The organism is Nitrospirae bacterium YQR-1 (genome assembly GCA_039908095.1).
Classification (GTDB): domain Bacteria; phylum Nitrospirota; class Thermodesulfovibrionia; order Thermodesulfovibrionales; family Magnetobacteriaceae; genus Magnetomonas.
Genome location: JAMOBJ010000017.1, coordinates 1 through 57671 on the forward strand (window position 1 = coordinate 1; position 57671 = coordinate 57671).

General features: G+C 43.5%; 51 protein-coding genes and 2 tRNA genes (1 of these 53 running past the window's edge). 38 read left to right on the plus strand and 15 right to left on the minus strand.

The features are described from left to right. Positions 1-150: 150 nt before the first annotated feature. From H7844_09305 to H7844_09315, 3 genes are all read right to left on the minus strand, one after another. Positions 151-318, minus strand: a complete 168-nt coding sequence (locus H7844_09305) for a hypothetical protein (protein MEO5357480.1) — start codon at positions 316-318, stop codon at positions 151-153. Positions 319-482: 164 nt separating this feature from the next. Next, positions 483-2060 carry a hypothetical protein gene (locus H7844_09310; protein MEO5357481.1) on the minus strand — a complete coding sequence of 526 codons (1578 nt, stop codon included), beginning with the start codon at positions 2058-2060 and terminating at the stop codon, positions 483-485. A gap of 77 nt (positions 2061-2137) precedes the next feature. After that, positions 2138-2932: a hypothetical protein gene (locus H7844_09315; GenBank protein MEO5357482.1), complete on the minus strand. Its 795-nt coding sequence runs from the start codon at positions 2930-2932 to the stop codon at positions 2138-2140. Positions 2933-3394: 462 nt separating this feature from the next. Here H7844_09315 and cyoE point away from each other — a divergent pair, with 462 nt between their 5' ends. From cyoE to H7844_09335, 4 genes are all read left to right on the plus strand, one after another. Further along, entirely contained in the window at positions 3395-4270 is an 876-nt protein-coding gene (gene cyoE / locus H7844_09320) for a heme o synthase (protein MEO5357483.1), read from the plus strand. A gap of 109 nt (positions 4271-4379) precedes the next feature. After that, entirely contained in the window at positions 4380-5960 is a 1581-nt protein-coding gene (locus H7844_09325; GenBank protein MEO5357484.1) for a RuBisCO large subunit C-terminal-like domain-containing protein, read from the plus strand. Positions 5961-6003: 43 nt separating this feature from the next. Further along, positions 6004-6891, plus strand: coding sequence for a 3-hydroxy-5-phosphonooxypentane-2,4-dione thiolase (lsrF, locus tag H7844_09330; GenBank protein MEO5357485.1), 888 nt, complete (start codon positions 6004-6006; stop codon positions 6889-6891). 24 nt (positions 6892-6915) lie between these two features. Further along, positions 6916-9039, plus strand: coding sequence for a bifunctional aldolase/short-chain dehydrogenase (locus tag H7844_09335; protein ID MEO5357486.1), 2124 nt, complete (start codon positions 6916-6918; stop codon positions 9037-9039). Between the two features lie 173 nt (positions 9040-9212). Here H7844_09335 and H7844_09340 read toward each other — a convergent pair whose 3' ends face one another. Continuing rightward, a complete protein-coding gene (locus tag H7844_09340) occupies positions 9213-9632 on the minus strand; it encodes a helix-turn-helix domain containing protein (protein ID MEO5357487.1) in 420 nt (139 codons plus the stop codon). Between the two features lie 222 nt (positions 9633-9854). Between H7844_09340 and H7844_09345 the strand changes: the two genes are divergently transcribed. The 20 genes from H7844_09345 to H7844_09440 all read left to right on the plus strand — a co-directional run bounded on the left by H7844_09345 (position 9855) and on the right by H7844_09440 (position 31328). Then, positions 9855-11021, plus strand: coding sequence for a L,D-transpeptidase (locus H7844_09345; protein MEO5357488.1), 1167 nt, complete (start codon positions 9855-9857; stop codon positions 11019-11021). Positions 11022-11114: 93 nt separating this feature from the next. Then, the gene (locus H7844_09350) at positions 11115-11303 is read left to right on the plus strand and encodes a hypothetical protein (protein ID MEO5357489.1); all 189 of its coding nucleotides are present in this window, start codon (positions 11115-11117) and stop codon (positions 11301-11303) included. 65 nt (positions 11304-11368) lie between these two features. Then, the gene (locus H7844_09355) at positions 11369-12898 is read left to right on the plus strand and encodes a response regulator (GenBank protein MEO5357490.1); all 1530 of its coding nucleotides are present in this window, start codon (positions 11369-11371) and stop codon (positions 12896-12898) included. A gap of 46 nt (positions 12899-12944) precedes the next feature. Further along, on the plus strand, positions 12945-13316 hold the full coding sequence (gene ndhC, locus H7844_09360) for an NADH-quinone oxidoreductase subunit A (protein ID MEO5357491.1): 372 nt from the start codon (positions 12945-12947) through the stop codon (positions 13314-13316). A 75-nt stretch (positions 13317-13391) separates the two neighbouring features. After that, positions 13392-13910 (plus strand): NADH-quinone oxidoreductase subunit B, encoded by a 519-nt coding sequence (locus H7844_09365; GenBank protein ID MEO5357492.1) that lies wholly within the window; start codon positions 13392-13394, stop codon positions 13908-13910. A 104-nt stretch (positions 13911-14014) separates the two neighbouring features. Continuing rightward, positions 14015-14425 carry an NADH-quinone oxidoreductase subunit C gene (locus tag H7844_09370; protein ID MEO5357493.1) on the plus strand — a complete coding sequence of 137 codons (411 nt, stop codon included), beginning with the start codon at positions 14015-14017 and terminating at the stop codon, positions 14423-14425. Beyond that, complete coding sequence (gene nuoD / locus H7844_09375; protein MEO5357494.1) at positions 14413-15606, plus strand: NADH dehydrogenase (quinone) subunit D; 1194 nt, start codon at positions 14413-14415, stop codon at positions 15604-15606. Before H7844_09370 ends, nuoD begins: the two co-directional genes overlap by 13 nt. Next, positions 15607-16128 carry an NAD(P)H-dependent oxidoreductase subunit E gene (locus tag H7844_09380; GenBank protein MEO5357495.1) on the plus strand — a complete coding sequence of 174 codons (522 nt, stop codon included), beginning with the start codon at positions 15607-15609 and terminating at the stop codon, positions 16126-16128. It begins immediately after the preceding gene. 37 nt (positions 16129-16165) lie between these two features. Next, positions 16166-17434, plus strand: coding sequence for an NADH-quinone oxidoreductase subunit NuoF (gene nuoF / locus H7844_09385; GenBank protein ID MEO5357496.1), 1269 nt, complete (start codon positions 16166-16168; stop codon positions 17432-17434). Positions 17435-17474: 40 nt separating this feature from the next. Continuing rightward, a complete protein-coding gene (locus H7844_09390; GenBank protein MEO5357497.1) occupies positions 17475-20081 on the plus strand; it encodes a molybdopterin-dependent oxidoreductase in 2607 nt (868 codons plus the stop codon). Positions 20082-20170: 89 nt separating this feature from the next. Then, a complete protein-coding gene (gene nuoH, locus H7844_09395) occupies positions 20171-21115 on the plus strand; it encodes an NADH-quinone oxidoreductase subunit NuoH (protein ID MEO5357498.1) in 945 nt (314 codons plus the stop codon). A gap of 30 nt (positions 21116-21145) precedes the next feature. Beyond that, positions 21146-21751: an NADH-quinone oxidoreductase subunit NuoI gene (nuoI, locus tag H7844_09400; protein MEO5357499.1), complete on the plus strand. Its 606-nt coding sequence runs from the start codon at positions 21146-21148 to the stop codon at positions 21749-21751. A gap of 40 nt (positions 21752-21791) precedes the next feature. Next, entirely contained in the window at positions 21792-22301 is a 510-nt protein-coding gene (locus tag H7844_09405; GenBank protein ID MEO5357500.1) for an NADH-quinone oxidoreductase subunit J, read from the plus strand. Between the two features lie 24 nt (positions 22302-22325). Next, complete coding sequence (nuoK, locus tag H7844_09410; GenBank protein MEO5357501.1) at positions 22326-22628, plus strand: NADH-quinone oxidoreductase subunit NuoK; 303 nt, start codon at positions 22326-22328, stop codon at positions 22626-22628. Positions 22629-22630: 2 nt separating this feature from the next. Then, entirely contained in the window at positions 22631-24577 is a 1947-nt protein-coding gene (nuoL, locus tag H7844_09415) for an NADH-quinone oxidoreductase subunit L (GenBank protein ID MEO5357502.1), read from the plus strand. Next, complete coding sequence (locus H7844_09420) at positions 24574-26085, plus strand: NADH-quinone oxidoreductase subunit M (GenBank protein ID MEO5357503.1); 1512 nt, start codon at positions 24574-24576, stop codon at positions 26083-26085. Before nuoL ends, H7844_09420 begins: the two co-directional genes overlap by 4 nt. 13 nt (positions 26086-26098) lie before the next feature. Next, positions 26099-27523 (plus strand): NADH-quinone oxidoreductase subunit N, encoded by a 1425-nt coding sequence (locus tag H7844_09425; GenBank protein MEO5357504.1) that lies wholly within the window; start codon positions 26099-26101, stop codon positions 27521-27523. Positions 27524-27720: 197 nt separating this feature from the next. Then, positions 27721-29316 carry a 5'-nucleotidase C-terminal domain-containing protein gene (locus H7844_09430; GenBank protein MEO5357505.1) on the plus strand — a complete coding sequence of 532 codons (1596 nt, stop codon included), beginning with the start codon at positions 27721-27723 and terminating at the stop codon, positions 29314-29316. A gap of 109 nt (positions 29317-29425) precedes the next feature. After that, the gene (xth, locus tag H7844_09435) at positions 29426-30214 is read left to right on the plus strand and encodes an exodeoxyribonuclease III (GenBank protein MEO5357506.1); all 789 of its coding nucleotides are present in this window, start codon (positions 29426-29428) and stop codon (positions 30212-30214) included. Positions 30215-30350: 136 nt separating this feature from the next. Further along, the gene (locus H7844_09440) at positions 30351-31328 is read left to right on the plus strand and encodes a class II fructose-1,6-bisphosphate aldolase (GenBank protein ID MEO5357507.1); all 978 of its coding nucleotides are present in this window, start codon (positions 30351-30353) and stop codon (positions 31326-31328) included. 84 nt (positions 31329-31412) lie between these two features. Here H7844_09440 and H7844_09445 read toward each other — a convergent pair whose 3' ends face one another. The 7 genes from H7844_09445 to H7844_09475 form a co-directional block, all read right to left on the minus strand. Next, positions 31413-32984 carry a hypothetical protein gene (locus tag H7844_09445; GenBank protein MEO5357508.1) on the minus strand — a complete coding sequence of 524 codons (1572 nt, stop codon included), beginning with the start codon at positions 32982-32984 and terminating at the stop codon, positions 31413-31415. A 1-nt stretch (position 32985) separates the two neighbouring features. Then, on the minus strand, positions 32986-33165 hold the full coding sequence (locus H7844_09450; protein ID MEO5357509.1) for a hypothetical protein: 180 nt from the start codon (positions 33163-33165) through the stop codon (positions 32986-32988). A gap of 195 nt (positions 33166-33360) precedes the next feature. Then, positions 33361-35337 carry a hypothetical protein gene (locus H7844_09455; GenBank protein MEO5357510.1) on the minus strand — a complete coding sequence of 659 codons (1977 nt, stop codon included), beginning with the start codon at positions 35335-35337 and terminating at the stop codon, positions 33361-33363. Between the two features lie 64 nt (positions 35338-35401). Next, a tRNA-Val gene (locus H7844_09460) sits at positions 35402-35476 on the minus strand. A 47-nt stretch (positions 35477-35523) separates the two neighbouring features. Next, the gene (locus H7844_09465; GenBank protein MEO5357511.1) at positions 35524-35931 is read right to left on the minus strand and encodes an OsmC family protein; all 408 of its coding nucleotides are present in this window, start codon (positions 35929-35931) and stop codon (positions 35524-35526) included. Positions 35932-35979: 48 nt separating this feature from the next. Beyond that, on the minus strand, positions 35980-37107 hold the full coding sequence (locus tag H7844_09470; protein ID MEO5357512.1) for a hypothetical protein: 1128 nt from the start codon (positions 37105-37107) through the stop codon (positions 35980-35982). A gap of 9 nt (positions 37108-37116) precedes the next feature. Further along, positions 37117-37650 (minus strand): hypothetical protein, encoded by a 534-nt coding sequence (locus tag H7844_09475; GenBank protein MEO5357513.1) that lies wholly within the window; start codon positions 37648-37650, stop codon positions 37117-37119. Between the two features lie 224 nt (positions 37651-37874). On the opposite strand from H7844_09475, the gene H7844_09480 reads away from it, so the two are divergent. The 10 genes from H7844_09480 (at position 37875) to H7844_09525 (ending at position 51250) form a co-directional block, all read left to right on the plus strand. Next, positions 37875-38519 carry a MotA/TolQ/ExbB proton channel family protein gene (locus tag H7844_09480; protein MEO5357514.1) on the plus strand — a complete coding sequence of 215 codons (645 nt, stop codon included), beginning with the start codon at positions 37875-37877 and terminating at the stop codon, positions 38517-38519. Next, positions 38500-38901: a protein TolR gene (gene tolR, locus H7844_09485; protein ID MEO5357515.1), complete on the plus strand. Its 402-nt coding sequence runs from the start codon at positions 38500-38502 to the stop codon at positions 38899-38901. The genes H7844_09480 and tolR overlap by 20 nt, the downstream gene beginning before the upstream one ends. Further along, a complete protein-coding gene (locus H7844_09490; GenBank protein ID MEO5357516.1) occupies positions 38901-39827 on the plus strand; it encodes a cell envelope integrity protein TolA in 927 nt (308 codons plus the stop codon). The genes tolR and H7844_09490 overlap by 1 nt, the downstream gene beginning before the upstream one ends. Positions 39828-39852: 25 nt before the next feature. Beyond that, positions 39853-41115 carry a Tol-Pal system beta propeller repeat protein TolB gene (tolB, locus tag H7844_09495; protein MEO5357517.1) on the plus strand — a complete coding sequence of 421 codons (1263 nt, stop codon included), beginning with the start codon at positions 39853-39855 and terminating at the stop codon, positions 41113-41115. Between the two features lie 18 nt (positions 41116-41133). Continuing rightward, the gene (gene pal, locus H7844_09500; GenBank protein ID MEO5357518.1) at positions 41134-41661 is read left to right on the plus strand and encodes a peptidoglycan-associated lipoprotein Pal; all 528 of its coding nucleotides are present in this window, start codon (positions 41134-41136) and stop codon (positions 41659-41661) included. Between the two features lie 15 nt (positions 41662-41676). Then, the gene (gene ybgF, locus H7844_09505) at positions 41677-42729 is read left to right on the plus strand and encodes a tol-pal system protein YbgF (GenBank protein ID MEO5357519.1); all 1053 of its coding nucleotides are present in this window, start codon (positions 41677-41679) and stop codon (positions 42727-42729) included. A 63-nt stretch (positions 42730-42792) separates the two neighbouring features. Then, positions 42793-42874 (plus strand) — tRNA-Leu (locus tag H7844_09510). 728 nt (positions 42875-43602) lie between these two features. Next, complete coding sequence (locus H7844_09515; GenBank protein ID MEO5357520.1) at positions 43603-44817, plus strand: MdtA/MuxA family multidrug efflux RND transporter periplasmic adaptor subunit; 1215 nt, start codon at positions 43603-43605, stop codon at positions 44815-44817. Continuing rightward, positions 44817-47912 carry a multidrug efflux RND transporter permease subunit gene (locus H7844_09520; GenBank protein ID MEO5357521.1) on the plus strand — a complete coding sequence of 1032 codons (3096 nt, stop codon included), beginning with the start codon at positions 44817-44819 and terminating at the stop codon, positions 47910-47912. The genes H7844_09515 and H7844_09520 overlap by 1 nt, the downstream gene beginning before the upstream one ends. Before the next feature lie 257 nt (positions 47913-48169). Further along, positions 48170-51250, plus strand: a complete 3081-nt coding sequence (locus H7844_09525) for a multidrug efflux RND transporter permease subunit (protein ID MEO5357522.1) — start codon at positions 48170-48172, stop codon at positions 51248-51250. A gap of 44 nt (positions 51251-51294) precedes the next feature. Here the strand turns inward: H7844_09525 and H7844_09530 are convergent, their stop codons facing one another. Continuing rightward, positions 51295-52029: a formylglycine-generating enzyme family protein gene (locus tag H7844_09530; GenBank protein MEO5357523.1), complete on the minus strand. Its 735-nt coding sequence runs from the start codon at positions 52027-52029 to the stop codon at positions 51295-51297. Positions 52030-52245: 216 nt separating this feature from the next. On the opposite strand from H7844_09530, the gene H7844_09535 reads away from it, so the two are divergent. Further along, the gene (locus tag H7844_09535; GenBank protein MEO5357524.1) at positions 52246-52785 is read left to right on the plus strand and encodes a septal ring lytic transglycosylase RlpA family protein; all 540 of its coding nucleotides are present in this window, start codon (positions 52246-52248) and stop codon (positions 52783-52785) included. Between the two features lie 106 nt (positions 52786-52891). On the opposite strand, the gene H7844_09540 is transcribed toward H7844_09535, so the two are convergent. Genes H7844_09540 through H7844_09550 form a run of 3 tightly spaced genes read right to left on the minus strand, consistent with a single transcriptional unit; the run spans position 52892 to position 55459 of the window. After that, positions 52892-53308, minus strand: a complete 417-nt coding sequence (locus H7844_09540) for a hypothetical protein (GenBank protein MEO5357525.1) — start codon at positions 53306-53308, stop codon at positions 52892-52894. Positions 53309-53319: 11 nt separating this feature from the next. Next, on the minus strand, positions 53320-53985 hold the full coding sequence (locus tag H7844_09545; GenBank protein MEO5357526.1) for a DedA family protein: 666 nt from the start codon (positions 53983-53985) through the stop codon (positions 53320-53322). A gap of 22 nt (positions 53986-54007) precedes the next feature. Further along, the gene (locus H7844_09550) at positions 54008-55459 is read right to left on the minus strand and encodes an amino acid permease (protein MEO5357527.1); all 1452 of its coding nucleotides are present in this window, start codon (positions 55457-55459) and stop codon (positions 54008-54010) included. A 192-nt stretch (positions 55460-55651) separates the two neighbouring features. Here H7844_09550 and H7844_09555 point away from each other — a divergent pair, with 192 nt between their 5' ends. From H7844_09555 to H7844_09565, 3 genes are all read left to right on the plus strand, one after another. Then, entirely contained in the window at positions 55652-56638 is a 987-nt protein-coding gene (locus H7844_09555) for a GGDEF domain-containing protein (GenBank protein ID MEO5357528.1), read from the plus strand. Between the two features lie 113 nt (positions 56639-56751). Further along, positions 56752-57153, plus strand: coding sequence for a response regulator (locus tag H7844_09560; protein ID MEO5357529.1), 402 nt, complete (start codon positions 56752-56754; stop codon positions 57151-57153). A 59-nt stretch (positions 57154-57212) separates the two neighbouring features. Beyond that, positions 57213-57671 carry the 5' portion of an NYN domain-containing protein gene (locus H7844_09565; protein MEO5357530.1) on the plus strand. The gene runs 69 nt beyond the window's last position, so 459 of the gene's 528 nt are visible here — the first part of the coding sequence; its start codon is at positions 57213-57215; the stop codon falls past the right edge of the window.

A 57671-nucleotide genomic window follows, 5' to 3' on the forward strand; every position in this document is an offset into this window, starting at 1 on the left:
AACGCAGTGGAGCAGTTTTGCGAAAGCAAAACTTGACCTCCCCGTTTACCTGTAGGCTACTGTGTCTAAGGCGACAGAGGTTACTTCTTACTTTTCTACCCACTCGATCCGCTAAAGAGCTTTTTTTTGCTTAACCTCTCGGGTGAGTTCTTACTTCCTATTATCTCCTTTTATTTCAACTCCTTTACTCGGTTTGCTCTCCTCTATATCGGATTTCGGGAACGGTGTTACTGCCGCCGCCGGATCCCATTCGACATGTATCTTACTTCCATATGTGTCTATACTTACACGGCTTGACTGGCCTGATTCTTTGTTCACTTGCTATCTCCCATTGGGTGAGTGCTCCTTATGCTATTTTTTGACTATAACTCCCTGTTTTGTATAGTATTATACTCACACCCTGTTTATGCAACTGCTTTTTTTAGGTTTAATCTACTTCAAAGAGAAAAGTTATTCTTAAAAATTGATGGATCTAAATCAACTTAAATCTGATTTTTTTGTTGAAGTAGGTAGATTCTATGCAAACCACTGATGTCTTTAAGTTTAAAATATCCTACCGGTTGAAAGTCTATTCCATCTAATTGAGTAGCTATATTTACCACATTTTCAGTAATCAATATTCTGTTAACTAAGGGTAACTCAATTCCATTGGTTTCACCATTGAGCGTGTGCAAATCACTTGTTTTTACTCCGTCAACTCTGAAAGTCATATTAACGGCATGTCCACTCCTGTCGCCTGTAGTGTCAACAATTGTAGTCTCCCCAAAGTTAATTGCAAAATGAAGTTGAATTTTGGATGAGTCATCCATATGTTCGTTATAACATGCCATGTCATTTAATAAATCTACAGCAAAACAAATTGCATTTTTGAGTTTTTTAAAAGTTAAGAGAAAACCATCGCCAGTACTTTTTTTAAATTGAGCATTTTCACTTGTAGCTTTTTTTTCTACTTTTTCTTTGAGAATTCCTTTAAGTTGATTAGCCAACTGATCTCCATATATATTAGCAGTAGCAGTTGAGTTACACATATCAACAACAAGTATAGCCTCAGATTGAATTTTTTTAGTTTGTTTTCGTGTTGTAGAAACTTGTTCATCTACCCATCCAGAATAAACTCCCGGGCCGTAAGTACACATTTCACAAAATAATGATTCTACAAATCCTTTTGTTTGATCCTTTTTCACATTATTAAAGTAGCCAACAATTCCTTTTGGAGACATATGCGACAAAGAGTGACATATTATTTTTTTTTGTGATAATATGTCACTTATTTGAGTCCCAAGTGGAACAAAACCTTCTGTTTCTTTATCATCAAAAGAGTGATCAGGGAGAGATTCTAAAGATTTATTCAAAATATCTCTACTCAACAAAACAAACTCATGCCATGTTAAAACTGCATTTACTAAACCAGTGTTTTGCGGATGATATACTATAGTTTCTTTATATGAAATATTGGGACCTACAAAAACAATCTTAGCAGTATTTGGTAATTCTGATTTTAATAAAGATGCTGAAGTAAATAATGTACTTTTAGCCTTAACTAGATTACCTTCTAAATCTGGTCTATGTTTTCTAATTATATTTACAATAGACCCACATCGTGAATCAATTATTAAACTATTTGCATTGGATGTAAACCTACTTTCTACTTCTGTTACGATGTTTTCCAATGCTTTTCCAGCATAATTAATTGTTCTGTAAACTAATGCTGCGTTCATTTCTTTAAAAGCAGCAACTACTTTATATAGAGAAATTTCCTTACTAAAAAACTCAAGCCCTGGTCCTATAATAACACCAAAAGTCTCTTTATCGCTGATCCACTTCATTACACGTCTATTATGAGAATTAGGTTGAAGAGCTTTACAAAGATAAGGGTTTTCAGGGTTAATTAATTTTACACAAATACCACATGAAAAACATTTAGACTTGCTAAAATCAACTATTGACTTATTATCATACTTCTTAATCGCGCCGATAGGACATATATCAATGCATCTATTGCATGATATATCGCATTTTGACTTGATAAACTTTATACCACACTGAATATTTTTCCCCATCTGTTTCCCTCCAAGAACTTTAATCAATTATACTTTAACTGATTGTCTCATATTTGGGATCCACTATAGTTTTCGGGTTAACTGATATCTGTAATATTTCCGTTCTGGCCGACTATAAATTTATCTATAAGCACTATCTTGTCATGAGTATCTATGTCGTGCTCCTTATTGGTGTCAATTTCTATACCACCTATGTAAATAATGCTTAAGTTATCTTTTTTAGCAAGTTTTGTAAGCTGTTGCTTTACCCATGGAGCTTGGCCGCTGTATGCTTTTAGTGTAACTTCCAACAAGTCATAGCCGCTGGGTTGTTGTTGTATGTTATGAAGGGAAACCGTTTGCTTTATATACTTGCTAAGAGCTCTTAAGTCAGTGTCAGAGGGCATCTTTGAGCCTTTCACTATTATGTCATAGCAGGAGCTGATAGCGCCGCAAGACGCAGTGGCACTGTCGTGCCCATATCTTACAAACAAGCCGAACTCTTTTGTGTTATTGTCATAACCGATATGTGATAAGTTTAAAATCATGAGCTTTCCGTCCTTTTTTACCGGCACGTGATGTGCAGCAGGCAAGAGGCTCTCATATGTTTTTATTTTAGGCAAAAAGAGCCCTCCAAAAAGACGCATATTATAGAATTTTTCAACTTTAATCAAAGTGTCGTCATCGAATTTTTCCGGATAAAATTTTCTCATACCATGTTTGATATTATCTATAACTGTAGTGCATTGCTCATCCGGACAGTTGATTACAACCACAACGGAATTAACACCAAGGTGCACGTCGTATCTTTCCATTATACCGTTGATAACCTTGCAACATTGGGGTATAGCTATCGCTTTATTAAGAAAATCGCCGGCTGATATCTGTTCCATATTCCCATCTCCATTTAAGAGATTAATAGTGATAGTATAAGAGCTTGTCTAACCCCTCTTTGACATACTACCAGAGATTTGACAATTCAATCAAACTATTATTTAACTAGTCAGGGTTTGGCGCTGTTTCCAAAAGGCCGTCATTAGAGGTATTAAATGCAAAGTAAGCGAGCTGCCGCTCTAAAAAAAGAATAAGTATTTTGAAACTTTACCTGCGACAAAAAAAATTATCATCTGCTATAATGGCTAATACTAAGCTGCATTCAGAAGTAAACGCAGGCGGCTGGGAGCTGGGCGGCACCTCCCCTTACAGGGGATTCCCCTTTTTAGGGGAGAGTACTCCTCGGAGCTTTTGACGATGCCGGCAAAGTTAGACGATTGAAGGCTGCTTGGTATAAGCCGTACTTTATGGCTATCAAGTAAGCCGGAATAAGTGGTTAAAATTAATCAACAGGCAAAGGAATGAGATTCATGTTGAAATACAGGACTATAGTCAGAGACCACATAGTTCTTATGAAGCCCGGCATAGTGCTGCTTGTGTTGGTTACAGCACTCAACGGCATGTATATGGGACAGAGGGGGTTTCCTACATTTTTGCTCATACTCCCGACAATGTTTGGAATAGGCCTCTCAGCAGCCGGCTCCGCCGTATTAAATAATTTTTTTGACAGAGACATCGACCGGCTGATGAGACGCACAATGGTGAGGCCGATTCCGCAGGGACGTGTTTATCCCGCATCGGCTCTAATATTCGGGCTTTTCCTTATAATGGTTGCCATTGCAGTGTTTGCTGTTTTTGTAAACGTGTTGACGGCGGTTCTTACCTTCATAAGCGCATTTATTTATGTTATTCCATACACGGTACTAATGAAACGGCGTACTCACCTTGTAACTCACGTGGGAAGCATTACAGGCGCATTGCCTCCGGTTATCGGCTATGTGGCAGTGAAAGGGCACATTGATCTACAGTCTCTTGTATTATTTGCAATCATGTTTATCTGGCAACATCCGCATTTCTGGGCATATGCTCTGAAGTATAAGGATGACTACTCACGGGCCGGGATACCAATTCTGCCAATATCAAAGGGTATTATAAAAACTAAAACTCAAACTCTAATTTATACAATTATTCTTTTACCCTTTGGGCTGCTGCCATATTTTTTGTCAATGGCCGGCATTATATATTTGCTCACAAGTATTGTGCTTGGCATTTTCTACATAATTTTCGCTCTGAGGTTTTACCTTTCCAAAAAAGAAAGCGACAGAATACTGTTTGTATATTCTCTCATATACATAACGGCAGTGTTTATCGTACTTGTTGTGGATATGATTAAATAAGAGATAATGAGTTATCATATCACACTTTATTGACCTTATACCAGCCGTTTTTGTATTGAATTATTGCCGGAATAATGTTATAGTACGAAAGAATTTATAATATAATCCCATGTTGGAAAAAATCGAAATAACCTATAAACTAAAATGCCGTCGTGATGAAAATGTTGAACATCTGGTTAGAAGAATTGCCCTTGAGCAGACTGTTGAGGTTGCTGATGAGCTTGCCGTCTTATGGGGTGTCGGTGAGACGATTATCGGCAAAACAGAAAGTATCACACCAATTGATGTAAATGTTTATTTGGCGGTAATCTCGTATAACCCTGAAATAACAGCATACCGGTTGCCTCAGTTTTTAAACGTTCTCTATGGCAATATTTCACTTCTTAATGGAATTAAAATTGTGGAAATTAAGTTTCCAGAAATTTTTGCAGAGAAATTCCGCGGCCCCAACTACGGAATAACCGGAATAAGAAAACTTCTCGGTGTACATGGCAGAGCACTTCTGAGTACCGCACTGAAACCCATGGGACTATCCCACAAAGAGTTATCCGGCATAGCCTATAACTTTGCTGCCGGTGGCGGCGACCTGGTAAAGGACGACCACGGCCTTGTTGACCTCACATTTTCTGAATTTAAACAAAGACTCTCTCTGTGTGCAAATGCCGTTGCAAAGGCAAATGCCGAAACCGGTAAAAACACAATTTACTTTCCAAACATTTGCGCACAAGCGGATATGCTTGAACAGTATGTCAGCTTTGCTGCAGATTTGGGAATAAAAGGAATTCTCATCTCTCCTTTTTTGGTTGGAATTGACTCTGTGCGCTATCTTAGTGAGAAGTTTAACATGATAGTGATGGCACATCCGGCATTGACCGGCACTCACTTTCATGACTTAAACCATGGAATTTCCATTGACGTGCTGCTTGGCACAATTTTCAGGCTCGCCGGGGCCGATATCTCCATCTATCCCGCCACCGGCGGACGGTTTGGCTTTACCCCCGATGACTGTAAAAAACTAAATTACGCCCTCAGAACACCCCTCTATCACATAAAGCCGTCATTTCCAGCTCCAGCAGGCGGTATGGGTTATGACAAGATAGCAGACATGGCCTCCCTTTACGGTGTGGATACGGTTTATCTGATTGGCGGTGCCCTTCAACTTTACAACAAGAGTTTAAAAAAAGCCACTGAAGCCTTTTTAAGGAAAATCAATGAGATATTTGAGAAAACACCTGCCTCCGCCGATTTGAGTGTTAATCTTACCGGCTTGGCATCAACCGGAGCAGCTAATTTTACCGGAGAGCTCCTGCGCCATCTTCCATTTAATAACTTTTCGTGGCAGGGCAGAACTCCACGGGTTTATAAATCATCCCTTGCGCATGATTTTAAAGACGTTACACGCCACGAGCTTACCGGCAGATACGGTGAAAACACTCAATTTGACCTAAGGTATTTTGAAATAGCTGAAAACGGTTACTCAAGTCTTGAAAAACACTACCATGAACATGTAATAATATGTGTGCGGGGACATGGACGCCTCCTCTGTGGAGATGATGAAATAAATCTTAATCCGATGGATGTGGCCTATGTGCCTCCAATGTGGGTTCACCGCCTTATAAATGAAACGAGTGAACCATTTGGTTTTTTTTGCATCGTTGACCATAAAAGAGACAGGCCCCAAAAACCGTAAATGTGCTTTACACTATAAAACACAACATAAGGAGATAATCAACATGGCAGACCTTGACAATGTAAAAGAGGCAAAGCTTTTTTATACGGATGTCGCCCAAAAGAGCGATGTGTTTTTTCTGAAAGGTTCAAACTCCCTCGACTGGGGTATGAAAAACCGTCTTTCTAAAATCTTTGATCCTCAATCGGGTAAAACCGTGATGCTCGCAATTGACCATGGATACTTTCAGGGTCCTACCACAGGGCTTGAAAGAGTGGATATCAACATTGTGCCGCTTATGCCCTACACCGACACCCTCATGCTGACACGCGGAATTCTCCGAGCCGTTATACCCCCGACATACACAAAGGGCATAGTGATGCGCGCAAGCGGCGGCCCAAGCATTCTGAAAGAACTCTCAAACGAGGAAATCGCCGTTGATATCGAGGACTCCATACGAATGAACGTCTCGGCTATGGCGGTACAGGTATTTATCGGCGGCGAATATGAAACTAAATCAATAAACAACATGACACGCCTGATTGACATCGGTAACCGCTACGGCATCCCTACCCTTGCTGTTACGGCAGTCGGCAAGGAGCTAAAACGTGATGCACGGTACTTCCGGCTCGCCTGCAGAATCTGTGCCGAGCTGGGGGCCTCATACGTTAAGACATACTATGTGCCCGATGGGTTTGATTCTGTTACAGCCTCATGCCCGGTGCCTATAGTTATGGCCGGCGGAAAGAAGCTCCCCGAACTGGACGCTCTCACCATGTCATACAATGCAATACAGGAGGGAGCTGCAGGGGTTGACATGGGAAGAAACATTTTTCAGTCCGATGACCCCATTGCAATGATTCAGGCTGTCAGAAAAGTCGTGCACGAAAATATGAAGCCTAAGCAGGCGCTGGAATTTTACGAAACCCTGAAAAACAAAGAGAAACATTAATTTAAAAATACAGGGGAGATAAAAGTGTTAAACAGATGGTCGGATGATGAGGCTGAGAGGTTTGTAAAACTCTACGGTGATACGTGGGGAGAGCCGCTTGCACTAAGAACTTATACGTCTCAACTGCTTGGACGGCAGCGGTCCCTTGTACTTCACGGCGGCGGCAATACATCCGTCAAGTCCGGCTGCGTTAATGTTTTTGGAGAGACTCTCAGTGCCCTGTACGTTAAGGCCTCCGGCTACGATATGGATACAATACAGCCGCAGGGGCATGTAGCCCTTGAACTAAGCCATCTCCTGCGGCTGCTTGAACTTGACGATTTAGATGATGCAGCCATGATAAATGAATTCCGCCGCCACATGTTTGACCACAAAGCACCAGCACCATCGCTTGAGACCCTCCTCCATGCTTTCATTCCGTTTAAATACGTTGACCACACTCATTCAGAAGCAATCCTGACCCTGGGTAATTCACTAAACGGAAAAGAAAAATTAACTGAGTTATTTGGGGAAGAGGCGGTAGTGCTGGAGTACTATACGCCCGGATTTCAACTGGCAAAGGCAGCCCTCACACTTTATAAAAACAATCCCGGCGGCAAAAAAGCTCTGATTCTCATGCACCACGGAATTTTCACATGGGGTAACACTGCGTTTGACTCTTATAGCAGGATGATTGACTTTGTTTCAAGAACTGAAACATATATTGAAACTGTCAGGGGGAATTTAAATCGAAAGATTTTTGTTAACGCCTCTCAAGATGAGGTAGCGCAGGCTCAGGAGCGTTATATTAAAATAGCTCCCATACTCAGGGGATTACTGTCGGAAAAGATTGATGATATTGATAATCCGTTTAATAAAGTAATAATGAAACCTTTGACGGATGAGGTGACACTTGGTGTGATAAATACGGAAAAAGGCAAAGAAATGCTGCTGACCCCTCCGATTACCTCAGACTATCTTATACGCACAAAAGCCTTCCCTCTGTGGATTGACTATGTCCCTTTTGACGATGATACAGTTATAAGGGAGGCCCTCTCAGGTGCATTGACCGGTTACAAACTGCAATATGAACATTATCTTGCAAGGCACAGTTTTAAAGCATCCGGGCTTAAACCGTCAGAGACCATGCCAAAGGTGATAGCAATACCCGGCATTGGGGTTATATGCACAGGCGGTGATGACAAAACGGCCACAATTGCACGTGATATAACGGCTCAAAACATACGTGTGAAAATTAATATTGCAGAAACTTCCGGCTTTAAAGGCATAGAAGAGGACTCTGTTTTTAAGATGGAGTACAGGCTCTATCAACACAACAAGCTAACAATCGGCAATGTAGCCGGCCGGCTTTCCGGCACTGTATCAATAGTAACCGGTGCAGCGGGGGCAATAGGAGGGGCTATAAGCATGGGGCTTCTGCAAAACGGCTCCAATGTTGCCTTAACCGACCTGCCCGGGGCTAATCTTGAGTCCATGTATCAGAAGTTAAATGATGAATTTGGAGACCGTGTTGTAGCAATTCCAATGGATGTTACCAGTCCTGAGTCTGTTTCAAGGTGTTTTAACAAAGTGGTGGAAGTTTGGGGAGGCGTGGATATATTAATACCCAATGCCGGCATTGCATTGGTATCAACACTTGCGGATATGCCTTTTGAGGGGTTTCAGCGCTTGCAGCGTGTAAACACGGAGGGGACGCTGACAGTGGTATCAGAGGCGGCACGATTTTTTAAGAGGCAGGCAACGGGAGGGGATATAGTTTTGGTGTCAACCAAGAATGTGTTTTCACCGAGTGCCAGTTTCGGGGCATACAGCGCCACAAAGGCGGCTGCACATCAGATAGCGCGTGTGGCCTCCCTTGAGCTTGCCCCAATCAGTGTAAGAGTCAATATGGTATCGCCGGATGCAGTGTTCTCCGGAGTGCAGAGATGCTCCGGGCTGTGGGAAGAGATAGGCCCGGGGAGAATGAAAGCACGCGGACTTGATGAAAAAGGTCTTCAACAGTACTATCAAAGCCGTAACCTGTTGAAATCACCTGTAACCGGAGAACACGTAGCACGGGCTGTCCTGTTTTTTGTGACACACCAAACCCCGACAACCGGCGCCACTATCCCTGTTGACGGCGGTCTGCCCGACGCTACTCCAAGATAAGAGAGAGAAAAGATATTATAGCGATGTGCATGATTCCGTTCATTTCTTTTAAAGGCTGATACCAAGCTGCATTCAATCGTCTAACTTTGTCGGCTTTGTCAAAAGCTCCGGGATGTACTAAAGCACCGCTTTCCTCCCAGCCGCCTGTGTTTACTTCCAACTGCAACTTGGTATTACTTCTTTTCTTTAGCTAACCTGGCTTTTCTTTCAAGCCAGTCGTGATATTCGAAAAAGCATCTTTCAAATTGTATTTTTAGCCACGATTTTTCGTCATCGGTTGAACGGCTCCAGAAATCATTAAGCCAGTTGATTATTTCGTCCTTCATGTGGTCTGTAGATTTCCTTAGTACATTGCCTGCCGGCAAGTTTTCCTGTACTGTCAAGAGCCAATCGAGTGAAATATTAAATGTAAGTGCCATCTGAATTACCAATCCTGTCGGCAGCTTGCCTTGTCTTTTAAAAATTGATAGCGATTGAGGTGTAATCCCTAAACTTTTAGCAATTGCAGACTCGTTTTTCATGGCAGACACTCTCATAACTTTCGTTATGATATTATCATAATCTAAAGTAGTATTTAAAACATCTCTTGTCATTTTGTAATCATAGACTAATGTTTTCCATAGTACATAATATTCATTTTATATTATCAGGGCAAAGATGTCAAGAGCTGTTAATTATTTTTTATTGTTGCTGCATTTGGGTATGAGGCTGTATTAAATTCTGCATATTAATAACGGAGGATGTCAGGGCAAATAAAGAGTCTTTTCGTTTTAACCGATAAAGTGCTATGATATCATCTGCTTAAGAACTATAGTATGGCACTTAAAAAGTTCATAACGGCTGATTTAAAAAAAAGCCTCTGTATAGCAGCCTGCCTGCTCAGTGTTATTTTTTACTTAACCACTCCACAAGCTGTGGCGCGCTCAGGCGGTAAGTTTTCAGAATTCTACCGCATTTCAGTTGATGCGCTGCCGGTACATACCGGAGCGTCTGAGGACGCACCGTCTTATTTCCAACTCCTCAGAGGTATGGAGATTGAACCGGTCGGAAGTGCACAGGCTGAGGGGTTTCTGTGGTTTGAGATAAAAATTAACGGCAGATCATTTTGGCTGAAGTACAAGGACGTCTCCAAGCACGAAACCTACGCAGACACTACGTATGAAAGACCTGAGGAGGAGTTTTTTAAACTTTCAACCTCAGACAAGAAAATCCTTGTAAACAAGGAACTGAGGACTCTTACTCTGTATGAAAAAAACGACGATGGCTGGAAGGAAAAAAAACGTTATCATACAGGCCTTGGCGATTTTACCGGTAAACGGCAAAGCAGCCGCTTAACGTATGAGCCGCAGGTATATCTTGTGTTAATGAAAGGCGGCGGATTTAAAATGTACGAAAAGCTTCTTGCTAAATTTCCGGATGCCGGCGAGTCCACAGCCATCGTCTTTTTGGACAAAACAGCCAACGAAATAACCGTCTATGAAGTTGCACATGGTAAGTGGATAAAAAGAGATGAACGATACCGCTCTGATGAGAAAATTATTTTTTCATCAACACTTGTATGGTTTTATGATGACAAGTTCAATATCCTGTACCATAATGACCTCTCCCCTAAAAGAATCAAAGGGGATAGAAGGACGCCCGAGGGGCTCTACTACATAGCCGATATAAACCCTGTAAGCCGCTACGGCAAGGACCCTGATACAAAGCGGGGACTTCCCTCCCTTCAGCTCAGTTACCCCAATAACATGGACGCATGGCGCGGACTCAGAAGCGGCCTTATCACAATTTCACAGTACAACCAAATAACGGAGGCAATAGAAAATACAGAGGTGCCGCCGCAAAACACCCCTCTGGGTAGTCTTATAATGATCCACGGCGGTGGTGAGGCCGACTGGACAGCCGGCTGTGTAGCCTTAAATAACAGGGATATGAAAGAACTCGCCTCAGAGGTTGACCTGCTCACTCCGGTTTATATAAAATGATTAACTTAGGGCGTAATTGCAAGCATCCGACCCCCAAAGGAGACGGGTATTTTTTAAGGAAAAAACCATTGATATGGACTTATAGGGGAATCCATGTCCTTCTATAAAAGGGAGAAAGGAAGTGGATTCCAAATCAAGTTGGCAATGGCGGATAATACCAAGTTGCAGTTAGAAGTAAACACAGGCGGCTGGGAGAAAGCAGCACCTCCCCTTACAGAGGATTCCCCCTTTAGGGGAGACGTTAAGGAGCTTTTGACGAAGCCAACAAAGTTAGACGATTGAATGCAGCTTGGTATAAGGAAAAAGCTTTAAAAACAAATACATGGATAGAGTTTTAAGGAGACATATTGACAGACAAAATAATGATAATTGATGATGATGCCAGTGTTCGGATGGCAATCAATAAGATATTGCAGCGGGACGGCTACGAGATAATAACGGCGGTAAACGGCACAGAAGCGCTCCAGTCCTACAAAGAGCACACCCCATCCCTTATCGTGCTGGATATGAAAATGCCGGGCATGGATGGAGTGGAGTTTTTGGAAGCGCTAAAAACAGTATCCACAAGAAGTACCTGTCCTATAATTGTGCTCTCAGGCCATGCCAGTGATGAGTACATAGAGAAGTGTTTTGAGTGGGGCACGATAGCCTTTCTCACTAAACCCTTTAACATATTCGAACTCAGGGGCATGATAAAAAACATTTTATCACTCAGCAAAACTGAGCAGGCTCTGAGAAGCGAAATAAATGAGCGATGGGAAGCGGAAAAAAAACTTCGTCACAATTACCGTATTCAGTCAATCATAGCCTCGTTGTTGAGCAAATCCTTGGAAAACATAGATATAAGTGACTACCTCAATGAGGCGATTGATCTGATTATGTCAATTCCCTGGCTTACATTTGAAAACAAGGGGGCAATATTTCTGATAGAAAATAACCCCGCCGAGCTGGTTCTTAAAACACAGAAGGGTTTGACGGAAGATAATATTAAAAAGTGCAGAACGGTTCCCTTCGGAGTCTGTCATTGTGGAAAAGCCGCCCTTGAGAAAAAAATAATCTTTGCCCCTGTGGTGGACGAAAGCCATGCTCTGCAATATCAGGGGATATACCCGCATGGCCACTACTGCACGCCTCTGGTTTATAACAATAAAACCCTCGGTGTCCTTAACATATACCTCAGAGCCGGGCATTGCGGCGACCCCGGGGAGATAGAGGTACTGAGTGCCATATCTAATGCGCTCTCAGGGGTTATCGTGCGCAAGAGGGCCGAGGAGCAGCAACAGCACAGCATAGAAAAACTCAACAGAAACATAAATGATGTGGTTGAGGCAATGTCTCACGCTGTTGAGGCAAAGGACCCTTACACGGCAGGCCATCAGCGCAGAGTATCACTGCTTGCCGTAAGGATAGCCCGTAAGATGGAACTTCCCGAGGAAGTGGTTGACTGCATAGGGCTTGCCGGCATAATTCACGATTTGGGGAAAATTGCTATTCCCTCTGAAATACTGAGTAAGCCCGGCCAGTTAAATAAAATCGAATTCGCCTTGATTAAGACCCACTCAAGAGTCGGTTACGATATCTTAAAGGATATAGAATTTCCCTGTCCGGTTGCTAACATCGTGATTCAACATCATGAGCGGATAAACGGCTCAGGGTACCCTGCCGGTTTAAAGGCGGAGGAGATACTTTTAGAGGCGAGAATTATGTGCGTTGCCGATGTTATTGAGGCTATGACCTTCCACAGGCCATACAGGGCGGCCCTTGGAATTGACAGAGCCATTGATGAGATAACAAAAAACAGCGGCATTCTGTATGACCCCGTGGTCGTTGAGGCTTGTATTGAGGTGCTGAAAGCCGGGTTTAAATTTGATTTCTGAAAAAAATATATTGACAATATCCGGACATTTGATGTAAAACAATACTATGCCGGGAACATATGTTCCAACAGACTACTTGCCTGTGCTTGTGTTTTTAATTATAGCACTGGGGTTTGGTTTAGGATCGCTGCTTTTTGGGTATCTCCTGCGGCCGCGCCGCCCCTACGCCGAAAAACTTTCCCCATATGAATCAGGGATGCTTCCCGAGGGTGAGCCGCGGCAGAAGTTCACCGTAAGGTACTATATTATTGCCATACTGTTTGTTGTCTTTGATGTGGAAGCCGTCTTTATGTATCCATGGGCTGTGGCGTTTAATAAAATCGGACTGTATGCTTTTGTCGAGATGATGCTGTTTATACTTATCCTTGCTGTTGGGTACATCTACGCATGGAGAAAGGATGCTTTTGTCTGGGATTAATTTATTAACACTCTTTAAGAGTATGATTCAAGACCTTAAAAATAGAAAGAAAACGTAGGGAGCAGGTACGGCAAGATGATAGATACCTCAACGGGACTGATTGATGTAGAGGAGGGAATTAGAATAATTCCCGGAGCAAACACAATAATCACCTCACTAGATAAATTGATAAACTGGGGGAGACTGTCCTCACTGTGGCCTGTAACATTCGGTCTGGCCTGTTGTGCCATAGAGATGATGGCAACAGGCTCAAGCCACTACGACTTAGACAGATTTGGAATAATATTCCGGGGCTCTCCCCGCCAGGCGGACTGCATAATAATAGCCGGCACGGTTACAAAGAAAATGGCTCCCGTTGTTAGAAAAATATATGACCAGATACCCGAACCACGGTACGTTATCGCTATGGGCAGTTGTGCCTGCACGGGCAATGTCTATCGGTCGTACTCAGTTGTTCAGGGCTGTGATACGTTTCTTCCGGTAGATGTCTATATTCCGGGCTGCCCGCCAAGGCCGGAAGCTCTGCTTGATGGAATTATAAAGCTTCAGGATAAGATGAGAAAAGAGAGGATGAGATGGAGCCCCCTGAAATAGCCGCTAAAATAAAAGAACTATTTCCGGATGACGTTACCGGAATCAGGAATTTCAGAGGGCAGTGTGCTGTCGTTGCCAAAAAAGACAATATATTGAAAATTCTTATGCACCTGCATGACACCGCTGAATTTGATTTTGATTTCCTGAAAGACCTCTGCGGTGTTGATTACTTAAGCAAGAGAAATCCCCGCTATGAGGTAATCTACCAATTGTACTCAATCACTCACAGACATATGATAAGGATAGCGGCACAGGTGCCGGAGAGTTCACCCTCACTGGATAGTTGTGCCGGCATTTGGAATACAGCCAACTGGCACGAAAGAGAGTGCTACGACATGTATGGAATACTTTTTGAGAACCACCCTGACCTGAGACGAGTTCTTATGCCCGAGGACTGGGAAGGATACCCGCTGCGAAAGGACTACCCGGTGGAGGGACCTGAGCAGGAGTGGCGCGGATTTAAAGAAGTGCTGCAAAAACACGAGGAATATAAGAAGTACGAATGGAACCGCTGAAGGATTTAAAAACCAGAGAGCTGGTCCTTAACATGGGGCCACAGCATCCCTCAACACACGGTGTGCTGAGGCTTAAACTTGAATTAGACGGTGAGACCATAAAAAAGTGCACTCCCTATGTGGGATATCTGCACAGAGGAACTGAAAAGCTCTCCGAGGGTATGACCTATATGCAGTGTATGCCCCTTACAGACAGGCTTGATTATATATCCTCTATGACAAACAACGTGGGGTATTGTCTTGCAGTGGAGCGGCTCTTTGGCATAGAGGCTCCGCTTAGGGCAAAATACATTCGCACTATCGTCTCTGAAATATCACGGATTTCCAGCCATCTGCTGTGGCTTGCCACCCATGCACTGGATATCGGCGCTATGACTGTCTTTCTCTACTGCTTCAGGGAAAGAGAGGCATTGATGGATTTGTTTGAAATGCTCTGCGGAGCTCGCCTTACGGTCAGCTACCCGCGCATAGGCGGAGTCAGAAATGACGTCACCCAGGAGTTTATAGATAAGCTGTATGATTTTTTACTGGATTTTCCATCTAAAATCGAGCAATACGAAACCCTTATTAACGTAAACAGAATCTGGCTTCAGCGAACAGTCGGCATTGGGATTATATCGGCGCAGGAGGCTGTAAACTGGGGACTGTCCGGGGCCACGCTCAGAGGCTCAGGGGTAAATTACGATATCAGAAAGCACTTTCCATACGATGCCTATGATTTGGTGGAGTTTTCCGTACCTGTTGGTAAAAAAGGAGATGTTTATGACAGGTATCTGTGCCGGGTTGAGGAGCTGAGACAATCGGTATATATTCTGAAACAATGTGTGGAGCGGCTGCCTGTGGGGCCGATATTAGCCCCTGATGTGCCTAAGTTTACGCTTCCGCCAAAAGACAGGGTGCTGAGTGAAATGGAATCACTCATTCATCATTTTACGCTGATTACCAAGGGCCCTATGACAGCCCCCAAAGGTGAAATCTATGTTGCCACGGAGGCGCCCAAGGGGGAGCTGGGATTTTTCATAGTCAGTGACGGTACCGGCAAGCCCTACAGGATGCGGATTCGCTCCCCGTCCTTTATACACGTCTCAGCGCTTCCCAGGCTCTGTGAGGGAAGTCTCATTGCCGATGCCATTGCAAATATCGGCTCCATTGACGTTGTGCTTGGGGAGTGTGACAGGTAAGTGACACGGCACCATGCCTTAAAGGACAATGAGGACACGACACCACAGGTAACGGAGGAGAAACTACGGTTGCTCAGAAATAAGATACATTACCTTATGGGGCTTTACCCCTCATATCAGGGAGCGCTTCTGCCGTCATTGTATGCGGCGCAGGAGATATTCGGATATATCAGCCCGGAGGCAATCGGTGAGGTTTCAAACATAACCGGCGTCTCTGCTGCACAAATTAAGGGGGTAGCCTGCTTCTATGCCATGTATAAGACTAAACCCATGGGAAGGCATATTATCCAATTGTGCACCAATGTGGCTTGTATGATTGAGGGAGCCGAGGACCTGGTTGCGTACTTAGGGGAAAAATATGGGCTGACGCCGGGCGGCACAACCCAGGACGGCAGATTTTCATTGGTTATAATGGAATGTATCGGCGCCTGTGGCACGGCTCCTTCCATGATTCTTGACAGCGACTCTTATGATAATCTTACAAAAGACAGGCTGGATACACTGCTTGAGAGTTATAAATGACTAAAATGAATTCACTGAAAGCACGGGAACAAACGTAGTGGAAAATATAATTTTAAAAAAAACCGGCAGCTCCGGGACTATTGCAATAGAGAGCTACATAGCACAAGGCGGCTATAAGGGCATGGAGCGGGCTGTGGGGGATATGACCCCGCGGGATATCATAGATGAGATAAAGAGCTCCGGGCTTAGGGGCCGCGGCGGGGCCGGGTTTCCTACCGGTATGAAATGGCAATTTGCCTCTTTGGATCCGAAATTCCCCAGGTATCTGGTTTGCAATGCCGATGAGGGGGAACCCGGCACGTTTAAAGACAGACCGATACTGGAACACAACCCGCATCTTTTAATAGAAGGGATGATTATATCCGCCTACGCACTGCAGTCATCCATAGGGTACATATACCTCAGGGGCGAATATCCTCATGCAAAGAGAGTACTTGAAACAGCCATTGAGGAGGCCCTTGCCAGGGGCTACCTTGGTAACGATATACTGTCGAAGCATTTCCGGTTTAACCTGACAGTCCACTTCGGAGCCGGAGCCTACATCTGCGGCGAGGAAACTGCTCTTATTGAGTCACTTGAGGGCAGGCGCGGTCAACCAAGGCTTAAGCCGCCGTTTCCCGTAAACTCAGGGCTGTGGGGGAAACCCACTATTGTCAATAACGTCGAGACACTTGCAAATATCCCGTGGATTGTCTCAAATGGTGCTAAGGCATATGCCTCTATAGGAGTTAAAGAATGTCCGGGGCCGAAGCTGTTTTCCGTAAGCGGTAAGGTTAACAAACCCGGCGTTTATGAGCTTCCCATGGGAATTACCCTCAGAGAGATAATATACGACCACTGCGGGGGAATAAAGGGCGGGCGTCCCTTAAAGGGAGTAATCCCAGGCGGTATATCAACCCCGATACTTTCACCGGAGAGTTTAGACTGTCCGATGGACTTTGTCCATTTACCAAAGCACGGCTCTATGCTGGGCTCAGGGGCCGTGATGGTCTTTGACGATACAGTGTGTATAGTTAAGGTTTACGAGCGTGCTATGAGGTTTTTTGAACATGAGTCCTGCGGCAAGTGTACGCCATGCCGCGAGGGTACTGCATGGATGAGAGCAATCCTGAGTCGAATCGAGCAGGGGAAGTGCTCTGAAAACGACCTTGAAACACTTCAGGATGTGGCTGAAAATATAGCCGGAAAGACATTTTGTCCGCTTGGTGACGGGGCGGCGAATGTCCTTCTTGCCGCTATGAAAATCTACAGGGATGAGTTTGAGTATCACATTAAAAATAAAAGGTGTAAAGTAAATGCTGCATGATAAGATGTATAATGCAGTAGTAGATGCGCAATAGAAATTTATGATTAAGCTGACAATAGACGGCACAGAGGTACAGGCTGTACAGGAGATGACGATTCTTGATGCGGCAAAGCAGGTTGGCATAGAGATTCCAACCCTTTGCGATTTTAAGAAGTTATCCCCTTGTGGCAGTTGCCGCATGTGTCTTGTGGAAATAGAGCGTCTCCCTCGTCTGCAAACCGCCTGCACGGTAAAAATCACGGACGGTATGGTAGTTAGAACCAGCACGGATGCAATCAGACGGGCACGTAAGGCAATGCTGGAATTTTTGCTGATAAATCATCCCCTTGAGTGTCCGGTGTGTGATAAGGCAGGGGAGTGTATCCTGCAGGATTTGACAACAAAGTACGGAGCTGCAGACGGCAGGTTTAAAGAGGGCAAACGCACCAATCCAGTGAATTTTCAGGACCCGGTTATAGTTAGAAACATGGAGAAGTGTATCCTCTGTACCCGTTGTGTAAGAATGTGTGACGACCTTCAGGGGGCCTTTGCCATAAGTGTAATCAACAGGGGCTGCCAATCTGTGATAGAGCCGTTTTCCGGTGGCAGGTACGATTGTGAGTACTGTGGTAATTGTCTGTCGGTATGCCCGGTGGGAGCCATCACATCGAAAGTCCAAAGACACACCTACAGACCGTGGTACATAGAGCGGGAGGTGGAGACTATCTGCAGCTTCTGTGGAACAGGTTGTACGCTGACCCTTCAAATGAGGGAAAATACAATTATAAGGGTTGTTCCCAATTTCGACAAAGGGCTGAATTCCGGCATGTTGTGTGTTATGGGGCGTTTTGGGTACGACTACATTGAAAATGACGAAAGATTGAGCAGTCCCCTTATCAGAAAAAACGGCGTTCATGTGCCAGTGACATGGGAGGAGGCGACGGAGTTTACTGCAAAGCGTCTAAGTGAGATAACCAAAAAACACGGCGGCGGCGCTGTGGCCGGCATTGCCTCCGGAAGATGCACAAATGAGGACAACTACATGCTTCAAAAGCTCATCCGCTATGTGTTGGGCTCAAATAATATAGATTCCGCTGCAAGGTTTTTTTACGGCCCTGCGGTGGCATACCTTGAGAGAATGTTCGGGCAGGGCATTACTGCAAACCTGATACCGGGCATAGCCAAGTCAGACGGTGTTTTTGTTGCCGGAGGGGACCCCACTACCATAAATCCGGTACTTGGCATTGCAGTACGTGCGGTTTGGAAAAACGGCGGAAAAGTTTTTGTTTTAGGTAAATCCGGCGGTCTAAGAAGTAATGTCAAATACGAGTTGAATCATGCTGAGGGAGCGGAGACGCTTGTTCTTAGTTGGATATTAGCCAGGGTTTACGAAAAAAAGGGACTTAGCGCCGAAAACTCCATTATTGAAAAGAAACTATCTGCACTTCAAGTCCCTACCGAGGAGATGCTTATCAGGGCAGGGGTAAGTGAGGAAGCATTACAATATACGATAGAAGAGCTTGTCAAATTGAAGAATCCTGTTGTTATAATAGGCCCTGAGGTTACAGTTTATGGTAACGGCTCAAAGAATCTTTTTTTACTGGGAGCGCTGAATTATATTTTAAACGGCAGGTTGTTTGTACTGATGGATGCCCCCAACACACAGGGTTGTCTTGATATGGGCTGTGCCCCTGATTTACTTGTCGGCGGCAGACCGATAGAGTTTGAAGCCTTTGGCCATAAGATGGAAGATATGGCAGGGATGAAAACACCGTATGAGCCCGGCTTAAGCATTTTAGAGATGATTGACGGCGCTTATAATGAAAGCGTAAAAGCGTTGTTTGTGATGGGAGAGAACCCTGTCTTTAATATACCGGATAGAAAGAAGACGGAGTCCGCCCTGCAGAAACTGGAATTTCTGGCCGTAACTGATGTGTTTTTTACGGAAACGGCGGCCCTTGCTGATGTTGTGTTTCCGGCCTCGGCATGGAGTGAAAAAGACGGTACATATACAAACCTGGAAAGAAGGCTTCAGAGATTAAAAACCGGAGTCCTAAGCAGCAGGGGCAGAGCGGAGTGGAAAATAATTGCCGATATTTGCAAGACTCTGGGAATGAAGGAATCCTATAAAGACGTAAAGAATGTCTGGGATGAGATAAGCCGCATATCATCGGTTCATACGGGGCTTAGGTATGACAACCTAGGCGGCCTTGGCGGTATCTGGCCCTATGGCGGCGAGCCGCTCAGGGGCATAGAGGGTGACTTTGAAGTGCACGGGCTGGAGGATATGCCGGAAATCCCTGCTTCAGTACAAACCGGCCATATCCTGTTAAGAGAGGACGGAGCGCTGTTACACTCCTGCTCTTTGTCACGGTACTCAGGTGCTCTTATGGGTATAGCCCCTGAGCCGTTTGTGGTTATAAATCCTGCCACTGCGCGCTCTTTTGGTGTTAACAATAACGAGCAGGTGGTTATTACAGCTAAAAAAGGAAAGATAGAGGCTGTCGTAAAAACCGACCCTGCAATGCCCAGGGATGCAGCGGCACTTTCAAACGCTTTTAAAGACAGAGGATTCAGGTCAATTGTGGGTTGCACAACAGACCCGGCTCTGAACAGTCTTTGCATAACAGACAGAGCTGTAACGATAGAGAGGTACGAGCCGCTATGACATTAGATGCTTTGCATTTGTGGATTCCACAGTATATCTGGGATCTGGGAGTTATACTTCTGAAGATCGCCGTAGTGCTGGGCGCAACAATGGGACATGTCGCCTATGCCACGTACTTTGAGAGAAAAGTGATAGCCCACATGCAGGTCAGAATGGGCCCGATGGTGGTTGGCCCGCACGGCATATTTCAACCGATAGCGGACGGTATTAAATCGTTTTTTAAAGAGGACATAATACCGTCAAATGCCGATAAGCCGTTGTTTTTCTCAGCCCCTGTGATTGGCCTTATGGCTGCTATTTCCGCCCTTGCAATGATACCGTTTTTTGACGGCTTTGTAATCAGTAACGCCAATGCGGGACTACTGTTTCTCTTTGCCATGTCTTCGCTTGCCACATATGGAGTTATATTGGCCGGGTGGTCGTCTAATTCAAAGTACTCTTTTTTGGGCTCGTTGCGTGCCTCGGCTCAGATTATCAGCTATGAGGTATCTCTGGGGCTGTCCCTTGTCGGTGTTATGCTCATGGCAGGCTCCGTTAACCTTACAGACATTGTTCATGCCCAGCACCAGTACCCGGGCGGAATGTACATCATTCCACAATTTTTGGGATTTTACGTGTTTGTTATCTCAGCCATTGCCGAGACCAACCGTACCCCGTTTGACCTGCCCGAGGCGGAGACGGAACTTGTAGCCGGGTTTTTCTCCGAATACAGCGGGTTCCGGTTTGCTCTGTTTTTTATGGCTGAGTACATTGGAATGATTATCATGTCCTCGATAGCCGTTCTTTGCTTTTTAGGCGGCTGGACCCTCCCTCAGTTTGTTTACAGAATATTTCCATTTTTGGCTCATGTGCCGGGGCTGGTCTGGTTTTTACTTAAACTCTATATGTGTATATTCTTTTACTACTGGATACGGGCTACACTGCCCAGGTACAGATATGACAAGTTGATGTCACTAGGCTGGAAAATTCTTATTCCTCTGGCACTATTAAACATTACGATAACCGGTATTTTTAAAATATTTCTGCACAAATAAATTAACTATGATACGGACAGGTTTAATAAGATGAAAGACGATGTAGTGATAATGACAAGAAAAGAGGAAACTCCGATAGCGAGGTTTCTAAAGACGGTGTTTTTTGTAGAAATCTTTCAGGGAATGAAGCTGACCCTTAAAACCATGTTTACAAAACCGGTAACCAGGCAGTATCCTAAGGAGAGGCGGCCTGCCTGCCCCGGCTTCAGAGGACTTCATGCCCTTGTGAGGAATCCTGAAACCGGACAAGCAAAGTGTGTCGGTTGCGGCCTCTGTGCCGCCATCTGCCCGTCAAAGTGTATTACCATATACACATCTGAGGGGAAAAGCCACGAAAAGGTTGTTGACAGGTACGAGATAGATGTACTTAGGTGTTTGTACTGTTCTCTGTGCGTTGAGGCCTGCCCTTATGGGGCGGTTGTTTTAACTGAGCACTATGAGTATGCCGGATATACGAGGGCGGAGTTTAAGATGACCAAGGAGAGGCTTCTTGAGAATTGGGATAAATATATGGTAGGCGATAAAGGGATTGAGTACTTTAAACGGTTCTGGGGCCCGCGGGCCGGTGATTTTAAAACGCCGGAAAATCAGGCGGTGTTTAAAGGACGCCCGCAGATTCCGGAGGGCTCAAAGTGAGATGCACCTATGGCTTGCATGAGCACGGAGGATATGCACGGTGTTAAGTAAGGTGTTTTTTTTATACTTTGCCACAGTGGTTGTCTTTACCTCCGTTATGGCGATAACGAGACGAAACGCTATGCACGGTGTGCTCTTTATGCTTCTGATGTTTTTTCATCTGGCAGGGTTGTACTTATTTTTAAATGCCGAGTTTTTGGCGGCGGTACAGATAATTATCTATGCCGGGGCCATAATGGTATTATTTCTTTTTGTCGTTATGCTTCTTAATTTACGTGAGGACGTACAGAAGAGCAGGTTTATCAGACCCTGGATAGCCGGCTTTGTAATATCCGCAGGTGTGATGGCTGTAGTACTTAAAGCGGCAAAGTCTGTAAAAGTTGAAATATCCGGGCTATGGGGAATAAAGGAAATTAAGAGCGCCACCCACATAGGGGCCATAGGACAGGAACTCTACACCCGGTATCTGTATCCGTTTGAACTGGCCTCCCTGGTGTTGCTTGTTGCAATAGTGGGGGCAATTGTCGTTGCCAAAAAGAGGTTAAAGTGAAATTTTTCAGGGGGTTTTAATGCAGTGGTGCCCTTAAACTGGTACATATGGCTTAGCGGAGTGCTCTTTTGTGTGGGAATGTTTGGTTTTCTCACCAGAAGGAATTTGATAATAATGCTTCTGTCGGTTGAGATAATGTTCAATGCCGTCAACATAAGCCTGGTTGCCTTTAGCCACTACATGGAGGACTTAGCGGGGCAGATACTTGTCTTTATGATAATAGCGGTGGCGGCGGCGGAGGCCGCTATAGGACTGGCACTTGTTATTCTGTTGTTTAGAAACAAGGAAACCATAACAGTTGATGAAATTAATGAGATGAGAGGATAGGGATGGCACTAAAGTATGTATTAATACCTGCGCTTCCCCTTTTAGCGTTCATAGTTAATATACTTTTGGGTAAAACGGTGATAAGAACCAGGGCGCATTGGATAGCGCTTTCAGGTGTTGCCGGGGCCTTTGTGTGTTCACTGTCTGCACTGACAGATGTCATTGGCGGTAAAATCGTTGATGAAGATTTATACACGTGGATAACCTCCGGCAGTTTTAAAGTCTCGGTAGGTTTTCTCATAGATCCGCTAACTGCGGTGATGCTGATAGTGGTCAACTCCGTAAGCCTGCTCGTTCATATTTATTCCGTTGGGTATATGCATGGGGATAAGGGCTATTACAGGTTTTTTGCTTTTCTGAGTCTTTTTACTTTTTCCATGCTTATGCTGGTTATGGGAAACAACTTTCTGCAGATGTACTTTGGGTGGGAGGCTGTGGGGTTATGTTCCTATTTTTTAATAGGGTTTTGGTATCAAAAGAAATCAGCGGCGGATGCCGCCAAAAAGGCTTTTATTGTCAACAGGTTTGGTGATTTTGGATTTGGCCTGGGGGTAATTTTAATATTTCTGACTTTCGGGTCGCTTCACTACGCAGACGTGTTTAAAGAACCTGCGGTTTTTATAGGTCAGACAATCAATATATTAGGGCATGGTTTTGATTTAATGACAGTGATAGCGCTTCTGTTGTTTTGTGGAGCGGTGGGGAAATCGGCGCAGCTTCCGCTTCATGTGTGGCTTCCTGACGCAATGGAGGGCCCCACGCCTGTCAGCGCCCTCATACATGCCGCAACGATGGTGACAGCCGGTGTGTTTATGGTGGCAAGGACTAATGCAATATTTGTTTTATCTCCAACGGCGATGGCTGTAGTTGCCGTAACCGGCGGGGTAACCGCCATTTTTGCGGCCACAATTGCGCTTGTTCAAAACGATATAAAACGTGTGATAGCCTACTCAACGGTTAGCCAGCTGGGATATATGTTTGTAGCCTGCGGGGTTGGTGCTTTTGCCGCCGGAATCTTTCATCTTTATACCCATGCGTTTTTTAAGGCGCTGTTGTTTTTGGGCGCAGGGTCAGTTATTCATGCCATGGAAGGACAGCAGGATATAAACATGATGGGAGGTCTGAAAAAACACATGCCGGTTACATACCTGACCATGCTTTTGGCCTCACTGAGTATTGCCGGAATTCCCGGGCTGTCAGGGTTTTTCAGTAAGGATGAAATCCTCTGGATGGCATTTGCCCACGGTGACGGAGCCGGTAAGTTTGTGTATCTGCTGGGGGTAATAACAGCCCTTCTTACAGCCTTTTATTCATTCAGACTAATATATGTGACCTTCCACGGTAGTTTCAGAGGTGGGCATGAAAAGGAACATCATCTTCACGAATCACCGTCAAACATGACCGTGCCTCTTGTTGTGTTGGCAGTGGGTGCAGTGGGTGCCGGATATGCCGGAATTCCTCACGTCCTTGGCGGCCACAACAGCTTTGCTGCCTTTTTAGCTCCGGTTGTGGGGCATCCTAAACCACATGGAAGCGTTTCTCAGGAGTGGTTTGTAATGATCTCCTCAGTTGTGGTTGCTGTAACCGGAATTTTAGCGGCTTATTATTTTTATATCAAAAACACAAAGATTCCTGATGCAATTGCAAGGAATTTCTCCCTTGTACATAAAATCCTCTACAACAAGTACTATGTGGATGAACTTTACGGCCTGATGATTGTAAAACCTGCCTACTGGTTTTCAGGGACAGTAATAAATAAAGTAACAGACGGTGTCTTAATCGAGGGTATTGTTAACGGCCTGCCTGCGCTGGTTGGCTGGTTTGGCAAGAAACTCAGAAAAATTCAAACCGGCATAGTCCTTCACTATTGCATGTACATGGCGGCCGGAGTGCTTATTCTCTTGCTTGTAATCTTATCAAAGCTCTGTAGAGGAAGGTATTGTCAATGAACGACGGCAACTATTTATTAAGTACGATTATCTTTTTACCGATACTGGGCGGTCTTTTGTTGTTTGTTATCGGAGGGGAAAATAAAAAGGCAATTAAGTGGACTGCTCTGACAATAACGCTGTTGAATTTTATTTTCTCGCTGCCTCTGTTTTTTAAATTTAATAAAACGGCGGAGGTGATGCAGTTTGTCGAGCGCCACTTATGGATACCAGCCTTTGATATAAGTTACTACATAGGGGTGGATGGCATAAGTGTGCTGATGGTGCTGCTTTCGACTCTCTCGGCAATTCTCTGCACACTGGTTTCGTGGAATGCTATTAAGGATAAAGTGAAGGAGTTTTTTATCTCTCTGCTGTTGGTTGAGGGATTTATGATAGGGGTGTTTTGCTCTTTGGATATGTTTTTGTTTTACATATTCTGGGAGGCTATGCTTATCCCCATGTACTTGATAATCGGCGTATGGGGTGGGCCTAAGAGGATTTATGCTGCGATAAAGTTCTTTCTTTATACTTTAATCGGCAGTGTGCTGATGCTTGTTGCCATCATTGCTCTGTATCTATACACCGGCACATTTGACATTTTAAGGCTTATGAGCGCAGTGCTTCCCTACAAAATGCAGATAGTGTTGTTTTGGGCTTTTTTTGCGGCATTTGCAGTGAAAGTACCGATGTTTCCGGTGCACACGTGGCTGCCGGATGCTCACACCGAGGCCCCTGCCGCAGGAAGTGTGCTGCTTGCCGCTATACTTATAAAAATGGGTGCTTACGGTTTCTTACGGTTTTCCATACCTCTGTTTCCTGACGCCGCCCGGGCTATGGCCCCTTGCATGATAGTGCTTTCAGTGATTGCCATAATATACGGAGGAATCATCTGCTTTAGCCAAACTGACCTTAAGCGTCTGATTGCCTACAGCTCTGTAAGTCATATGGGCTTTGTCACCCTTGGCATTTTTGCTCTAAACACACAGGGTGTTCAGGGCGGGATTCTTCAGATGATTAACCACGGTGTTGTAACCGGTGGTATGTTCCTTGCCGTTGGTATGGTCTATGAGAGAACCCATACGAGGTTGATTTCAGATTACGGCGGACTTGCTGACGTTATGCCTGTGTTTGCCGCTTTTTTTATATTATTTACACTTGCCTCAATCGGGCTTCCCGGCACTAATGGTTTTGTCGGTGAATTTTTGATTATTTTGGGTGGCTTTACCGCTAACAAGGCGGCAGGTGTTTTGGCAGCTACAGGAATTATAATAGGCGCCGTGTATATGCTTAACCTGTATCAGAAGATATTTTTTACTGATGTTAAGGAGGGTATCAGGGGGATTAAGGACTTGGGCGCCAGGGAGATTATCACGCTGCTGCCCCTTCTGTTGCTGGTTCTTTGGATAGGGTTTTATCCAAACGTTTTCTTGGGGTTTATGGATGTGAGCATCGGCAAATTATTAAACAGGGCCGGCACTGCCGGCACTGTAAAAGCTGCATTGGACATTACGGCGGTTTATAAATAGCTGTGGAGGTAGAATGACATTTCCAAATTTAATGCCGATGGTGCCGGAGCTGGTTTTAGTTGTGCTGGGCCTTTTACTTCTTATGTTGGATGTTATAACAGGGAAAAAAGAGATACTTGCGCTTGTTACGCTTACAGGAGCAATTATTGCTTTCTATTTTATTAAGAGTTCAACAGGAATCCTTTTTGACGGTATGTACGTGGCGGACTCTTACAGTAATTTCTTTAAAACCATTTTCATCATAAACCTTCTTTTATCAACCCTGATTTCCGTCAAGTACCTTGAAACTGAGAAAGCTCTCCACGGCGAGTACTATGCCCTGCTGGTGTTTGCCACCATTGGAATGATGTCTATTGCCTCTGCCGGGAATCTGATAGTGTTGTATCTGGGGCTTGAGCTGATGTCTTTGAGTATTTACGTTTTGTGCGGTTTTTTAAGAAGCGACACAAAATCCACGGAATCGGCGATAAAGTACTTTTTACTTGGGGCATTTTCAACGGCTATTTTACTTTTTGCTGTTTCACTGCTATATGGATCCACGGGGTCACTGGATTTCAACAAAATTGCAACTTCAGTGATTGCCATGGGACCTGATGGAGCAAAACCGCTCCTTTTATTTTCTGTGGCTCTGTTTGTTGCAGCAGTGGGGTTTAAAATAGCGGCAGTGCCGTTTCATATGTGGAGCCCGGATGTGTACGAGGGGGCACCGACAAGTGTTACCGCATTTATGTCAGTTGGGCCAAAGGCGGCAGGGTTTGCTATTGTCGGTAAAGTTTTCTTTGTGGCTCTTTATTATTTACAGATTGAATGGGTAAAACTTCTTATTCCAATTTCTGTTGCCACTATGATTGTTGGTAACGTCCTTGCAATATCACAAACCAACATTAAGCGAATGCTTGCGTATTCATCAATAGCCCATGCCGGGTACGCTCTCCTTGGTATCATTGCGGCAACCTCCCAGGGGCTTAGTGCCACCATGAACTACATGCTCATTTACATGTTTATGAATGTGGGAGCATTTGCAGTGGTTATTATGCTGAGGACGGGGAATTTTATCGGTGATGAGTTAAAGGATTATCTGGGGCTGGCTAAAACACACCCTGCGGTAGCAATGCTTATGATGGTTTTTATGTTTTCACTTACAGGGATACCTCCAACAGCAGGTTTTATTGGAAAATTTTATATTTTTACCGCTCTCATTCAAAGGGGTTATATAACACTTGCGGCAGTGGCGGTTTTAATAAGTGTGATATCGGCGTTTTTCTATCTCCGGGTGGTAATGTTTATGTATATGAAGGAGCCTGAGGTGGAAACGGCTGTTTCTGATTCGTTGTATTTGAAGGTAGCACTGGCTGTCTCTGCAGCTATGGTTGTTGTAATCGGAATATTCCCAGGTAAATTCCTTGAGTTTGCAAAATCAGCACTTTTTATCCAATGAAGTTGTTGACCGGTTTTAAATACCCTCCGGTCAGACGCTTTCTTTCTTTATCTGCAGTATTCTTTTTACTTACAATTTTGTCATGCAGTAGTGCTGAAGTTTCAAAGCAAAGTGCTCAGAATATTTCCCCTGCAGAGGCCTACTGTCTCTCCATTGCCCACATAAACGATACACACGCTCATTTGGAGCCGGCAAAGGTGGCACTTAAATATAATAAGTCTGAGATTGTCGTCGGTCTTGGCGGTTTTACCCGCCTAAGTGGTGCTATTGAGTATTTAAGGAATAAGCACGAAAATCTTCTTTTTCTTCATGCCGGTGATACATTTACCGGCACACTTTACTTCTCTAAGTACATGGGCGCCGCCGACAGTGATTTTTACCGCTTCATGGCTCTAAGCGCTACCACTGTGGGCAATCATGAGTTTGACAGAGGGCCTCAGGTTTTGGCAAATTTTCTGAGATCATTAAAATCACAGGACGGCAAAGGCATTACAGTAGTGTCGGCAAACACTGACGTTTCTAACGAGGAAAACTTAGCAGGGCTTATTGAGCCTTACAGGGTATTTGAAATAAACGGCGGGAAAGTGGGAGTAGTTGGACTTACAACGGTTGAGACTGCGCAGTTATCAAGTCCAGGGGGGAAGATAAGGTTCGATGATCTGTTTAAGACGGCGGAGCGCTATGTATCGGAACTAAAAAGCAAGGGTATTAATATAATAATCCTGCTGACACATGTTGGCTATGACATTGACCTTAAACTTGCAGAAAAAATCTCAGGAGTAGATATTATAGTGGGAGGGCATTCACATACGCTTTTAGGTGAAGAAGGGCTTATAAACTATGGGTTTTGGCCGGCAGACCGTTACCCTAAGGAGATTAAGGGCAAAGACGGTAATCTGGTGCTGGTGCTTCAGAGTTGGGAACATGCAAAGCAGCTGGGTTTTATAAAAGTGTTTTTTAATAGCGGCGGAGAGATCATGGCTTATGAGCCCTCACCCATTATGCTTTTGAGTCCCGCTAATGATGAAAAACCATACATGGAGACTTTTGATAATCTGACAACAGAGGCAAACAGTAAACTAAGAGTTACAAAGTTTGTGAGTTTTACAGAAACTCCATCAGCAAAAAATAAACTTGATAATTACCAAAAACCTCTGGAGTCTCTTAAGAAAACCATTGTGGCAACAGCTCTGGAAAATATGCCCAGAGGAAACGACAAGGGCCCCGGGGTGCATATAGCCGACAGCTTTCTGTACAGGACACACAACTTAAACACACGGCTCTCCATAGTTAACGGCGGAGGCGTGCGTGCAGGTTTAATAAAAGGGGATGTCAGCATTGGGGATATCTACACAATAATGCCCTTTAATAACACAATATATGTATTAGACGTTAAAGGCAGTGAGTTTAAGGAGGCCCTTGAGAATATGATAAGCTTCTACGCTGATAAATCAAAACCACCTCCCTTTATGTATATCTCAGGGTTTACATTTACTATAAACTTACAAAAACCTGCCGGGCAGCGGGTATCAAATATTGAAATCTCTCCGGCAACAGGCACTAAAACAGAACCAATGGAGATGGACGGAATATATCGGATAGCCACAAGTAACTACCTTGCCGGCGGCGGCGATTATTTTAAGGTTAAACATGACAACAAGATGGTTAACCTACTATCTGTCTCCTCATACAGCACTGATACAGGCTTTACCGACAGCGAAACTTTCATTGAGTACGTAAAAATGCTGAAAGAAATATGCAATCCCCAAAAACCACGAATTACAATAAGATAAAGATGGCTCTTTCACGTTTTAAGTGGGTAAAAGAAAGAATAAGCCCCTGTGGCCTAAAAAAGGGCAGCCTTCAGGCAGCTTGGTATAACACTAGTGAGCAAAGACAACCATGAAGATATGTACATTTAATGTAAACTCCGTAAAGGTGCGCCTTGAGCTACTTGCTGAGTGGTTGAAGAGGCGCCAAAACGATATTGATGTGCTTTGCCTTCAGGAGCTGAAAACTGTGGATGAGGCATTTCCTCATGATTTCTTCAACTCCCTTGGTTTCCACTGTGAAACCTTCGGCCAAAAAGCTTACAACGGCGTGGCAATATGTTCAAAACTCCCAATTGTCAATGTTAAAAAAGGATTTCTCCATGACACACCGGAATCCCAGAAAAGAATTATCCAAGCAGATATCGGCACTGTTAGAATCATAAATGTTTATGCCCCTCATGGTGATGTGCGCGGCACTGAAAAGTACCATTATAAATTAGACTGGTACAGGGCTCTTATGAATCACATGGAGGCGGAGACGGCAGATAAGAAAAATATTCTGATTGCGGGTGATTTTAATATAACCGCAGGCGATATTGATATTTATAATCCAGCTCTCTACAATGATGCAGTAGCAGCCATGCCGGAGGAAAGAGCGGCGTTACAAAGGGTTACAGAGTTCGGCATGGTTGATACATTCCGGCATTTGCATCCAGATGTCAGACAATACACATGGTGGGCATACGGTGCTGCCATATGGAAAGATGAGGGATTCAGGATTGACTATATATTTGCCACAAAAGATTTAATTAAAAGTTTACTCTCTGTTGAGGTTGATGTTTGGCCGCGAAGGAAGAAAACCCTTAAACCCTCAGACCATGCACCGCTTATCGCAGATTTTGACTTATACTTGGTATGAGTGCAACTTGGTATTAAATTTTTAGGTGAAATCCTGAATCGTATAAACTTGACAAAACACCTGTTTATTAATTAATATTGATTTGAAAATTGTGTCAATCTTTTAAGATTGTAAAAATTCTAAATCGGAGGGAAACATGGGAGCAGTGAAGTACACAGACCTTGGTCTTGTTAATACCAAAGAGATGTTTAAAAAAGCCATGGAAGGCCACTATGCAGTTCCGGCCTATAATTTCAATAATCTTGAGCAGCTTCAGGCCATAATAATTGGTTGCGTGGAGTCTAAATCTCCGGTCATTGTTCAGGTATCCAGTGGAGCGAGAAAGTATGCCAATCAGACCCTTTTACGCTATCTGGCAATGGGTGCGGTGGAGATGATGAAAGATATGGGCGGCAATATTCCCATAGCCCTTCATCTTGACCACGGCGATACGTTTGAGCTTTGTAAGTCTTGTGTGGATTCAGGGTTTTCCTCAGTGATGATAGACGGCTCACACCACCCCTATGACGAAAACGTAGCCCTTACCAAGAAGGTTGTGGAATATGCCCACGCCAACAACGTTACGGTTGAGGGAGAGTTGGGTGTGTTGGCAGGCATTGAGGACGATGTACAGTCTGAGGTCAGCCATTATACTAAGCCTGAAGAGGTTGAGGATTTTGTGAAGAAAACCGGAGTTGACAGCCTTGCTATATCAATTGGGACATCACACGGTGCCTTTAAGTTTAAGGTAAAACCCGGTGAGGAGCCGCCTCCGCTGCGTTTTGACATTTTAGAGGAGATACAGAAGAGAATTCCCGGCTTTCCAATAGTCCTGCACGGGGCGTCCTCAGTCGTTCCCGAATACGTGGATATGATAAACAAATACGGTGGAAAAATGGATAACGCTGTCGGCGTCTCAGAGGCACAACTCAGAAGAGCCGCAGGCTCCAACGTTTGTAAGATAAACATAGACAGTGACGGACGACTGGCCGTTACCGCAGTAATCAGAAAAGTGTTTGCTGAAAACCCTAAAGAGTTTGACCCCAGAAAGTACCTGGGTCCGGCCAGAGACGAACTCATTAAGATGATTAAGTACAAAAACGAAAATGTATTAGGAAGCGCAGGTAAGGCTTAGTTTCAGGTAACAGACAAAGCAAGGGGAAGGCTTTGCCTTTCCCTTGCTTTTTATTCTTATTATCATTTCGATCTACTGCAGAAATTAGGGGTTTTTATTAAACCACATGGCAATCACCCGTAACTGAGTATTAAGCATAATGTCGTTAACTGTAGTCTGGGTAACAATTGTCTTTATTCTATTGTAGAACATTTTATCGTATTTAATTATGGTTATCAGCAAGGCGCCTTGTTCAATGTCTGTAGCATCAAATATTAGCTCAATTGCAGGTGCGTCACCGATATAAGCCAATGCTCTCCAAATAAACCTTGGCATTTGACATGTAAGTACATCTTTCAAATAGATACCTTTTAAAAGACCTTCCTGCAAAATCAATCTTTTAAAATCATTTGATGTTGAAAGAAAGATATCCCATTTCAAGCGCTCACTATGTGAAAAATATTTTTCGTTTCTTAAATATTCAACAAAAAAATCAAAGTTCATTATTATTGTTTCAATAAAAGAATAAGGAATCCTGATTTTATGGTACAGAGGTATCAGGACAGCGAAAGGAAGTGCTCTTACCGAACCTACTTTTTTATTTTTTCCTCGCCATGACGATGAAATACTATAGTAACTTCCTGTTTTATTATCACCGATATCAATCTCTACATTTATTCCATCAATTATCATTCTGGCAAAAGGGCCAACCTGGTCGTCATGAACATAAATCTTATCCATTTGAGATGCAATTGTTAGAAAACCAGTATGGGGTGTTGGGGATGGCTTTCCAATACTATAACCTGATATAGCTACAGCATGGAGATCAGAACTGTAATATTTATTTGGTTTAGAGGATGTGTCCACAAGTCTCACAACAAACGCCAGCGGTATTCCACCTTTCAAATATGAATACATCGTGCTTTTCAAAGTGTATTCATTGTCAACACTTACAAAGAGTGGTTCCAAGCCTACATTTCTAATTGCTACTGCCATTTGTTCTATGTTTAAGCCATCGTTTGGTAAACTCCTGCTTTGAGTCGGCAAATTTGATGTTGCCGTTTCTGTAATCTCTATAGGAGTAGGAATATGGTGATGGAATATCCGGCCTGTTTTTTGAAAAATTGACCACAGAGCACTGGTAGCACAAGCTGCTGCTACGCTGTCCTGCTCCTGATAAGCAAGTGTTTCCACACTAAGTGCTATACCAAAAAGATTTATAGTGTACCGTCTAGTTGAAGGAAACTTTCTTCTTTTGTCATCAGAATATGTTGTGAGGCAAGTGCGCCCAATAACTGTCCTTGGCAGTGGTTTTACTACTATGAAACCAAGATATGAATCGTTCAACTTTTCACGAAATGAGTCAGAAGGTTCTTGTAGGAATATAGTAAAATCAGACTGTGAAAACGGCTCTTTAAAAAAATGCAATCGCTTACATTTTCTTTTGTAATCTTTAAAACACTTTACATAATAACGGGCATAATCCTCTAAAAAATCCCTGTCAATATATTCATATTCAACGACAATAGTTTTTGCTTTGATATAATCAAAGTACTCTGCAAAATAAACTATGTGTAGTTTGCTTGTGATTTCAGAAGCAGAGGCAAAACAACTATTGCAGAGTAACTTACACAATTCATCCACTCTATAAGGAACAACTTCATATATAAGGGACATCCTACCTTAATCTCATTGTAAGGATTTGAGGGTCAATACGTCTCATTCTTTCAAGTTCATCTGAAGTATCCTCAGCAAGTTTAAATACTGCCTCTATGCTTGCTCTGCCCTCTTTTGAGGATGCCAACTGACTTGCTCTCTTTGCCAAATCCTCTAATTCTGCTTTCTCCCTCTCGTCCATAAATCCTCCACCGCCGTTGATTAATTAATACGGTTTATTTTCCATAAATCACTTGTTAATTTGAGATTATATTACAATTTATAATGTAATGTCAATTCACCCCCTCGTTTTTCTACACAAAACCTAAATTTCTTGTCACCAGCTACTTTATTATACATAGAAAATATCGTAACAGTGTTGTAAAAATTGATAAAATCAAACTTTCTTACCATCTCGGCAGCTACCCTCAGTCAGATACAAATAAATAAGATAAAGGACTGCAATTATATTTAAGGCGGAGACGGTTTTCATAAAAAGCGTAAAAAACTCAACGTGATAAACACTGTGCACAGACAGATACTGGATATGGGAATCATTGACAAACATAGAGAGAGAAAAAAACGCGTACAGAAGCATTATCCTCAAATCTCCGGTTGTAATAAAGGTAAAAATTGCAAAAATTAATGACGGATAAAGATAGCGGGAATTCATCTTTGTTGCAAACACATAAAAAAATGAAAATAAGAAAAATGCCGTAAAATAAGCCTGATTTATATCCTTCTTGTTGCTGTAGGCGTACAACGAAATAATAATACCTGTCAAAACAATAAAAAGGCCTGCAGCTTTGTAGCTGATACCAAAAAAGAAAACACTTCCTTCCGGTACACTCATGCCGTCAAACAAGGAATATAGATTAAAAGCACTGTTTACGGCATACGGGTATTGAGTAAATTTCCCGGCAAAATACGTTAGAGGCGCTATTAAGTCTATTTTTCCATAAAATGGTATAAAGGCCGCATAGAACAAAATAATACTTATAATAAATGAATAAAAATACCTGATTTTGTCCTTGCTATATATAAAAGCCCACAGATATACAGGTGTAAGTAAAAGTCCCTGCGGTTTAATTAAAATGCTTAGTGTAAAGGTAGTTATTGATTTTTCAATCCTGCCGTTTACCAATAACCACACCGCAAGAGCCAATACCAGAGTAAACACTGAATCAACCTGTCCCCATACGCTGGAATTTACTATAATTGCCGGATTAAAAAGATACAGTGAAGAAAGCACAACTGACATGGATGAATCTAATCCCTTTTGTTTAGCAGTCTTATAAATTAAAAGTCCTGATAAAAGATCAGCTGTGATTGCCGGAATCTTCAACAACACCATAAACAAATTTGAATCCGGCGCAATCGAAAATATTCGCCTGAGCCATTGCAGCACATAAAGAACATAAACATATATAGGAGGGTAGTCGGCAAAAATCTCACCTGAATAATAACTTCCGAGTCCTTTTTCACCAATATAAAGAGCCCACTTTTTAAACAACTCTATATCATATGGATACCCATCAACATAAAAAGTAACCAAAATACGCAATACAAAAGCCGCCAAAAACACTACATCTAAAGCCTGTCCGGCAACATTTATAGAAAAACGGTTTTTAATTCCCCAAAGACATATTACAAAAAACACCGCTCCTATGGTTGTATTATAAATAACAAATCGTGCTTCATAACCTGAAATTGTCAAAAAGTTGGAGATAGTTTTACTCATAAAATAATAGATATTCTTCTCACTGACACTACCCATGGTTACAGAGCAGTTGTCGAAAAACACCTCACCTTTTGAAAATCTCCCGTAGGCGCCAAGCCCTAAGACAGCCCACAGTCCTGTTTGAGTCTCAGTGGTTTTAACTGTTGCCGACAGAGAAATCCACTTATCAGATGAGTCATACAGATAAGCAGAGTATCCGCCGTCAGCCCTGTAATTTCCATACATATCGCCGAAAGTTCCAGGTAAAACCCCGGGCTTTACAACTTGGCGTTCTCTGAGTCCTACGTATGCACCTGCTCCTGAGGGACTCACTCCTTTTGCCTTTACCATACATGTAATTTTATAAACTGTTGCGGAACTAACCCATAGCGGCTGAATAATCTGACTCTCTCCGAATTCCATGTTTTTCAGACTTAAACAAAGACTTTTCTCAAAAGGTGATATGCCGGAGAGCCAGGTATATACCGTACCGGTTCTATAATGCCAAAAAAGCTCGTTCCACCCGGCAGGCCTCTTGTCTTTTATTTCCTCAAAGCCGCCATTGATTAAAAGATTTTCATAAGCCCCTGATTTTAAAGGCACTACAAGGAAAAAAAAGAGCAGGCTTATGCTCAATGCGATTATTATTTTCACGATTTTTTATACCCGGCAAACAGTGAAAGCCTCTGACTAAATATTTATAGCAAGCGTTAAACTATGGTGGGCGATGCAGGGCTCGAACCTGCGGCCTCTGCCGTGTGAAGGCAGCGCTCCACCTCTGAGCTAATCGCCCCGGACTGAGATAATTCTACACCTTTTATTACCAGGATGTCAATTTGTTTATGTAAGAACCACCGTTTTAATATCAAATTCAGGGGGTGACATAATTGTCTTTTTAACAGCACACTGGTCGGCAACCCTGATTATCGCATCATAGTATTTCTCAGGAAAATCCGGTGGTACCTGTATAACTATGGATACCCTGGAAAGTCTTATTTTACCGCTTTCGTCAGGAGCAAAATCGTTTCGCTGCACAAGTGTAATATTTTCGGTAGGAATATTGTTTTTTTGGCAAAATCCAAGCACATATATTCCTGCACAAGTTCCTATCGAGGACAGAAAATACATAAAGGGCTCCGGTGCTGTTCCATATCCACCGTTTTTTACCGATTGGTCCGTAGGTACTAAAAAGTCACCAAACTCTGCTTTTACTATTTTTCCCTCTCCAAAACTTACTTTTATCTCCATAATCGCTCCTTAAATATATAAATTTTAACAAATGCAAAGTGTGAAAGCCTAATATCCTATAAGAATGTTTTTCTTGCCGGGGCCGGCTGTGGTGTCATCTTCACATGTGTATCCCAAAATATTTCTTTTAGGGAGTGTGGTGCCCTGAAAGCATGATATAAGGATATTTTTACAGCTTATACCTGATATTCCCGGTCCACCCGTTGATGTGAATTTTAACTTAACACTGTATGTGGCATCTTCTGAAATCTCTGATGAATAATTAACATTTGTGGCGTTATCAGATGTAGTTAAGTTGTCACCAAGGGCGGCAGCACGGGAACTAAACAGAAGATATGTAGTTCTTTTTTTTCTGAGAGCCAAATTTGACTGGAAATAATAATATTTCTGTGATGTGGCACTATCCTGTGCACTCATAATGGCAAGTCCGTCCGTTGTAGCATTGTCTTGAGAAAAATTGGAAACAATACAATAAATAACTCCTGAGGCATGTGCACTGACATAAGGAAACGTGTAGGTAACGTTATATACCCCTGAAAATCTTGCCAATATATTCCTGTTTGACGACATTGTAACGGCGCAGGTTCCGTTGTCGTAAACGCTGTCACAGTTCTCCCAATAGGACAATATATAATTTGCGCTTTTTGGAGTGGCTGTGAGGTAAACGTTTGTATTGACATTGTACTGATAGGAGGTTGAAATGTTGTCGGTTGTAGCGTTGTCGGAACTTAAAGATAAATTACCTGCAGAATCTGCAATAGTACCTTTGCCTATACCGGTTTTATAGACAGTTAAAGTATATACATCAACCCCGTTAAATTTAGCAGTGATGGACTTGTTGGAGTCTATTGAAACTGTACAAGTGTTGTTGGAGCTTGCCACTGAGCTGCATCCACTCCAGCTGCCAAAGACTGAACCTGAGGTCACTGCCGGAGTGAAATAAACTGAAGTTGTGGAATTATCAAAAGAGATAGTTCCTGTATTTCCGCTCCATGTGATGGTGCCGGATGATGAGGTGACAGAGCCGGTACCAGTGCCGGTTTTATAAATAGTTATTGTATAAGTAGCTGCACTTACGATTAACTCAGTTAAAACACATAACAAAAAAACTATAATAAATGCTTTAATAAGCGTCTTTGATAAAAAAAATCTTTGTTTTTGCCTTGCGTCAGCCATTGGAGGCTTTTAATAACCTATAAGGTTAAAGTTGCTTCCAGGCCCTGAGGTACTGTCGTCTTCACAGAGATATCCCACGATGTTGCGCTTTGGAGTAGTGGTCCCCTGAAAACATGCCAAAAGTATGTTTTTACAATTTATACTGCTATCGGTTGTAGAGAGGAACTTTAAAGTAGCGCCGTAGTTACTGTTAGTCCCTGTATATGAGGAAATATCTATCGCAGATGTACTATCTACATACACTTTTTGTTCATTAAAGGAAAAGAGAATTGTTCTACCTTTAGCTAAATTCAATGTGGTAGAAAATGACTGTGCAGTTTGAGAGGCCTCGGCATGTGAAGATGCCATTACTGTAAATGTCATCGTTGTCACATTGTATGTAGATGTGTTTGATGCTATACAGTAAGTAACAACTGCGCTATTTGTTGATAAGAAAGGAAGATAATAATAAACGGAACTACTTGTCTGACCGGCACATGGCATAAGAAATATTATAAATAAAGCTATAATACAACATACTATGGTTTTTTTTAGAAATTCCATCTCTCATACCTCCTCACATTACTTTTATACTATGTTAAAAAAAATTTGTCAATAGCTTTTTTTTAAGCTCAACACACTTAAGCGCCTAAAACTATGAGGGAAATGTAACAGGCTGTTTTTGTTAAATAAAGTAAAGCAGCTCTCTCAGCAAATTTAAATCTAAAACTAAAAAAAATCAATTTGACTTTATTTATTAATTTCTGTAAACTAAGAGTTAGTTTAGAATGGAACACACTGTTATAAATTTAATTTTGCAAGCCGGATACGTTGTTAAGGGCGTAATGCTGACTCTTGTGGTGTTTTCGGTTGTTTCATGGGGAATAATAATTTATAAGTGGCGTTTTTTTTCAAAGGGTAAGAGAGAATCGCAGGATTTTGTAAGATACTTCAGAGCGGGTAAAGAGCCTGGGGGATTAAATAAGTTAGCCAGGTCATGCACGGTAAGTCCGCTAGCGAATATTTACGCCGCAGTGTATGAGGACAAGGATATATCAGGGCCTGATGGAATCAGAAGGGCACTAAACAGATACGGTGCGCTTGAAACGGCAAGTCTTGAAAGATATTTGAATTTCCTTGCCACAACCGGTTCGACCACACCGTTTATCGGACTCTTTGGTACGGTTTGGGGCATTATGAACGCTTTTAAGGGTATAGGGGCTGCGGGGTCGGCTTCCCTTGCCGTGGTGGCTCCCGGCATAGCGGAAGCTCTGATTACAACCGCCGCCGGCCTTGCAACAGCAATTCCGGCTGTTATTGGTTATAACTACTATCTAAGCATGGCTAAAAGAATGATGGTTGAGATGGAGGATTTTTCAGAGGATCTGCAAGCCTTTTTTGAGGGACTAATTATTGAAAGTAGAAAAAAGTAGGTCGGCCCTTTCGGAGATAAATGTAACCCCACTTGTTGACGTTATGCTGGTCTTGTTGGTGATATTTATGGTCACCGCCCCGATGATGAAGCAAGGCCTTGATATTGAGCTGCCTAAGACTAAAGGGTCATCGCTTCCAAATCAGGAAAGATTCACTGTTACAATAAAAAAGGACGGGTTGCTTTACCTCAATACGGAGAAAATGACTGAAGATGCGCTGATAAATAAACTTAAAAGTGTGAGCACTATAAATCCTGATGTTTACCTGGAGGCTGATAAAACCGTCCCTTATGGCCGTGTAGCCGAGTTAATGGCTGAAATAAAAGCGGCTGGAATAGAAAAGCTTGGCCTTGTTACAGAACCTAAAGTAAATGAAAAATAATGAAGCAACCGAGTATTCAGTTAGCGGCACTGGCATCTTTGATTATTCACGCTGCAGCCTTTATGTTGCTGATGTACGTTGTTAAGAGACAGCCGCAGTTTAACATGCCACAGGCTTATACCGTAAATCTTGTTTCTGCGCTTAAAACATCTGCTAAGAATTTACCGTCAAAGGGGGAGCCTGTAAAGGCCCCTGAAGTTAAAAAGCCGGAGCCTGAGCCGCAGGTTGAGGATACTGATACAAGGCCGGTTAAAAAGGAACCGGAAAAACCCAGCAAAACTGAATTGAAAGAACCGGAAGTAAAAAAAGAGGTAAAACTGGAAAAGCCTGCTAAAAAGGAAACAAAAAAACCTGAGAAGACTTTAGAAAAAGACAAAGGTACGGAACCTGAAAAGGCCAAAGTAAAAGATAAGGCCAAAGAAACGGAGAAAGCAAATGAGAAAAAGGATACGCCAAAGCCGGATGAAAAACCTCTAAAGAAGGAGACGTCTAAGGAGGACATAGGTTCAGTAGAGGAGCGTATAGCAGCATTAAAAGCTAAGAGAAAGATACAACAACATGCAATGCAGAGAGCGGTGGCGGATATAGGCCGTAATGCGGCAAAGCAGGGGCAGCATCCAGCCGGCACAGGTGAGGGTGCGGCGCCCTCAACCGGTAATGTTATTTCAGATGAATATGCAGTGCTTGTAAGCGCCCATATTAAAAAGAGATGGGTATATCCGGAGGCCGGGAAAAAAGGCCTGCTTGCCGTGGTTACTTTTACGATAAAGAGAAACGGCCAAATCGAAAACATAAAGCTGGAAAAAAAATCAGGAAACGTATTTTATGATCGTTCGGCGCTTGCGGCTGTAACAAAGTCAGTTCCTTTGCCGCAGCCGCCTTATGATAATTTTGAATTTGGAGCAAATTTTAAGGATGATTTTTAATAATTATGGGGGATAGAGTTTGACTATGAAAAAATTGTTTGCAGGGGTATTCTTAACAACGGTGGTGTTATTTATTAGTGTATGTGCCGAGGCAAGACTATATGTGGATATAACATCGCCTGGACAGAGAAAGCTGCCGGTAGCTGTGCAGGACTTTTTGGGGATGCCCGAGGGCAAAGAGGTCTCAGATGCTGTGGAATCAGACCTGGGGTTTACTGGGTTATTTGCGATGCTTGAGAAAAGTAAACAGGTAGAGGGTGCGGGAGCGCCTTTTAGCCCTGAGAATTGGAGACCCCTTGGTGTGGATGCCGTGGTAAAGGGAACCCTTGAGGTGAGCCCGGGTGGTGAGATTAATGCCACCGTGGCCGTCTATGATGTTTCAGAGGCAAACACCATGATGAAAAAGAAATATACGACAAAGAAAGATTTGATAAGGCCCCTTGCCCACCGCATAGCTGATGACATATATGAGGCCATAACCGGTCAGAAGGGGATATTTAGTTCCAAAATTGCCTTTGTTGGACAGGAAGGCGGAGGCCGCTCCATATATCTTATGGATTATGACGGCCAGAGGATGAAAAAAATAGTGAGCCGCGGTGATGTTACAATGAAGCCACATTGGGCACCGGACGGTAAGAGGCTTGCCTATTCATCTCTGAGAAGCAGCAAGTGGGCAATATACATGCTGGATTTTGACAGCGCATCGGAAAGCCTTTTGTTTTCATCTCCTGGGACTAACCTTGCCGGGGATTTCACTGTTGACGGCAAGTATCTTCTTTTATCGTCCTCAGCCAGGGGCACGCCGGATATTTATATGCTGCATATTACAACAAAAGTTCTTAGCCGTATTACTTATGCAGACGGTATAGAGGTCTCCCCGTCAACCTCTCCTGAGGGCACCAGGATAGTGTTTGTATCAGATAAGAGCTCATCACCGCAGATATACACTATGGGCTTTGACGGCTCAGATGTAAGGAGGGTATCTTACGAGGGTAATTATAATACATCGCCTGAGTGGTCGCCGGCGGGAGATAAGATAGTATTTGCCTCAATGCAGGGGGGGCGTTTTCAGATTTTTACAGTCAACCCCGACGGAGGTGCGCTGACTCAGTTAACAAATCAGGGCGCCAATGATGAGCCGTCTTTTTCACCTGACGGCAGATATATAACCTTTACGTCAACACGTGACGGAGCAAAGGGTGTATATATAATGAACGCCAACGGAGAGCAGCAACGGAGAATATCTCCGGCAAACATAAGGGCCTTCGGCCCCTCATGGTCACATTAAACACAGGAGGAAGCACTGATGAAATATCTGGTAGTTATTATGTCGTTTTTGGTTTTTGCAGCAGGTTGCGCAGATAAGGACACAACCATCCGGGATGACAGCCAAAAACAGAAAACTGTAAAGACACAAAGGACTGACGACGGTATAAACATTGATAAAGAGGGAATAAGCGGCAAGTCTCTAACAGATGAGCAAATAAAGACTTTAATGCAGACAGTTTTTACAGATGTGCATTTTGCTTATAACAAATATGATATATTAGATGAGGATAAACAATCTTTAAGGGCAAAGGCGGACTGGCTGTTAAAGAATCCTGCAATTACAATTTTAATAGAGGGGCATTGTGACGACAGAGGGTCAAGTGAGTATAATCTGGCGTTAGGGGATCAAAGGGCGCAGTCGGTTGCAAGTTACCTTGTCTCACTTGGTGTTGCCGCCGAGAGGATGGAAACTATCAGTTTCGGCAAAGAAAAACCGCTTTGCACTGAGCAGAATGACAATTGCTGGAACGCCAACAGAAGGGCACATTTTGTTTTGAACAGATAACGGGGGGACCACACTGTGGGTTTAAGATTTTTGAAAATATACCCTGTCATTTTTTTTATGGCTTTGGGGGCGTGTGCTCAGGGCAATGAGTACAGCACAATGAAAAATGAGATTATGGAACTGAGGAAAATCCAGCTTTCTCAAAAAGAGGAGATTACAGAGATTCAAAAGCGTTTGTCAATGACTGAAACGTCAAAGACAGGTGCAAAGACAGATGTTTTATCGGCGATGAGGGAGAATCAGGAGTCGCTGAACTCCAAAGTAGTACATCTTACCAGAGAGCTTCAGCAGTTATCGGGGCGTTTTGATGAAAGGAAATACTACGTTGACAGGATGTTTGCTGAGACTAAAACAGACAAGGATGTGTTAAAGGCGCAGCTGGATGCTCTTGAAAATGAACTGAAGGTGTTTCAGGGAAAGGCGGAACGTACGGAGCCAGCTGCACAAAAGCAGACATCCCTGAGTCCTGCACAAACGCCGCCGCCGGCACAGGTGAAGCCTCAGAAACAGGATACACCTGCACAGGCACAAGCCGCCACAAAGTCTGAGGATGCCGCCGACACCAAAACTCTGTATGAGGATGCGTACAAGGACCTCCTCTCGGGTAAACCTAAAGAGGCGAGAGATAAATTCACCAGAGTAATAAAGGAGTTTCCATCCAGCCCGTTTGTGCCTAATTGCCATTTTTGGATTGCTGATTCATATTACAAAGAGGGCAGTTTTGAGGATGCAATATTAGGGTTTGATGTGGTGATTAAAAAGTTTGCCGGAAGCAGCAAAGTACCTGCCGCAAAGTTGAAGCAGGCAATGGCTTTTAATGAGCTAAAGGATGTTAAAACGGCAAAGACAATCCTTCAGCAATTGACAGAGGAGCATCCGCAGTCAAAAGAAGCCGAGCAAGCCAAGCAGTTACTTGAAAAACTGGGTGGGGCGGACCCCGGCAAAAAAAACTCTGACGCAAAGAAAGCATCGGATAGCGTAAAGAAAAAAACTGATACTAAAAAAACAAGTGATAAACAAAGCACAGTAAAGAAAACCGTCAAAAAGAAGGTGAATGAGCAGGAGTAGTGGTGGCGGATAAAATAAAAGTTGAAAAAAATAATTTTTTGTAGTACAATAGCTTTTTTTAAAGCCGAAGTGGTGGAACTGGTAGACACGCACGTTTGAGGGGCGTGTAGGGTAACCTATGGGGGTTCGAGTCCCCCCTTCGGCATTTCGTAACGCCTTGATAATAAAAAATAAATTTTCTTAAAACCCTTCAAAATACCGTTACTAAACCGTGTAATGCGTCAGAAATACGAATTCATCAAGTACTGTCGTGGAGTGAAACGAGCGATAACGGCAATAGCGAGACGCTTAGGTAGCATAATAAGAAGCATGTTGATAGAACGAGAGCCGTACAGATATGCGACACAGGCGTAATATGTTAACTTAGAAATGCGCTTAAAATCTCATTAATTTGGATCAATCGTGGTAGTTATAGCAAAAAACAAAAGTATGTTCTTATTGAATTTATTAAAAAAGAGATTGCCACACCCCCTGCGGGGGTTCGCAATGACGGCATATAGCTGTTTTTACTGTGTTTTATCCTGACTTCATCACTTGAGAGAGCTAACATGCTGATATAAAAGGAAAAGGCGAAAAAACAGGGCACTACATTTTCAACCCAATCTCTATCCCCTTATTTTCTGCCGTTTCTAACTCTCTACTTTGTGCTTGAAGTGATGAAGTCGGGAATGTGGACGCTCATTGTTATAACGGAAATTCCGAGGGGTAAATCGTCTAACTTCGTTGACCTCGTCAAAAGCTCCGGGGCGTACCCAATAGTACGCCTCCATCGCTTTCCCCCAGCCGCCTGCGTTTACTTTTGACTGCGAATTGGTATTAAATTGAAATTGAAAAAAGAATTATAGATTCTGTATAATCCAATAAAAAAATACTTTGACCGGCAATATAAATCGAAAAACGGCGGCTTCCCGCTCAGAAGTAAAACGCACTGCAATAATAGTGCTGACATTGTTGGTTTTAGCGCTTGTAATTGCCTGTACTTCCGGGTGTAATTCAAAGAAAAACACGGAGAGCAAACCGTCCTCAGATAATAAGACGACTAAAGCCTCTCAAATACCACCTGTGGAAGTGGCGGAGGCAAAAACCGGAGATATCGGCACTTACCTTAATGCTCTTGGAACTGTAGTGCCGCTGAGTACAGTTAGCGTAAAGAGCCGGGTAGATGGCCAGTTGGTAGAAATTCTATTTGAAGAGGGGCAACTTGTCAACAAAGGAGACCTCTTAGCACTAATAGACCCCAGAGCCTTTGAAATCCAGTTGACTCAGGCCGAGGGACAGTTGGCAAAGGATATGGCACAGCTCAAAAACGCCCAACTCGATTTGGAAAGATACCGGATGCTGTTTAAACACGATTCCGTCTCAAAACAACAACTTGATACTCAGGAATCACTGGTTAAACAGTATGAGGCCTCTGCTAAAGCAGATAAAGGACAGGTTGACAATGCAAAACTTCAACTGGTTTATTCTAAGGTGACAGCGCCGATAAGCGGCAGGGTCGGGCTAAGACAGGTAGATGCGGGAAACATTATTCGTGCCGTTGATGCCGCTCCCATTGTTGTTATTACACAGCTTAAACCCATAACTGTAGTATTTCCCGTCGCTGAGGACAACCTTCCACGTGCTCTTGAGAAATTAAAAAAAGGAAATACTATTGTTGTTGAGGCCTATGACAGACAACAAAGCTGTAAGCTTGCCACCGGTGAACTATTAACAATAGATAACCAAATAGACGTTAATACCGGTACGGTACGCTTCAAAGCCAAATTTTCAAATGAAAACACCGAGCTTTTTCCTAACCAGTTTGTAAACGTTAAACTGCTTTTAGACCTCAAACATAATGCTGTGCTTGTGCCATCCTCAGCAATTCAACGCACTCAAAAGGGAATGTTTGTTTATGTTGTAAATTCCGACAACACTACTTCCATGCGGTTTATTAAGCCCGGTGAAAACCAAAAAGATGTAACAGCCATAGAAGAGGGAGTCAATGCCGGAGAGTTAGTTGTCATAAGTGGTGCAGACAGACTAACCGACGGCGCCAAGGTACAGGTAAAACCATCTCAGGATAGCACGATTCGAAAGCATAAGTGATGAATATCTCACGTCTTTTCATCATGAGACCTGTGGCTACCACGCTCATTATGATGGCGGTATTGTTGGCGGGAGCGGTAGCGTACCGCCAATTACCGGTATCGGCGCTTCCTCAGGTTGACTATCCAACAATACAGGTTCGCACGTTTTATCCGGGCGCAAGTCCTGAGGTCATGACCTCATCAATAACATCTCCGCTGGAGCGCCAATTTGGACAGATGCCAGGCCTCACTCAGATGACCTCCGCCGGCTCCAGTGGAAGCTCAGTCATAACCCTCCAGTTTACTTTGGATTTAAACCTCGATGTTGCCGAACAACAGGTTCAGGCAGCTATCAATGCGGCGTTCAACTTTCTGCCTAAAGACCTTCCCAGCCCGCCTGTCTATAGCAAGGTAAATCCGGCTGACGCTCCTGTGCTCACTCTTGCGCTGACCTCAGACACTCTGTCGCTTCTTCAGGTGGAGGACCTGGCTGAGACCCGATTTGTACAGAAAATCTCACAACTTTCCGGTGTCGGCCTTGTAAGCCAAAGCGGCGGACAAAAACCCGCTGTCAGAGTACACACAAATCCCGCTGCACTTGCCGCATACGCCCTGACGCTTGAGGACATAAGGGCTGCCATAGCAGCCGCTAACGTCAATCAGGCCAAGGGGAGCTTTGACGGCCCCCGGCAGGCCTATGTAATAGGCGCTAACGATCAACTGTTTTTTGCTGAAAACTACAGGTCGCTTATTGTGAGCTACAAAAGCGGCGCACCGGTGTATCTTTCCGATGTTGCCGATGTCATTGATGAGGCCGAGAACATCAATCAGGCTGCGTGGAGCAACACAACACCTGCCGTAATCGTTAACATCCAGAGGCAACCCGGCGCTAATGTCATAGAAGTCGTTAACCGTATAAAAAAACTCATGCCGCAACTTACAAGCTCATTGCCCTCATCCATCAAGGTATCCATATTAACCGACCGCACCGTTACAATTCGCCAGTCCATTAGAGACGTTCAGTTTGAACTTATTTTAGCTATCGTTTTGGTAGTGATGGTGATTTTTGTTTTTTTAAGGAATTTGCCTGCTACAATTATTCCCGGCGTTGCCGTACCGCTTTCACTTGCCGGGGCCTTTGGGATTATGTATCTTATGGGGTTTAGCTTAAATAATCTTTCCCTTATGGCGCTTACTATCTCAACCGGATTTGTGGTGGATGACGCCATAGTGATGATTGAAAACATTTCAAGGTATGTTGAGGAGGGTGAGACGCCGCTGCAGGCAGCCCTTAAAGGCTCCGAACAAATTGGATTTACCATCATATCTCTTACCGTCTCACTGGTTGCCGTGCTGATTCCCCTGCTCTTTATGGGGGATGTGGTAGGACGCCTCTTCAGGGAGTTTGCCATAACCCTTGGTGTTACAATTGTGCTCTCAGCTTTAGTCTCACTGACTCTTACCCCTATGATGTGCGCTAAAATTCTGAAACATTCTTCCACCTCAGAGCATGGCAAATTATACATAGCCTCTCAGAACATTTTTAATAGAGTTATCGAAGGCTACGGCAGGACGCTGAAAGTGGTTTTAAAACATCAGAATATTACAATTGTCGTTACCGTCTCCACACTGGTGCTGACTGTGCTCTTATATATTATAACTCCAAAGGGGTTTTTTCCGATTCAGGATACCGGAGTGATACAGGGAATCTCTGAGGCTCCACAGTCAATATCATTTACAGAGATGGCTAAACGGCAGCAGGCGCTCTCTGAGATAATCACACAAGACCCGGCAGTGGAAAGCCTTTCCTCATTTATAGGAATTGACGGCACAAACACCACACTAAACAGCGGCCGCATTCTTATAAATCTAAAACCGCTCTCAGAAAGAAAAATAAGTGCAATTGACGTTATACGCCGTCTGAAACCAGCTCTGGAGAGAGCTCAGGGAATAACCCTGTTTATGCAGCCCGTGCAGGACCTTACCGTGGATTCTAAGATAAGCCGCACTCAGTTTCAATATACACTGGAGAATCCAAATATTGAAGAGTTAAATGAGCTGGTACCGAAACTTATCACAAACCTGCAGCAACGCCCCGAATTAAGAGACGTAAGCAGCGACATCCAAAACGAGGGACTACGGCTGTTTCTCTCTATTGATCGCAACAGTGCTTCACGTTTTGGCATCACACCGCAGTTAATTGACGACACCCTGTATGATGCATTTGGTCAAAGGCAGATATCCACAATTTTCACAGAGCTTAACCAATACAAGGTGGTGCTTTCCGTAAAAGACAACTTCAGGGAGAGTCTTTCCGGTTTAAACAATATCTATATTCGCAGTGTAAGCGGCGGGCAGGTTCCGCTTAGCACAATAGTAAAAATCACTGAAACCACCGGGCCGCTTGTTATAAACCGGCAGGGGCAATTCCCCTCGGCAACCATATCGTTTAACTTGGCCCCAGGTAAGGCCCTTGGGGATGCTGTCATAGCCATAGAGGAAGTGGCACAGACTATGAAGCTGCCGGCAGGCATCAGGGGAGCTTTCTACGGCACGGCTCAGGCTTTTAAGGCGTCACTCTCTAATGAACCCCTTCTCATATTGGCTGCCCTTATTACGGTCTATATTGTGCTTGGCATCCTGTATGAAAGCTATATTCATCCTGTGACGATTCTTTCAACCCTGCCATCCGCCGGTGCCGGCGCTGTGCTGTCACTTCTGATGTTCCGCATGGACCTGGACGTAATAGCCGTAATTGGGATAATACTGCTTATCGGAATTGTGAAGAAAAACGGTATCATGATGGTTGACTTTGCACTGGAGGGGCAGCGAGGGAAAGGAAAGAGCGCCGATGAGGCAATCTATGAGGCATGTCTTTTACGGTTCAGGCCGATAATGATGACTACAATGGCAGCTCTTTTGGGAGCTCTGCCGCTTGCTCTGGGCGGCAGTGTGGGCTCTGAACTCCGGCGTCCACTGGGAATAACCATCATAGGCGGTTTGATTGTAAGCCAAATTCTGACACTTTACACAACACCGGTTATTTATCTTGCCTTTGACGGAATATCCAACCGCTTGAGGGGAAAGGGGAGAGAAACTATTGATAAGGAATAAACTCTATGTTGTCATCCCTTTTCTTTTTTTGTCATTTCTTTTCTTTTTTTGTCATTCCTGCGAAAGCAGGAATCAATGTCACTTTAGAAAAAGGGGAAAAAGGAAAAAACTGGATTCCCGATCGGAGTCGGGAATGACAGATAAAAATCATTTAGAAAAAGGAAAAAACTGGATTCCCGATCGGAGTCGGGAATGACAGATAAAAATCATTTAAAAACAAAGTACACCGGTGAAATTATCAGGACTAATAACACGTTGTGAAATTTACAGAGACATTTATAAACAGGCCGGTTGCAACCACACTGATTACGGCGGCTCTGGTATTAACAGGAATAATTGCCTTTATCTCACTACCGGTATCTCCGCTTCCGCAGGTGGACTTCCCGACTATACAGGTAAGCGCCGCACTTCCCGGAGCGGACCCCGAAACAATGGCCACATCTGTAGCGGCTCCGCTTGAAAAACAGTTTACCCGCATTGCCGGAGTTACCGAGATGACTTCGACAAGTTATCGGGGAATTGCCACTGTGACACTTCAGTTTGACCTCGATAGAAATATCAATGGTGCAGCACATGACGTTCAGGCTGCTATCAACGCAGCACGGAGTTTTCTGCCGCCAAACCTTCCCAACAATCCCACATACCGGAAGGTTAATCCGGCAGACGCACCTGTTCTAATACTTGCTCTTATCTCCGACACTGTAAGTAAAGCCAAAATGTATGACGTTGCATCTTCAGTGCTGCAACAAAAAATATCGCAGATACAAGGTGTGGGGCAGGTGTTTATAGGAGGAGGGTCGCTGCCTGCCGTAAGAGTAAATGTAAATCCAACGGCACTAAACAGATACGGTGTGGGGCTTCAAACTGTGCGTAATGTGATAGCTTCCACTAACGTTAATCGCCCAAAAGGACAAATAACGGAAGGTGATAAGACATGGGAGATAGTAACCAATGATCAGCTTCATGGTGCTAAAGAGTATCTTCCTCTGATTATTTCCTATAAAAACGGGATGGCATTACGCCTCTCCGACATTGCCACCGTGGAGGACTCAGTTGAGGACTTACGTGTTGCCGGAATGGTTAACGGCAGGCCGGCTGTTATGCTGGTTATATTTCGGCAGCCGGGAGCTAATATAATAGAGACGGTGCAGAGTATCCGTGGTATTATTCCACAACTGGAAACAATAGTGCCTGCGGATGTCAGTCTTTCTGTGGTTCTTGACAGAACGCCGCCAATCAGAGGGTCACTCAAAGAGGTAGAACGTTCGCTTGTGATTTCCGGCATTTTAGTAATACTTGTTGTCTTTTGGTTTATTCGTGACTTTAGGGCAACACTTGCGCCCGGTGTTGCCGTGTTTGTTTCAATTACAGGGACATTTGCCGTGATGTATCTTTTAGGGTATTCTTTGAATAACCTTTCTCTTATGGCTCTGACTGTTGCCACAGGGTTTGTTGTAGATGACGCCATTGTCGTGCTTGAAAACATATCGAGGTACAGGGAGAGGGGAATGTCTCCGTATGAGGCGGCTGTAATCGGCTCCAGAGAAATTGCTTTTACGGTAGTTTCTATGAGTTTATCACTGGTTGCGGTGTTTATTCCCATCTTACTTATGGAGGGGATGATAGGAAGGCTTTTCCGTGAATTTGCAGTAACGCTGTCAGCGTCAATACTGATTTCTTTGATTGTCTCTCTTACTACAACACCGATGATGTGTGCTAGCATTATTAAACCGCTAAAGGAGCGTAAACACGGTTTTCTATATCGTATGAGTGAGGGTTTCTTTAACCTGATACTTAAACTTTATCAGTACTCTTTAAATACAGCGCTCAGACATTCGTTTTTTATGCTTTGTTTAACGATACTTACGGCAATAATCAATGTGTATATGTTTGTATCCGTTCCAAAGGGTTTTTTCCCGGAACAGGACAGTGGCCGTATAGCCGGCAGAATTCAGGCATCTCAGGACATATCTTTTCAGGCAATGAAGGGCAAGCTTGAACAAATTATTAACATTATAAGAGAAGACCCGGATGTCGAACATGTGCTTGGCTTTACAGGCGGCGGCGGTGGCGGTGGCTCTACTACAAACACAGGGCGGTTGTTTATTTCACTCACTCCGTTTGAGAAGCGGAAGTCAACGGCTCAGGAGATAATAAAAAGGCTCCGTAAAAATCTTAACACTGTTGCCGGCGCTCCCACTTTTTTGCAACCTGTGCAGGATATACGTATCGGGGGCAGGGTAGGGGGAGCACTGTATCAATATACGCTTCAGGGGGAAAACATTGCGGAGCTTAATATGTGGTCACGAAAAGTGCAGCAGAAACTACAAGACTTACCACAGATTGTTGATGTTAACAGCGATTTACAGGACAAGGGGCGTCAGGTTATGCTTACGGCAGACCGCAGTACGGCCTCGCTTTTTGGAGTAACTCCACAACTGATAGATGCCACATTGTATGACTCCTTTGGTCAGCGGCAGGTATCAGTTACATATACGGCACTTAACCAATACAGGGTGGTTATGGAGCTCTCTCCTGAACATTTGCAGCACCCCGATACGCTTAACGATATGTATGTTTTTACTGCCGGGGGAAACCGTATTCCCCTGAGCGTCTTTAGCCGGTTTGAACAGATGCCTGCCTCTTTAGCGATAAATCATCAGGGGCAGTTTCCGGCAACAACGATATCGTTTAATCTCTCCCACGGGACAGCACTGGGGGATGGGGTAAAAGCAATAGAGAGCGCAGCAGCGGAAATCGGAATGCCGCAAAGCGTACGTGGGACGTTTTCCGGCACGGCTCAGGCTTTTAAGGCGTCACTCTCTAATGAACCACTGCTTATACTTGCTGCTTTACTTGCTGTTTATATTGTGCTGGGAGTGTTGTATGAAAGCTATATTCATCCGGTAACAATTCTTTCAACACTTCCCTCAGCGGGAGTTGGGGCGGTGGCAGCCCTGTTTATATTTAAAACTGAGTTAAGCATAATAGCGATTATTGGAATAATACTGCTTATTGGAATAGTAAAGAAAAACGGTATAATGATGGTTGATTTTGCATTAGATACAGAGCGCAGGCACGGAAAGAGCCCAAAAGAAGCAATCTATGAGGCGTGTCTTTTACGGTTCAGGCCGATAATGATGACAACCATGTCGGCGCTCTTAGGCACATTACCGCTGGCGCTTGGAACAGGTGCCGGTTCTGAGCTTCGCCGTCCTTTGGGTATTACCATTGTGGGCGGTTTGATTCTCAGTCAAATTCTAACCCTTTACACTACCCCTGTTATTTACCTGTACATGGACAGGCTGCGGCTTTGGATACAAAAAAAGGGAAAATAAAGGGGAGACATAGACTGCTACTTGGTATAAGACAGAACATAATATTAAACGTTAATCAACAAAAAGTCCAGAAGGTTATTTTCATAGACAAGGCGGAAACCTATGTGGAAGTCCCTGAAGTCAGGGCTGTTGTGGCTTCTGTAGGAGCAACGTAAAAACTGCTGTGGTGTGCGCCAACTGCCGCCGCGCATCACCCGATTACCTTCACTCCCTGTATTAACAGGATTACTAAGAGAATGCTTTTTGTAGGCAGCCTCATCATAGACATCCTCAACCCACTCCCATACATTACCGCTCATATCATATAGCCCCAAACTGTTAGGTTTTTTCCGCCCTACAGGATGTGGTATCATGCCTGAATTACCGTCATACCAGGCATATTCACCTAATTCAGTTATATCACTGATTCCTGCCCATTTCTCTTTTTTGCCGCCACCTCTACAGGCATATTCCCACTCAGCCTCGGTTGTCAACCGATATCTCACACCTGCTGTAGTGTTTAATTTGTTTATAAACTCCATAGCCTCGTACCAACTGACACATTCAACAGGATACTCATCACCGCTCAGAGAGGCAGAGGCGTTACTGCCTGTTACCTTTGTCCATTGGCCCTGTGTTACAGGATACTTGCCTATATAAAAACTATCTAAACAAACCTCGTGTAACGGCTTCTCGTCCTTGTCTCCTTCACCAAACATATCCCCCATCTGATAACAGCCGCCCTTTACAAAAACAAACTCCATACCGGTTATGGGGCATGTATAATCTGCAGCACTCATGTGTAATCCAACCTCTCCTCTGTAAAATCTTCTATGAATTGTAGTTGATTCCGCCTGTTTTTTACAATCGGCTTTGCGTCAACTAAAAATATTTTTAAAAATTGACCTTACCCTATTGACAAAATGAAATTTATGTGTTATTGTAGTCTCACTACGTGTTGTGTCGAATTCGGTTATGGGTAACCGTTTTTTGCCGGGCAAAATTTGGAGGTTAAAATGAAAAGAGCTGGGATTTTACTATCTATAGTCTTATGCATTGTGTCTATGCCGTTTATATCGGCAGTAAGTGCAGAGGCTAAAACATTTAAAGCATCATGGTACGGGAAAAGGCACTATGGCAGAAAAACTGCATCAGGTCAGATTTTCCAAAAAAATAAACGTACTGCCGCCCACAAAACTCTCCCTTTTGGAGCGGTTGTTAAGGTGACAAATATTTCAAATGGTGAGTCAACAGAGGTTGTTATAAATGACAGAGGTCCAAGGGGCAGAAAAAAAGAGATCGACCTCTCATATCTTGCCGCTAAAGATATTGGGCTGATCAGGATGGGCATTGCCCACGTAAAACTTGAGGTTGCCTTATTTGATGGTACATATATCAATCTCGCAGCTCTCACCAAAAAACATGTGTTAGCCTTTGTAGATACGAACAGGGAAATCATTGCTGACGATGATATCCTTGATGATACCGTGGCCGCAACTCAAAAACCTGAGCATGAGACCGAAGTGGTTGAAACCGGTAAAATGGCTGTTGACTGACTTCACATCTGTAAGTGTTGTACGCTGTGCTCAAATACTTCAGGGTATATCCGTAAGTGTTTATTTTACAAGTAATATCCGTACAAAGATAAAACAGACATCTATATTATGTTAGCTTTTTTGTATGCTCATACCACGACTTTGTTGGTTTGGGGAATCCACAAAGTGTATATATGTTTTCAGAGATTTTCTGTGCTGTAAAAGGCTTAAGCACTACACTGTGGCACATGTGAGTTCTTATAAGCTCTATTATCTGCTCCTGTGTTACATCACCGGAGTCTATCAGCAATATTTTTACTTTATCATATTTCTTGCGTATCTCAGGCAGCGAGTCTGTTAGAAGCACCTCATTTACCCTGCTTTCTATTATGGCCATACAGCATTCTTGTTGCATAGAAAAGACCTGCATGAGTTGTTCCACATTTTTAACATACCGTATGTCAGCTATCTTTTCAAAACCCTTCAGGGAAAAACTCATCATAGGCATAGTACCTTTATTTACCAATAAGGCTATTGTTTTCATCGTCACTCCTTTTATGTATCAATTTCATTTACATCGTGTCTTTTACCAAACTTATGACGTAAAACCTCCACTATTGCGGGCATAATTGATAAGATAATTATTACAAAGATAACGATTGTGAAATTTCTCTTAACAACAGGGATGTTACCGAAAAAATACCCTCCGGAGATAAACAAGAATATCCACAGTAAACCACCTGAGATATTGAATATGGTGAATTTTGTGAAGTGCATATTACCAACGCCTGCAACAAATGGGGCAAATGTTCTTATTATTGGTACAAATCTGGCGATAACAATAGTTTTAGAGCCGTATTTTTCATAAAAAAGTTGAGTTCTGACCAAATGTTTTTTATTAAAAAAAATAGAATCTTCCCTCTTGAACACTTTAGGACCCAGATACCTGCCAATCCAGTAGTTCGTATTATCCCCTAAAATGGCGGCAAAAAACAGGATAATCCCTAATTTTACAGGATTTAGGCTGCCAAGGGCTGATATAGCGCCGGTTGCAAAAAGCAGAGAGTCGCCGGGTAAAAATGGAGTTACCACAAGGCCTGTCTCACAAAACACGATTGTAAAGAGCACAGCATACGTCCACTGCCCATAGGTAGCAGTCAGCTCCACCAGATGCTTATCCAGATGCATCAGTATTTCCAGGGCTTTAAATAAATATTCCATCAGTACCGTTGTTATGATAACATTAAGTTGTCCGCTTTAGCGATGATTTTTTCATGCTGTACGTAAAATAAACAATCAACCCTATAAACAGCCAGATAATCATTCTGTACCATGTGCCCAAAGGTAATCCTGCCATCAGGTAAAAGCACGAAATTATGCCCCCTACAGGGATAACCGGTCCCCATGGAACACGGAATGTGCGTTTAATGTCCGCACGGGTATATTTAAGTATCAACACGCCGAAGCAGACTATAAGAAAAGCTAAGAGAGTACCAATACTCACAAGTTCACTGACCACCTCCATGGGCAGCAGGGCAGCTGCTAAAGAGGCGGCAGCCCCCACTATTATGGTTGACACGTGCGGCGTTCTGTACTTTGTATGAATGAGTGAAAATACGGAAGGAAGCAGGTTATCGTTTGCCATGCAATAAAAAATGCGGGTTTGCCCAAGGACAAGGACAAGGATAACTGAGGTAAGTCCGGCTATTGCCCCAATCTTAATCAGGGGAGACAGAAACATTAGCCCCATGGCGTCAGTGGCTGTTGCTATGGGGGCGGAGCCTCCCAGCTTTGAATAATGTACAACGCCTGTCATGACAAGGGAGACAGATATGTAGAGGAATGTGCAAATAACAAGACTGCCTAATATGCCCACAGGTAATGTTTTTTGAGGATTTTTAGCCTCTGACGCAGCAGTCGATACGGTGTCAAAGCCGATATATGCAAAAAAACACAGCCCTGCCGCCCTTAATATGCCGCTTAGCCCAAAGGAGCCGAAGGTCCCCGTGTTTTGTGGAATAAACGGATGCCAAAGCTCAGGTTTTATATAAAACACCCCTGTTGCAATAAATACAAGAAGGATTACAACCTTTATTACTACAATAGCGGTATTGGCGCGGGATGAGACCCTTATGCCTACCAGTAAGAGGATGGTTATTGCCAATATTACGGCAATAGCCGGCAAATTAAAGAGATTTCCGGTCAATTGCCAACTTTGCGACACTGTATTATAACTAATGGGAGCAGCGCTTAATTTTTCAGGAAAGTTAATACCCATGTTTTTGAGAAAACTGACAACATACCCTGACCAGCCGATTGCTACGGTAGTTGCCCCGAGAAAGTACTCAAGGATGAGGTCCCAGCCGATAATCCATGCAATAAACTCCCCCATCGAAGCATACGCATACGTATATGCGCTACCGGCAATTGGTATCATTGAGGCCAGCTCGGCATAGCATAAACCGGCAAAACCACAGGCAACAAGAGCCAGTAAAAAAGACAACGATACGGCAGGACCGGCAAACTCGGCGGCAGCATGTCCGGTCAGCACAAAAATCCCCGCACCCACTATTGCTCCCACACCCAGAGAAACAAGGTCAAAGGAGTTTAGCTCTCTTTTAAGCCCTGAACCCTCATTAAATGCCCCTGACAGAAGCGCATCTATATCCTTTTTAAAAAAGAGTTTTGTTAACATGTCAACCTCAACTTATGATAAAACTGTATTCATAAGCAAATCTGCACTTATGATAGCATATTTACAGAAAAAACTATATACCGGTTATGGCTGTTTTATTTTTAGATATGTGTATAACCCGAAAACTTTTTATGTTATAATAGAATATGCAGTTAGCTTCTAAAATTTTTATAAATAAAAGGGGTGAATCCTATGGCGGAAAAACTATTTAAGAGTATTTGCCAGTCAATAAAAGAGCTGCACCAGCAGGAGACTTCCGTACATACAGTACATCAGATATTGTTTTCGTTGAAGGAGGCGTTAGGGGCGCATGCAGCAGCGCTTGTGCAAAAGAACCCTCAGAGCGGTTATCTTGAAATTAAGAGCAGATATAATTTCTCGGCTCATTACACACACTCGTATAAAAGAGCCACAGGGAAGTTGGCACTCAGCAAGATATTTCTTACCGATACGTTTCTGGTTATTAAAAAAACAGATCCTGCAGATATTTATGAAGATGTGCGTATGGAGACAGACTATGCCGTGGCAACTTTGGTAAGGCTTGAGTCTGAGGACAGGCCGCTGGGGTTCATAGTAGTATATTTTGAGAATGATATTGAAATTACTGAACAGATAAAGGATTTTTTGGTTGCCGTTGCAGATATCTGTTCGGAATCAATAAGAAGAGAACGGCTGTTGTTACATCTTAATGAGCTCAGGCGGGTAGAGCCAAAATCAGGACTTCTTTACTATCACTACTTCTACCAGAAGCTGATTGAGGAGTATAACAAAAGTAAGAGGACAAAGACTCCGCTTAGTATTTGTATAATAGATATGAATAATTTCAAAGAAGTGATGGCTGTTTATGGCCCTGATACAGCCGATGAGCTTTATCATGAGCTGGGTGATGAGCTCAGGAGTTCTGTCAGGGGGATAGACATCCTTGGAAGGTATGGTACTGATGAGATTATTCTTTACATGCCAAATACGTCATTAGAAAATGCAGATATTGTTATAACCCGGTTTGTGGAAAAAATACGTACTAACCGCTTTACAATAAAGCAGCTGCAAACAACAGTATCAATAGGAGCAGCTCAGCTTAAGGAAAATGAAAAGCTTGAGGACCTCCTGTCTCATGCAAAGGCGGCATTGTATAATGCGAGAGTTACGGGCAAGGGCATAGTAAAGAGCTCTGAGTGATACATTGGCCGGGTAATTATGGGGTACATATGTGTGTATGCTCTGTTTTTTACAGAGGTGTGATGCAGAGGTGTGTTTTAACGCTTTAGCATAGGGTTACCAAGAGGGAGGAGATGAAAGTACTGATAGCAGAGGATGATTTTACGAGCAGGCAGTTTCTTCAGAAGCTGCTTGGCACATATGGGCGGTGTGATGTGGTGATAAACGGCAGGGAGGCTATAGATGCCCATGCAATTGCCTTAGAGATGAATGAACCGTATGACCTCATTTGTCTTGATATAATGATGCCCGAGGTTGACGGAATGGAAGCCCTTAAGGCAATACGAATTAAGGAGAGAGCCTTAAATATTAGTTTGCAGCAAGAGGTGAAGATAATTATGACAACAGCCTTAGACTCGCCGCGGGACTTTATTGAGGCGCATTACAGCGGCGGTTGTACGGATTATCTTGTTAAACCGATTGATACTAAGAAACTTCTGAAACTTCTTGGTAATTACGGTTTTATTACTAAGTAAACAATGGTGATAGCATGATGCCGGGTGTGCGGATAATAATATAAGAGAGTCTGCACAATATGGCAACAGCATCTGTAATAATAGACGGATATAATCTAACCGGTACGATTGCCCAAAATCTTGAGAAAATAAGAGAGCGGCTCATTGATGATCTTTGTGCGTATAACAGATTAAAACGCCATGATTTAATGGTTGTCTTTGATGGTTACAAAAGTAATTTACATCAGTCATGGGGAAGCCGTGATGGTATAGAGGTTGTTTATTCAGGGCACGGTGAGGACGCCGACACTCTGATAAAGCGTATAATTAAAACCACCCAAAAACACTACATTGTGGTTAGCACAGACAAAGACCTTGCGGCATTTGTGTGGGCTAACAATTGTGTACCGGTACGAGCTGAGGTATTTATCCGAAAAATGAAGCAGGCACTGCACAGTGGGAAGGCGGTGAGCTCAGGCGATGATATTTATGATAGCATAACCTTTAACGATGAGTATGACAAGAGAGCATTAAAGAGT

Bases quoted from the DNA above. Each gene is read 5' to 3' on its own strand.
- tolB (MEO5357517.1), top strand. From the start codon at position 39,853: ATGAAAAAATTGTTTGCAGGGGTATTCTTAACAACGGTGGTGTTATTT.
- H7844_09555 (MEO5357528.1), top strand. From the start codon at position 55,652: ATGGCGGAAAAACTATTTAAGAGTATTTGCCAGTCAATAAAAGAGCTG.
- H7844_09390 (MEO5357497.1), top strand. From the start codon at position 17,475: ATGATTAAGCTGACAATAGACGGCACAGAGGTACAGGCTGTACAGGAG.
- H7844_09315 (MEO5357482.1), bottom strand. From the start codon at position 2,932: ATGGAACAGATATCAGCCGGCGATTTTCTTAATAAAGCGATAGCTATA.
- xth (MEO5357506.1), top strand. From the start codon at position 29,426: ATGAAGATATGTACATTTAATGTAAACTCCGTAAAGGTGCGCCTTGAG.
- H7844_09465 (MEO5357511.1), bottom strand. From the start codon at position 35,931: ATGGAGATAAAAGTAAGTTTTGGAGAGGGAAAAATAGTAAAAGCAGAG.
- H7844_09365 (MEO5357492.1), top strand. From the start codon at position 13,392: ATGATAGATACCTCAACGGGACTGATTGATGTAGAGGAGGGAATTAGA.
- H7844_09470 (MEO5357512.1), bottom strand. From the start codon at position 37,107: ATGGCTGACGCAAGGCAAAAACAAAGATTTTTTTTATCAAAGACGCTT.
- H7844_09560 (MEO5357529.1), top strand. From the start codon at position 56,752: ATGAAAGTACTGATAGCAGAGGATGATTTTACGAGCAGGCAGTTTCTT.
- H7844_09545 (MEO5357526.1), bottom strand. From the start codon at position 53,985: ATGGAATATTTATTTAAAGCCCTGGAAATACTGATGCATCTGGATAAG.
- H7844_09535 (MEO5357524.1), top strand. From the start codon at position 52,246: ATGAAAAGAGCTGGGATTTTACTATCTATAGTCTTATGCATTGTGTCT.
- nuoD (MEO5357494.1), top strand. From the start codon at position 14,413: ATGGAACCGCTGAAGGATTTAAAAACCAGAGAGCTGGTCCTTAACATG.
- H7844_09420 (MEO5357503.1), top strand. From the start codon at position 24,574: ATGAACGACGGCAACTATTTATTAAGTACGATTATCTTTTTACCGATA.
- H7844_09490 (MEO5357516.1), top strand. From the start codon at position 38,901: ATGAAGCAACCGAGTATTCAGTTAGCGGCACTGGCATCTTTGATTATT.
- pal (MEO5357518.1), top strand. From the start codon at position 41,134: ATGAAATATCTGGTAGTTATTATGTCGTTTTTGGTTTTTGCAGCAGGT.
- H7844_09440 (MEO5357507.1), top strand. From the start codon at position 30,351: ATGGGAGCAGTGAAGTACACAGACCTTGGTCTTGTTAATACCAAAGAG.
- nuoH (MEO5357498.1), top strand. From the start codon at position 20,171: ATGGGACATGTCGCCTATGCCACGTACTTTGAGAGAAAAGTGATAGCC.
- nuoL (MEO5357502.1), top strand. From the start codon at position 22,631: ATGGCACTAAAGTATGTATTAATACCTGCGCTTCCCCTTTTAGCGTTC.
- H7844_09325 (MEO5357484.1), top strand. From the start codon at position 4,380: ATGTTGGAAAAAATCGAAATAACCTATAAACTAAAATGCCGTCGTGAT.
- ndhC (MEO5357491.1), top strand. From the start codon at position 12,945: ATGCCGGGAACATATGTTCCAACAGACTACTTGCCTGTGCTTGTGTTT.
- H7844_09480 (MEO5357514.1), top strand. From the start codon at position 37,875: ATGGAACACACTGTTATAAATTTAATTTTGCAAGCCGGATACGTTGTT.
- cyoE (MEO5357483.1), top strand. From the start codon at position 3,395: ATGAGATTCATGTTGAAATACAGGACTATAGTCAGAGACCACATAGTT.
- H7844_09540 (MEO5357525.1), bottom strand. From the start codon at position 53,308: ATGAAAACAATAGCCTTATTGGTAAATAAAGGTACTATGCCTATGATG.
- H7844_09425 (MEO5357504.1), top strand. From the start codon at position 26,099: ATGACATTTCCAAATTTAATGCCGATGGTGCCGGAGCTGGTTTTAGTT.
- H7844_09475 (MEO5357513.1), bottom strand. From the start codon at position 37,650: ATGGAATTTCTAAAAAAAACCATAGTATGTTGTATTATAGCTTTATTT.
- H7844_09340 (MEO5357487.1), bottom strand. From the start codon at position 9,632: ATGACAAGAGATGTTTTAAATACTACTTTAGATTATGATAATATCATA.
- H7844_09530 (MEO5357523.1), bottom strand. From the start codon at position 52,029: ATGAGTGCTGCAGATTATACATGCCCCATAACCGGTATGGAGTTTGTT.
- H7844_09345 (MEO5357488.1), top strand. From the start codon at position 9,855: ATGGCACTTAAAAAGTTCATAACGGCTGATTTAAAAAAAAGCCTCTGT.
- H7844_09350 (MEO5357489.1), top strand. From the start codon at position 11,115: ATGTCCTTCTATAAAAGGGAGAAAGGAAGTGGATTCCAAATCAAGTTG.
- H7844_09445 (MEO5357508.1), bottom strand. From the start codon at position 32,984: ATGTCCCTTATATATGAAGTTGTTCCTTATAGAGTGGATGAATTGTGT.
- H7844_09520 (MEO5357521.1), top strand. From the start codon at position 44,817: ATGAATATCTCACGTCTTTTCATCATGAGACCTGTGGCTACCACGCTC.
- H7844_09310 (MEO5357481.1), bottom strand. From the start codon at position 2,060: ATGGGGAAAAATATTCAGTGTGGTATAAAGTTTATCAAGTCAAAATGC.
- lsrF (MEO5357485.1), top strand. From the start codon at position 6,004: ATGGCAGACCTTGACAATGTAAAAGAGGCAAAGCTTTTTTATACGGAT.
- nuoI (MEO5357499.1), top strand. From the start codon at position 21,146: ATGAAAGACGATGTAGTGATAATGACAAGAAAAGAGGAAACTCCGATA.
- H7844_09550 (MEO5357527.1), bottom strand. From the start codon at position 55,459: ATGTTAACAAAACTCTTTTTTAAAAAGGATATAGATGCGCTTCTGTCA.
- H7844_09370 (MEO5357493.1), top strand. From the start codon at position 14,015: ATGCACCTGCATGACACCGCTGAATTTGATTTTGATTTCCTGAAAGAC.
- H7844_09450 (MEO5357509.1), bottom strand. From the start codon at position 33,165: ATGGACGAGAGGGAGAAAGCAGAATTAGAGGATTTGGCAAAGAGAGCA.